Origin of the sequence: Pseudomonas fluorescens, assembly GCF_018614775.1 — a bacterium.
In the GTDB taxonomy this organism is placed as follows: Bacteria; Pseudomonadota; Gammaproteobacteria; order Pseudomonadales; family Pseudomonadaceae; genus Aquipseudomonas; species Aquipseudomonas fluorescens_BY.
The window spans coordinates 1-54700 of the sequence record NZ_JAGGOF010000035.1 but is presented as its reverse complement, the minus strand read 5'-3'; the positions used below and the strand labels follow the sequence as shown (position 1 = coordinate 54700).

Here is a 54700-nt window from a genome sequence, read left to right as displayed (position 1 = left end):
CCTGCGAAAGTCGGACGGCGTTGTCGCCATCGAGCGCGGCGGCGGCCGGCTCCTTGCCCGCCGCCAGTCCTTCGCGGTAGCTGGCGAGCCAGATCGCTCCGGAAATGCCACGGTCCAGGTAGCCCAGAAGATTGAACGAGAAGCGCACCAGGTCGTCGCGTTTTCGGAAGAAGGCATTCTTGCCGATCAGGTCGGCCATGCTGGAGGCCAGTCGGCCATCCTCCGTATCCCAGCGCAGGCTCATGGCCGGGGATGCGTCGGCGATCATCCGGTATGTCTCCACGGGCGAGCGAATACCGTCGAGCAGGCTTTGCGCCAACAGCCTTGGCTTGACGTACCGAAGCCCGGGGATCAGACCGCCAATCTGCGCCAGCATGGTGGTGCTGGAAAGACCCAGGCCAACAATCGACGTGTTTGTCCGTGCCGCATCCAGAAACCCGTTGAAGTTGCCGGTCTCCGGCGGGTTGCGGTCATTGGCGATCGCCTTCAGCCACGGCAGGAACGAATCCGCGCCGCGCGGTCCCAGCTTGTTGATTAGCATGGCCCTGATTTGTGGATCCTTGGTCAGCCGGTGGGCATCCTGCAGCGCTTCCCTGTGCGTGAGGTCGTGGACATGCTGCGCCAGGCGCTGGGGGATAGCGCTCAGGTTCAGCAGCAATGGCCCACTGGCGTTGTCGTTCCGCTGGTTGGTGAAGCCATTGGAGGGCAGCGCCCCCTCAAATCCCTCATTGAACAGTTCACCGCCCACGGCCGCCGGGGGCGCGCCGGCTCGCTTGCGGTCGTACATGATCGGGAAGTACCCACCACGGTATTCACCAAACGCGGTATTCACCGGTTTTGGCTCAATGCGCGGCGGCGCCACGCCAGACAGGCGCTTGTACATGGCAGCGATGTCCGGCCACAGCGCGTCGAAGGAGTCCCATACCGACTGCACCAGGTCCCAGTCCTGCTTTTCCAGGCGGCCCAGCATGTCAGCCAGGGCCGCATCGTTCAGCTTGTTGCCCTTGAGCAGCTTGGTACGGTTCGACTCGTTGCCGGTGTTCAGTGCATGCATCAGGATCTCACGACGGTTGAATGACTTCCCGGCGCTGGGTATGTAGAAGCGATCGGCCAGGCGCTTTGAGTCCATGCCGGCGAAACGCTCGACGATGGAGCGAATGCCGTTCTTGAACAGCGTGCGTTCGTTGGCCTGGGCCTCAGCCAGCGGGTTCCACACCAGTTCGTGCCACGGGCCGCTGGTGTTCTTGCCATCCAGGCGGTTGATCACGTTTTCCATGCGGGTCAACGAGGCATCGATCCCTGCCAACGCGTTGTAGGCTTTGTCAGAGGAGGTCTCGCTGCTTTCCGAAGTCGCCACCTTGCGCGCGTCAACAGGCACGTTTTCATTGAGGGAGCGGATCAGGTCGCTGCGGGCCTGCTCGTAGTCGCGTTTATCCTTGCGGTTCAGCAGCTTGTTTTTCAGCCTGGCGAGATGTTCGATGTTCACCACCGCGTCGCGCACACCGTTCAGTTCTTCGAAGGTCAGGTCCCGATAATTGACCCTGGCGCTCTGCTCAATCAGGTGCTGTGGCACGGTGACTACATTGCCAGCGGCTTCCTGCTCGCTGACGAACTGGGCCAAGCTTCGGCGACGCTCTACCTGTGGACCACTGACCTTGCGGAACTCGTATTGATCAAGCAGCCCTTCGATCTGCTCCAGGTAGCTGGCACCTGCCTTGCCGATACGCTCGCGCGTCGAGGGCTTTTCGAAACGGCGCATGAAGGTGTAGATCTTTTCCTCTTCCTTACGGGCAGCAGTAGCCTCCCGGTACAGGTAGTGGTTCAGCAACTCGCGCTGTTTGGCCTCGGCGGCTTCCTGCCAGCGGTTCTTGCTGGCGAAGTTGAAGGCGTCACGGTTGGCCTTGCGCTCGGCGTTCAGGTACAGGTGGGGCTGGATATCACGCACCGTCTTCTCGGCGATCACCTGGGTGGCGACAGCTCGAATGTCCTTCAGCGACGGGATAGCGCTGTAGGCGTCATTGCGCAGGGCGCGAGAGTTCGAATCCTGCGCCCTCTGGACTTTTTCGACCTGGCGCCGCAATCGATCGATAGCGCGCAGCTCTTCGCGAACCACCTGTGCGCGATCATCGTTATGCACTGCCTCGACAGCACGATCGGCCAGTGAACCGTCGTTGAGCAAGTCGCCGTACTCGGCCCGCATCCTTGCATCGGTTTCGGCCTGTATCAGCTCCTTGCGGCCACGGGCGCCCACCAGGGCCTGAACCATTTCATCGCCAGAGGTGTAACCGAACTGCTCGGCCACCAGATCCGGATGAATCCCGTCATCGCTGGTCATGCCGCGCAGGCGTGATACCACTGGCTTTCCATAACGCTCCACCAGCGGGCCGCGGGCAAGCCTCACTGGCTCACCAACGGTTCCGTCGGTTTGCAATCCTTTGAGCAGCAGATCCTGCACCCGGTACACCGGCTGGGCGTGAACTTCCTTGGTCACCGCCTCTTGCATGATGGCACGCGCTTCCTTCCACCACTTCTGTTGCTCGCGGGTCAACTCGTGCAGGGCTTCGGCGGTCAGGCGCTCCTCGGCGGCCTGACCTGCCTTATCAGCAGCAGCGCGGTACGCGTCGAATTCGGCCGGTGACATGCCGGCGACCTTGGCATCGGAGAACAGATTGCGGTATGGGGCCTGGGCCACGGCAATCTCATCGTCGGTGGCCAGCAGACGGTCGAATACCCGGCGAACCTCGTCGTTGAGCTGGACGTTGAGGCGACTCGCATCACGGTAGATTTGCGTCAGCCAGGCCTTGAACCGGGAGAACGCTGATTGCAACGCAGCACTGGGCGCCTTGCCCTCGCGCAAATACGCCTCGAAGCCACGGGCAAACTGCTCGTGTTGCTCAACCTTGATGCCGGAACGATCGCTCACACCAAACCAGTCGAGAATCGTCTGATAGTCCTGCTTTACCTGGTCGGGAACATCAGTGCGAGCCGCCAAGTCGCCCATGACTTCAAGGTAAAAATGCCCGGTTTCGTGCAGGAAGGTAGACAGATTGGCCTTGTCGGTCAGCTTGATGTTGAACTTGCGCCCGGCGTCGAACTGGATGAAGCCACGCGCACCGCCCTCCTCCTGATCAAACCGAAAAGTTTCACTGCCCAGTAGCGCCTTGCGCACCGCCGCGTTGTCCAGCGCATTCAGGTCAAGGCCTGATTGATCGATGGCACGCTGCAGCTCGTCCAGGGCTCCGCGGGTGTTGGCTTGCTCCTGATTGATATTGCCAGGGGCCGACTGGCGCTGACCACGCAGTTCCTTGTCGAGCGCTGTCAACAACATGTCAGGGGTGGCGGTCGGGACATTGCCAAGGTAACCCGCCTCGGCTGCCTGGGCGGCCATGTCGTCAAGGCTGCGCCCGCCCTTCCTGGCGATACGGTTGTTGCCTCGACGCCCGACGTCAGCGTCCCGGGCGGCCAGCTCGCCGCCTTCATCGTTGATGCCGCCCCGCTCGCGGATGAAGTCAATCAGCGATGGACCGTTGATTGCTGCGTCGTCCGGGATGTCGCCAGTGCGCAGGCGGTCCAGCAGGAGGTCCAGCTGATCGGCGCCGCCCGGGCTGCGCAGGACCTCCGGGATGTCGCGCCCAACGCGAAGTTGGTATTGGCTGAACAGTTCGTAGGGATCGATGCCGGAGCGCTCGCCCAGAGAGCGGAATGCCGACTGGTACAGAGACGCTTCCCGGTCGGCGGTCTGCGTCTCTCGGCCAATGCCCAGCAACTGGCCGCGCACGTCTTCGAATACCCGGCGATCAGACGCCGCAGTCGCATCCTGCTCGACTCGGTCACGCAGCCGGTCCAGCTCTTCCGGGGCGCGCTGCTGAAACTCTGCCAGTTCGCGCAGGGTCATGGCGTCAGGGGTTGCGCGCATGTCCTGCTCCAGACCCCGGTGGTGACCATCCTTCGCGATAACCGAAGCCCACTTCTCCAGCGGGATCGAGATATCGCTGCCCAGGGTCAGCGCTTCAGCCAGTGCGTCAGCATTGCCTGTGGCCGCGGTGGCGAACTGCTCGGGGTCCAGGTTGTTCTCCTGGAAATAGCGCTGGAACTGCTCGGCCGGCACCAGAATATTTTCCACGTTGCCGCCGGCCTGCTCTTTCAATCGAGCAATCAGCGCCTCAGCGCGCGGCGGGGAGCGCTTGAACAGCTTGGAGTTCTCGGCCATGTCGCCCAGGCGCTGGACGGCGGCCAGGTCCTGCTCGATCTGCCAGTAGCGACGGCCCGAACTCGCCCCAGCAATGGCTACGTCAACCGGCGCAGTCGCCAGCCCCAGAGCGGCGTTCAGGAACAGCTCGCCACCGGTGGCCTCTTCGCCCACGGCTGCCGCGCCCGCTGCTGCGCCACCTGCCCCGCCAGCAGCCTGGGCTGTGCCCTCGACGGCGATGTTGCCGAGCTTGCCGCCAATGCCACGCCCGGCAAATGGAATGGGCAACATGCCGCCCAGCGCGTTTACCGAAGCCTCGGCCAGCGTACGCTTGAGGCTGTAGGCATAGGACTGGTCAATGTCGCCGGTTTTCTTGAAGCCTTCGGCCAGGTTCTCGCCTGCACCGCCCGCAACACCAGCCCCGAAGTTCACGCCGCCCACGGCAATAGCCTTCTCGGCGGCGCGCTGCGCGAAGGTGCTGGCAAGACGGCTGACGGCAAGGCTCTTCGCTGGCTGCGCCGCGATACCGCCGAAGCCGCCGCCAACCACAAGGCTTGGCAGTGCCTCAGCCAACGCATTGCCAATCAGGCCCGGGTTACGCAATGCGTACTGGCCACTGTCCGCCGCTGCACTGCCAAACCCAGCACCGCCCGCCCGGGCCTGGTCGAACACCTGGCCGGCGAATGCAATGCGCTGGTCACGCGGCATGGCCATGTAGCCCTCGACAGCGCTCACAACACCGCCCTCGCTCTGGCTGGTGTAGTTCGGTTCATCAGTCCCGTTACGGTCCAGGGCGCTTTGCGGGGCCAGCATGTTGACGAAGAACCCACCGACCGAGGACAGCGAGCGGTCCAGCAGGGTTGCCCCTGCCTCGCCGATCAAGCCAAGCTGCCCGATGCCGCGAGAGAGCGCGTCAACCGTATCGGTGGAGTGCTGCTGACCCGACTCCTTGACGAAGCTGTCGAAGGCTCCCTCAACATTCGAAAGCGCGTCGATGTCGTCGTGGGCCACGCCAGCATTGTTTGGGTCGGTCAGGAACTGGTTTGTAACCGGCGCACGGCTCAGCAGCGCGTCATAGTCCACGGCATCAAGCTTTGCCTTGCGCTCAACCTCTGGCCGGTTGCGCGATACCATTTCCGGCGCCAGGCCGGTCAGCTCAGCCAGGCGCTGAATATTGGCCTGCTCGTCCGGGTTGGTGTCGGCGACATAGCTCAAGGCAGTACGCGGGTTTGGCAGATCACGCTGCCGCTGGATCACGGCATCGTATTTGTTGGGCTCATCCTGGCCGTCGGCACTGGAAAGAATGTCGTCGTAACGGCTCATTGATTGGCCTCGTTGAAGAGTTTCAGGATTTCAGCGTCATTTGCCACACGACCATGGCGCTTAAGCGCTTCGACGATCTGCTGGTGCTCGTCGGCTGGAATTTGCTTGATGTCCCGGACGATCACCTGGTCGCCGGGCTCCCGCTCGAAGGTGCGTCTCTTGGTGGAGAACAGTCCCATCAAGCCGGAACCCGGCACGTCGCCCTGAATGAATGCCCGGTCCACGACCTTTTGCACCTGGTCGGATGTCGCCTTCTTGCCCTGGTCCTGCTCCAAGGCGCGGATCTGGGTATCGACGTACCGGCGAGCCGCCGCAACAGACTTGGCATCGGCCTTGCCAGCCTTGGCGTCCGGGTCAATGCCGGCGATGCGCAGGGCCTCCTTGAAGATGTCGTCATTGCTACCGATGGATGCCGTGGCTTCGGCGCCCTTCTCACGGCGGTCCTGCTGAAGCTTCGTCAGCTCCTGAAAGTCGGTGTCGGAAAGCTTTCCGCGCATCGCCAGCAGGTTCAGCTCGTTGCCATTGACGATCTCGTCGCGGGCCCGGTAATAAACCTCTTGGTCTGTTGGCCGACCAGGCTTGTACTCCATGATCTGTTTGCGACCCGCGGCTGGCAGCGCGGCCCAGGTGCTGGCCGGAATCGAGTCCCAGCTATTTCCTTGCAAAACCACATCCCATGCTGATTCGAGGTTCTGCGCGTCCTGTTGCTTGCGCTGCTCGGCCTGCCAATCAATTCGATCTTTCGCGGCTTTCAGGGCAATCGCTTTCTGATCTGCTGTGAGGTCGTCTCTCGAGTCGATGGCCTGGGCCACCTCGCCAAAGCTTGGCTCTTGCGCCTGCAATGCCTTGCCCAGCACCTTTTGGGTGTACTCGCGGGTTTCCTTGAAGGGAATCCTGTCGAGGAATTCAGCCTGGCTTATCTCGCCGGTACGTGGGTCGCCCAACTTGAGCTTGCTTTCGTTCTTTCCGGTGGCATTGGTGCCGTTGATCCAGTCGTTCACCATGCCTGGGCCAGCGTTGTAGGCTGCCACCGCCAACGCTGGCGACCGGAAGTCATTGGTCAGCTTCTGGAAATAGGCCTGGCCCAGTTGCCGGTTGTAGTCGGCATCGTTGCGAAAGCGGTTTTCATCCCATTCGACGCCAGCAAGCTTCGCTGCTTCGGGGCCAGTGCCGGGCATGATCTGGGCGGCGCCGATAGCGCCACGACTGGAGGTCATCGGCTCCCCATTGCGGTCGAACTGCTTGCCACCACTTTCAGCCTGCAGGATTGAGGCGAACACGCGATTGTCCTGACTGCTCACGGCCTCGACTGCCTTGGAACCAACACTGACGCCGACCTGGCGGTCGATCAGCGGCTTGAGCATTTCCGCTGCCTTGACCTGTGCGTCAGCGGTCATGTTGATGGCGTTGCTGGTGAAGTATTCCCGCGCCTTCATCGGGTCGCGCGCGGCGAGTTGTTCGATGACGGCAGCGTTCAACCTGGTGTTGGCCTCCAGACGTTTCTGTTCCGCCAGTTCGGCAGGAAGCCCTTTGCGCTGCGCCTCAGCCCCTTCGACGATGTTCATTTTGGTCTGGTAGTAGGCCAACTGCTGCGGGTCGTCGGCGTACAGCGCTGCTCCCTGAATGGCGCTCTTGCGCTGCCCTTCGGCGGTATCGTCGTAATACTGCTCCCGCTGGGAGAACTCGTATTTATTCAGCTCGCTGGACAGCGAGTTGCGGCGCCCAGCAACGATCTGGGCGTACCTGGCCTTTTGCTGATCATTGGTCAGCGTCTCGGCGATCTTCGCCTGGGCCTCCTCGAACTGGCTCAACGTCTGATTGGTGATGTCCAGAGCGGCAGCGCCCTTGCGGGTGTAAACGCCGCCCTCAGGATTGAACATCGTGCTCTGCTGCCATTCGGTCAGCTTGCGGTCGGCGTCCATGATTGACGCGGTGTCGGCCTGTTCTCGCGACTTGCTGGCCAGGATCTCCGCGCCACGCTGAAAACTGCGCAGCCCTTGCTCAATACCAGAGTTATCCGGTGCCACGCCGCGCAATTCCACCGCCCGCCCGGGCTGCTGTTGAACCTGGGCCGTGTCGAACGTCGGCACCCTCATGACATGCCTCCAGCGAACGAGCCAAACGCACCGCCGATGCCGCCCAGGATTGAACCGGTGGCCTTGTTACCGGCATTGGTCACGGTCTGTACGGCATTCATGCGATCCTGATCAGCCTGGATACGGTAGCCATACGCCTCCCGGGCGGCGTTGTTCTGGATGGTCAGGGCGTCCAGCTCGCCGATCATGGCCGTGTCATCCTGCAGTTGGGCAGCACTTCCGCTGTTCACATCAATGCCGTTGGCTGCCTGGACGGAACGCTGCGTGCCCACCGCCTGCCCAGTGCGCACGCGCTGCCAGTCTGCCGAGGTGTCGCCGGCGAACAGGGTTTCCTGCGCCGTCTGCTCTTTCAGCGCGGCATTTCGGTTGAGCATGCCCGCATTGAACGCGCCCTCCTGCTTGGCGTTCTGCGCGCCCATCATTCCGCCGACCAGGGATATGGCGACCGGGATCAATGCCATCCAGCACATAATCAATTCTCTCTGTTCAAGGTGAATGGGTGAAACAGGAAGCCCTTGGGGCCATAGGGGACGGCCGGGGCAAAGGTGAAGCCCAGCCACTTCAGCCAGCGGATTGCGGCTGTGTTGCGGGCGTCGACGTAGTTCAGCAAATGATGGTGCCGGGTGAGCATGCCCTGCACTTCTGGCTTGCAGACCTTCAGAAATGCCCGCGCATGCCGCTCAACATGCACTGTGCTAATCAGCCATGGCACGCCGACGGAGCCGAGAATGCTGTAGGTCGCATCGCCGAACACCGCGACCACCAGGCCCTCCACCACGATCTTCCTGGCGTTGAGGCTGTCGGTCACGGCGTCCATCAGCGCTTCATCCATGGGGATGCCCAGGGCTTCGGTGATCTCATCGATGTCGGCCTGACGCACCAGTGGCAGGATGGCCGGCACGTCTTCTGCCGACACCGGGAGGACTTCAGCGGCCACCGATGGTTACCTCTGGGATTACGGCCAGCACGGAAAGCGGCAGCGGGTCGGCTTGACGGATGAATACCCGGCCCTTGCCGTTCCAACTGTTAGAGATATTGATATCGACCTGACCAGTGATCGCGTCGAGCGCTTGCTCGTAGGTTTCCCGCTCAGTCTTGGCCTCGTAGAGCGAATCCTTGTCTTTGCCGGCGAAGATCCCGCGCGACTCTTCCACCATAACCGTCAGCGAGGTGACCGCGATTTTCTTGTCGAGCACCGTCTCGTTGCCGTTCTTCAGCTCAAGATCAAGGGTTTCCATGTCCGACTGATAAGGCAGCCCGATATGTGCCACGCCGGCCGCCTCTTGCAGGACGATAGCGCCGCCGCTGACCACGCGTTGTGGGTGAACGCTGCCGTCAGCCAGGATGGAAACGGTCTTCCCCTCCAGATGTCCCAGGCCTGTGATGGTCTTTGCCATACGCGCCCAGTCCGCGATGGCATGCCCGCGCAGTACTTCAGGGCAAACGACCTGAAGCTTGACTGATACCACGGTCGGACTGATGTAGTTGGTGACCACCACGCGGACGCTCGCGGTGCTGACTTCTCCATATACGTCAACAGGACGGAATCGGATCATGTACTCAACCCCGACGCTCGCCACGGAGAATGGCGCGTGCCCGGCCGCCGTCATGGTGACAACTTCTGGGTATTGCCAGCTGACGCCGCCGGTCAATTGCAGGGTTTTGGTAATGTCGGTATTGCGTCCGTCATAGGTCAGGCCGCAATCCACAAAGAATGCATCCTCGACCGACAGGACTTGGCGGGTAGCCATGCGCTCGACATAGCGTTTTTGCACGCCATTGATCGTGCGCCGGACCACCATGTAGAGCGCGTCCTCCTGGCCTTCGGGGATGCAGGCAATCGACTCGACGAAACCGTCCGTGTCGTGCCAGTGCCAGCCAACAAGCTGCTGTTCGGGCAGATAGGTCATGCCCAGCAGCTTCCCGTCATCGCGCACATACCAGACGATCGAGTCGGGAATCTTCTGGTAGGCAACGCTGGTCAACTCGTAGCCGCGGAACAGGTGGGCGCTGAACAGCGTCAGGTCGCCGGCGGCGAAACCATCGGCTTCGAGCGAGTACCCGAACGACGAAACGCGGCTGCCCCGCGCTTGGACATAGACCGCGCTACTGCCCACTACCACCGGCGGCACAATGGCTGAGCCGTCGTAACCTTCCTGGCTGGCCTGAATGGACTTTGCAGTCAGCCCGGTGTCGCCGCCGGTAAACGTCCACTCACCGCCCGAGGTCAGCCCCAGCAGCTTGCGCAGGCCGATCAGGTGGCGGACCTTGTTCACTTCAGTGCTGGCGATCGTGAACGTGATCGCGTCGTCGTCCTTGTTCGGGATCGAGTAGCCGAAGTTCTTGAACAGGCCGGTTTTGCTCATCCAGAAGGTTTGCGGACTGAGGTTGCTACCGGCGAACACCAGACGTTGCTGGAAGTAACCCACGGCGCCAGGGTAGTTGTTCGCACCTACGAAAGGATCAGAGCCATTGGGCGGGGTGTCGGTCTTCACTGCAGTGATGTTGCGGTCGGTGAATGTCAGCGCCGTGGCCCGGCCAATGAACCCGTAGATCCCGGCGCCGGCGTTGTCCTTGTAGACGATGTAGTAGGTGGCGCCAGTAACAGCAGGCCACACGATGGTTGCTGATGCCGTGTCAGCAAAGATCGTTACGGCATTGGACGTGACCGGCAGCGACTCATCAATGCTGTTCCCGTCATCAAGCACGGCGGTTATCTGGTAGCGCCAAGACTGTGTTGCCCCGGTGCCGGCGGTTGCGGTTGCCGTGGCTGATGCAGGCGCGGCTATGCGCGGGGCCAGGTTCAACTCGGCCGTGGTCCAGTTGTCGTGCGCCAGGCGGCTCAGTTCGCGCGGCCTGTAGGAGGTATGCGCGAAGGTCATCACGTCAGCGGACTGGGTGAAGTTCAGCTGTTTCAGGTCGAATTGGGTGTAGGGCATCGCGATCTGGTACGGCAGGCCAACGAAAGGCCCAGGGCCGAACAAGACTTGACCACCATCCTTGATGACGTGCATTTGCAGGTCGCTGAATTGAAGGATGTAGGTCTGCTCATCGTTGAACTGGAACGGGATCAGTCGGTTCAATTTGGTGGAATCCGCCACCTCGCACACGAACTTTGTGCCCGGCCGATTGCGCACGCCGCCGTAGGGCATGACCATGAAGTTGCGGCACAGCTTCAGGCCGGTGTAGTAGCGGGCGATGTCGGTCCGGGCGCTGGCCGATGGGGACAGCTCGCCGGCAGCAAATGTCGGTTGCAGGGCACTGGTCATGAGCGCACCGACACGAACTCGGATTCCGGCTCAGGATCGTCCTGGGATTCCTCGAAGGCAGAGGCCTGGGCCCTGGTCTTCGCCATTTCGTATTGCTGCTGGCAGTACTGCTGTAGGTCGGGCTTCGAACTCAGCGGCAAGGCCAGCTCTTGCCCCAAGCGCCAGGCCAGGGCCTCGGTGAACAGCGGATCGAAGAACGTGGGATCTTCCACGCGGAAGGTGAACCTGGCGCCGGCCTCGGCCTGGTCCGTGTGGATCACGCGGCCGCCGGCGTCGTAGCCGATCTTGTAGGGGATTTGCTGGTCGCTTGTCAGCGGCCGGCGCTGATCAGGGATGATGATCTCTCGCAGCTTCAGGCAGTCGGCCGGGTATCGGTAGCGATAAGCCCAGCCAGGCGCAGGGGTGCCGATGTCGGCAAGACTCACGATCGACTCGGCAAACGGCCACGGGAAGTCAGCCAGCACCAGTTCACGCAGCGGCTTGAAGTACACGCTGCATAATTCGGCCGCCTTGCTCTTCTCGGTAAACGAGTTGATCGACTGAGTTTGTGCAACCCGCGAGAGCGCCATGTTGCAGATCTCGATATCGCTTGGCATTCGGGAACCCCAGAAATGAGAAAGGGCCCCGAAGGGCCCTAGGTTTGTTGCGGTGGACCGTCAAGCGTCTGGCAGGTCGTCCTGCGCTTCCTTGGCCGGGGCGATGTCACCGCCACTGATCAAGCGTTCAGCCTCAGCTTCGGCTTCGGCCTTGGTGCCAGCGAAAGCACCAACACGATTGCCTTCAGCATCCTTGATGACAAACTTGCCTGCGGCGCCTCGCACTGCAATGAAGGCAGCATCATTGCTGCTCGACACAGGGGCCGCGACGGCCTTCCCGGTCGCTGGCTTCAGGTTTCCGCCAGGACTGTCGATTTCCAACACAACAGTCTCGCCGGGCTCATAGAGACGGCCATTGATAAACGACCTCTCCAGTACTTCGTAGCGCTTAGACATTGGTCTGTACTCCAGCGACCACGCCGGCGGTTACCTTGCCCAGGGTGGGCGCGGCGCCGGTCACGGTGTAGTTGATGCGCAGATAACGCTCGGTTTTCTGCGGCAAGGTGATGACAGGGGTCTGGTAGCCCAGCTTCAGGTCAGCCAGTGGAACCACGACCTGGTACAGGGATCGAGGAGTGCTGAAGGCCGAGTTGTCATCAGTTTGCAGGTCGATGGTAAGGCTGGTCAGAGTGTTGAATGCCTCAACGACCTGAATCAGCAAGGGGATGTCACCGGCGCGGCCCACGTCCTTGGTGTCGCCGCGGTCGATGATGTCGGTCGAAGCGGCCGTAGCAGTGATTGCCTGGGCGCTCGACATGAGCAGCTTTGCGTCAAAAAGCATGATGGTTTCTCCAGAATTGGGGAAAACCGCGCGGTCCTTAGACTACGCGGGCTTCAGTGTTGAGAAGCGCGTCAACACGCTTGATTGGGATGCCCAGGAACTCGGGGATCTTCTTGCCGCCGTATTCACCGATGGTGAGGTTGACGTTCTTCGAGTTCATGGCCTGCTTGTGCAGCCAGGACTGAATGGTGCGGTTGGCGTAGATGACAGTCCGACCCTCGCCCTGGTCCGGGTTGTCCAGTCGGTACATCGCGTCGATCATCAGGTCGATGATGTTCGCGCCGGTCGCGCCATCGCGGGTCAGCGTGGTGACATCGATGTTGGCGATGCGGGCGTTTGCGCGCCAGTCGCGTACCGACATGCCGATATCCCACTTGAAGTGGTCGCGGTACGCCTGGAACTCGCCGCCGTTGCCGTCGGTGACGGTGTCCTCGCCCAAGTTCTTGTGCTGGAAGCCGGCCACGCTGCCCTTCGGATACAGCAGGTGGGTGGTCATTTCGCCCCAGGTTACGAACCAGATCGAGGTGTTGGTGGAGCCGGTACCGCCCGCGTCGATGATATTGGCGCCCGACTCGGCCGACTTGTCGTTGTAGCGCGGCGACAGGCCCAGGAATGCTTCAGGCTCTGAAGCGGTGTTGCCGTAGAACATGTAGCGCGACGCCTTGTTGTTGAAGCCCTGCAGCTTCGCGATGTTCTCGGAAACGCGGAAAGCGTCGGCGTTACCGCTCAGGTCGGCCAGCGCTTTGTCGACCTTGCCGTAGTCTTCCATCATGCCAGTGGTGTCCAGCACGGGCACGGTTGTCGACTTGCTTGGCTGCACGCCCTTGTTGAACAGGCGCCATGCTGGCTCAGGGATGCCCGAACGCATGGTGGTCTTGTGCTTGGAGCCGTCGTTGCACTCCTGGTACTCGGCGTCCATGAGGATGTCGTTGCGCTTCGCCATCAGCTCGACGATCTTCATGATCTTTTTCTGGCTGTCTTCCCGGCTGAACTTGTCCAGCAAGGTAGGCATGGTGGAAGTGAGAATGCCCATCGGTGTATCTCCTACGTGGTTTCAGGGCCTTACTTGAAGGCGTCGATGATGCTCATTTCTTTGGGTGCAGCGGTTTGGCTGCCGGGCATGACAAATTTGTCTTCCGACATGGCTTGGCTTACGCGGTGGCAAAACTTGAACAGCGCCGGGTGGTTGCCCAGGCCGGTGTTGTTCAACAGGTCCCGCAGGCCGTCATCGCCGAACGACTGAATGACCTTCACGGCGCTGGCTACGCTTTTCTCGTAGTTGTCGCCGCCGAGCTCTGGATCGTTCTTGACCTGACTGGCCCACTCCTGGCCCTGCTTGAGTGCTGCTGCCTGGTATTCATCAGCCTGCTTGGCCGACAATTTCGCTTGGAAATCAACGATCTTTTGGGCCTTGTCCTGGGGCAGGTTGAGTTCCTTGGCGAAGGCTGTGAACTCGCCCAGCACCTCGGAATCCAGCTCCATGCCTTCAGGCAGCTTGAAATTGGCGTAAGCCTCGGGCGCGCCTTGCGGCTGATCCTTTGGTTTGCCGTCGTCGGTTTTCGCGGGATCCTCTTGCTTTGCCGGGCCACCTTCGGGTTTAGGGTCGGTGGCCGCCGGTACTGCTGGAGGGGTTAACATCGTGGAATCGGTTGCAGGCGCTGCGGCCGTGGCCGGCGCGGCTGCTGGAGCTGGCGCAGAGCCGCCCGACGCAGCGCCGTCGGCTGGAGCCTCGTTCATCAAGATGTGGCCCATCAGTTTCATCATCAGGCGATTCAATTGATTTCATCCTCTACAGGCTTGGGGGCGTTCTCAGCAGCCATGACCGGGAATAGCGCCGGACACAGCTGATTCACTTCGCCCAAAAGAAAAAGGCCAACATTTCGTTGGCCTTCGTTGAAGTTCATGATCCCGCCGTGGGGGTTGAATGAGGGTTCGAACACCTTGCAGTGCCCCATAAGGCGCCACATGAACCGGCGCCCACGCTCATCATTCATCAGCCAGCGGAAGTCGGCGGCCTGCTTCAGGCGCTCAGAACGCTCTGCCTGCTCTACCGCCTGGCGCAGTTCGTCCAGCGCTTCAATTCCGTCGCTCATCGCACAGCCCCGGCCAGTTGAGTCAGGGCGTTATTGCCTGACGTGTCCGTCTCGCTGAGCATCTGTGCCCCCTGGATAACGCTGCCAAGCTCCTGCTGCATCTGCTCGGCCTGCTGGGCCTGGGAACGCTGATCCCTGATTTGCGCGACCATGTCGTCAGCGCGGACCAGTGTTGGCGGCACGCCGATCAGTTCGAAGTACTGCCGCATAGCCTCGTCGGCGTCGAGCAGGTCGAGCGGCGACAGGCTTTGCGTGGTGGTGGCAACCTGACCGGCGAACCCGATGGCGCGCTCGATGCTGGACACGCCGATCGCCTTCTGTGCCTGGGCCAGGATGCTGGTGAACTCGACGCGCAAGTCCAGGCCGGCCAGCTCCTTGGGTGGCGGTGGCAGCAGCGGCGCGCCAGGTAGCAGGCCCATCCAGCGCGGGACTGACTGCTCCAGCATCTGGTTGAAGTACATGTCCACCAGCGGGTCGAGCAGGTCATCTGTCTGGCGCTCGAGCACCGGCCCCAGCATCAGCAGCTTCTCTTCCTTGCGGGTAGCGATCTCGTAGGCCGTGCGCACGCTGTCCATCTGACTGATCATCAGGAACAGATCGACGAAAAACGCCGTGTCGATGATTTCGCTGTCGGCCTGGATCTCGCCGCGCAGTTGGCCCAACCATGCCGGCTGCACGTCATAGAGCGGCGCGAACTTGGCACCGTTCTGCATGTCGTTGAGGTAGGTAATGCTGCCCGGCAGGATCGAAGCGCGCTGCCCCTTGAGGCTGGCCGGGGCGCCCATTGGCGGCCTGACACCTTTCTCAAGCAGTTCAGCCTTGCGCATTTCCATCAACTGCACCGCCTTGGTGGAGCCGATGCACATCGAGCCAGGGCCTGTGCCATAGACATCCTCGCCCAGCACATCCCAGCGCGGCGCCATGACCGGGAACGCCTTGAAGCCGGATTTGCGCAGGATCGTGTCCTTGTCGCTGCCCTTCTCCCAATACACAGAGCGGAAGGGCATGTTTTCGTTATCCATCATCTTGGCGTCGCGGCCCTCGTTGGGCTCGATCGCATGACAGATGTCTACCCAGGTTTCTGGGCTTTTATCGAGGAACCCCTTGGCGGTGGGGCTCATCTTGTCCCTGCCGAACTGCTGCTCCATCTGGCGAGCAGTCATGCGGAAGTCGCGATAGAGCGTGTCCACCTGGTTCCGGCTGTTATTGGCGAGCATGTAGCTACCAACGGCCAGCGGGTAGGCGCGCAGCAGGTCCTGATCGTCCGGCTGCATCACCATTGGCGCCGTGCCAAATACGCCCTCTTCCGCGTACCGGTTGGGAAGGACGCTGTAGATGTTCGACCGAGCCATCACTTCGCGCATGGCCGTCTCAGCTGCGAACAGCCACTCCTTTACTGGCGCGAAGTCCATCAGCGACGGATCTGGTGTGCCGAACTTGACCCAGGGTGACGCAGGGTTGGTCATGCCGGTGTGCATGCCAGCACCCAAGGTGCGGGATGCAAAGGTTGCTCGCGGGTTGATGATCTTGCGGTCCCTGCGCTTGCCGCTGTTGGTGTCCTCGTTATTCCACCGGCCAGACCGCGGACTGATGAAGTCACCGAGCTCTTTCCACTCAGTCAGCCAGTTTGTATCGCGCTCTTCCTTCAGCCGTTTGTACCGCTGTTCGAGGCGTTCGCGCAGGGAGTCAGCCAACTTACACCCCCAGCAACGTTTTCTGGTTGGTGTTGGCACCGCCAAGCAGGCCGGATGCACCGGTCAGGATGGTGCCGTTCTGCCCGGACTGAGCCAGACGGCGGCGGCGCTCGGCATCAACGGCGGCCTGGACGGAGTCGCTACTGGTGGTCGGCGCGGTGGTGCTGGCCATGCTGGACCCCGTCATCGCCTCAGCTGCTGCCTTCTCGCGCTCAGCCTTGTTGAACATGCCGGTGTTTTCGCCCATCAGGTTGGGCAAGCCCAGGCCTTCCAGGATGACGTCGCCGCCGCGCAGCGGGTCCAGGTCAACGGCTTTGTTCACCAGTTTTTTAATGCTCTTGCCGCACATGTTTATGCCTCCGCATAGGGGTCGTATTCGGATTCCAGTTCACTGTTGGGGCCGCCACCGCTGCCGGTGTACTGGCTCTTCATCACGGGCATTGCGTAGGTCAGGGCCAGGGCGTCGGCGTAGTCCGGCGACAGGCCCAGGCGCTTCTTGATGGCGTCCTTCTTTTCCAGGGCGATCTGATCGCTGCCGTTGTGCCCGTACATGGGCGAGGTCAGTTCCGACTCAAGCTCCGTCGTTTCCTCGATCGCCAGACCAGCGCGCAGGGCCTCGCGCAACTTCCACCACATGTAAGTGCGCATGTTGGCGTAGTGCCGGTCTGGTGCCGCACTGGCGAAGTTCACATCAAGGATGACGATCCCGGGCATCAGGCGGCGCAGCTGGTCGGCGACCGGCCCGCCAACACCGGTCGAGTCAACGAACACGGCGTCGGGCCTGTGCTCCTGTACGACAGTGCAGACCTTGGCGATGAACAGCGTGGTGTCGCGTGTCTCACTGCCTGGGATGCTCATGGCCTTGATCGACCGAGCGTCAAGCCCACGGCGGAACACAATCACGTTGCTGTCGGCGCCGCCCCGGGCGATGTCGATGCCGCAGACCATGGCGTCGTCCATGCCATAGACAGGCTCGCGCTTCATCGCCGCTGCCACCCAGTCGGTCGGGATCAGTTGCAATTCAGAAGCCCTCGGGAACATGCCGCGCACACGGATACGGAAGAAGTCACTGTCTTCCCCGTAGTCCGCCTGCCATTTGGCGATTTGCGTTTTGTTGGTGCCGTCCACCGTGCGGCTATCGACTTGCCGGTGGCTCCAGCGGTGCTTGTAGCGGGTGAAGCATTCGCGGAACCGGCCGGTGTTCTTGGTCGGGTTGCCGAACGCTGCCCAGATAATTTCGGTGTTCTCGTCCGTCAGTGCGCCTTCTGCCACCTCCCACACCAGGTCAGCGATGGCTGAGGCCTCGTCAAAGATCAGCAGCAGGCGCTTGCCTTCGTTGTGCAGGCCGGCGAATGCCTCGGTGTTGCTCTCCGACCACGGCACGGCGTCGATGCGCCAGTTCTTTTCGTGCTCTGGGTCGGTGCTGATCAGCGCTGTAGCTGTCAGGCGGAACCAGTGGGCAGTGATGGAAAGCCGGTTCCACTTCGCCACCTCGGGCCAGGTCTTGGTCCTGAGCTGCGTTTCGGTGTTCGCCGTGACCACGCCTCGGGTGTCCATGGCCGTGTCCAGCGCCCACTTGATGATCCATGACACCAGCGCCGACTTACCGATACCGTGGCCGCTGGCAACCGCCTCATGGATGACATCGCCCAAATCCCTGGCACCGGCGCGGATCTTCTGACCAATCGAGTCAAGGACATCGATCTGCCACTGCCTGGGACCGGTCTTGTTTGCCAGTTCAGTGCCCGGCTCGCCCCAGGGGAACGCATACCAGACATAACCCAGCGGATCGTCAGCAAACGAAAGGACGTCCTCGACCAGTTGCTGCTCGAGGTCAATCTTTGCTGGCGCGTTCACGGGCTTTTGCCATCCGTTCAGAGAGCGAGACGTTGACATCAACGCTCACCTGGTCGCGGAAGGCGTTCACATTCACGTGCTTGCCGAGCAGTTCAAGGTTCTTGATCTTGTCCGGCCACTTGATCTTTTTCATCAGGCCGACCATTGAGCGGTCATCGCCCGAGCCTTCGAACATTTCAGCGATGTCAAAGCCGACGAGGTATTGGCGCCAGGCCTTGGGCCATTCAGTCAGCGGCTTGAAGGACATGTCATCGCGAAGGATATCGGCCACATCCAACTGATCGATCTCAACCAGGCGCTTCAGCACGTAATCGGCGTTGATCTCGGTACGCTGCTGACGGTCCTGCATGCGCTTCTGTAGCTGCGCCTGGACGCTAACATTGGTTAACAGTCTGCTTGCTTGCTCGTTGGCTGTCTTTTCGCTGTATCCAGCCCGTATGGCGGCCTGAGTGCCATTCAGGTCGATAAGGTACTCATCCACGAAGCGAGCACGCTTACCGGTCAGCTCAGCCATGGTTACTCTGCCTGCTCGGGCACGGCTGGCTCTTCAGCAACGGGCGCCTCTGGCTCAGCGGTCGACTCGGCCTTCACCTCTCGCACCCACAGATAACGGGAGAACCCTGCGGTGATCCTGTCGCCAGTGGTGAACATCAGGCGAATGCCGTCAGTGCAGTACTCGATCGAATCAGCTTCGACGGTAACGTTCTCTTCGTAGGTGCGGACTTTGAAGATAGGCATGTAATTCCCCTATTTGCTCTTGCTGCGCTGAATGGATGCGTCCACTTGATCGGCGCAGGTGTCCAGCAGGTTGATGGCTCTATTCTTGAGATTCCAGACATCGCCATTGCTGCGTAGGTCTTCATCCTCTTCGCTCACTCGTTCACACGGAACCAGTTCGGGCGAGTCAATTCGCACCGCGTTTGTCTTTGTCACTACCTGGGGCTTTGCCGCGCAGGCCGTCAGGCAAAGGCTGATCAGCCCAATCACGAACAGGTTTGCTGTTGCGCTTGAGGTCTTCAAAGTCTTTCCTCGCCTTTTTGGCTTTTTGCTCGCTTGCCTTGATGCGTGCGGCAAGGTCTGCGGTGTACGCAGCGTTGCGCTTTGCTTCGGCTTGCAGGGTGGTGATGGTGGCTTGGCTCTCAGCATTGGCCTGGACGGCTTTTTGCTTCTCCCCTTGCTCGAAGGTGACAGAGGCCTGGAGGGCCATGACTCGGTATTGCTGGATGCCTATGAGAAGCGCGCCGACCAGCGCAATGACTGCGGCCAGGGCCAGGGCGCGGAGGACGTTCACGTCAGCCCCCGGCGAACACCCTCGTCAAGGACGGCTTGCGGGTATTCAAATCCCGCGTTTTCGTGGTGGATGATGGCCTTGACGAAGCCTTTCATGACCCCTTCATTGCAAAGATCCACCTCAACCCCTGACCTGATTCCAATGCTGAGTTCAACGGCACGGACATAGGCGGCAGTGTCGTTCTCTGCGCTGGGAGCCCAACGACTGATGATGTCCTTTACCGTCTTCAGCCCATACTTGTTCTGGTAGGTCAGCAGCAGCTTGCACAACGCCCGAATCCCATTCTCTGGCGTGTCGAAGCGAGCGAATCGTTTCTCGATCGCCGGGTTTGGGGGGAGCTGGCCGCGCCATTTGTTGGCGGACACGTAGTCAATGTTGCCCGGGTTGTTGTTCCGGACTCCGCGGGTGATGGTCATAGGGTTTCAACCTTCTTGCCGATGAACTTCATGGCAAACTCACGGATTGCCGTAACCCCGAGAAACCCAATCATCCCGCCGGCGGCAACAGACAGCCCCTCAGGCCAGTCCATCCACTTGATGATGCTGCTGGCCGAAAGACTCAGGCCGCCGCAAATCAGTGATTCAAGGATTACGCGCCAAACCCTCGTCTCCTTTGCGTCGTACAGAACACGAAGAAGCGAAATTGTGGCTGCCATGATTGCTCCCTGCCAAAGCGGGTTGCTCAGGACTCGCGAGACGTCAGCCCAGAAGGTAGGGTCTTTATCTGGAGTCATCTTTGGCGTCTCAGGTGGTCCCTTTCGGGGATGGAATAAGAAGGCCTGCGAGGCCAGGCGTAATTCCGTGGGGAGCGGATTCGCCGAAATTTGGACACAAAAAAGCCCGACTCAATGGCCGGGCTTCCTCTGTGGTGTCGCGCTTGAAAAGCTGAACACCGTGCTATGAAAACAGGTGTTTATCCGGCATGAAAGAGCTTTCTACGCCGCGTCACTCATCCCATGCAAAATACCGTCAATCCAACCTACGCCGGATTTTATTAGCTCCCTTGCTGAACGTTCAGACATTCCGGCTGACTCCCCTACTCTCACCATCGTCCACTTGGCTCCGAAGTAAAGCCAAAGGAAAAGACCTATCTGGCCGTTGCGCTGTGTCAGCTTGGCCACTGCCGAATCCACTGCGAGAGCCTGATCATCGGTGATCACGTAGCTCGTGGAATTGCTCGACATCTGAACGTTGTCCCGCATCAGAGCCAGAAGCGGCGAGATGTAGCGTGGTACACCCATCCCACTCATGCGCCACCAGCCCCACTGTTCCAGCAAGTACTCGGTGTCTCCCAGGGGCTTATCCAGATATGTGCGCTTTTTCATGCGGCTTTCCTCGGGTCCGGATCGCTTAAACCGAACAAGTCACGCAGCAACCGATCAGCTGGTTTGTTCTTCGCGTTGCCCTCGATCAGCCAGCGCTGGCCGAAATCGTGGAAGCCGATCTGGGCGCGGTTGCCGTGCCAACTGCCAACCATGTCCAAGAGATAGGCCAGAGCGAGCGGGCCGCCGACTTTCACCTCTGCCAGCTCCTCACCAGCGATCTTGAGGAAACGCCGCTCCAACTCACTCATGCTCTTGCGCGGCAATGCCGCCGTGATGTTACTCATGATTTGCTCTCCCCTTGAAGCGACTGGCGAAGGGTCGATTTGCTTCGACCTCGTCCTGCGTTGGCTCGCGGCCGGCGAAATTGACGAAGCGGGCAAACTTGCCCTGTTGCTGGACCAGGCATGACCCTACCGGCGCGTGCCTGCACTTGGGCATCAACAGTTCCGTGACACCGTTCTGCCCCTCCTCCGAGTCCATGTCGCGATGGACCAGGATGATGCAGTGGGCGTCGGCCTCGATTTGCCCGGAATCGCGCAGATCCGAAGCTATTGGCTTCTTGCCCGGGCGCTTTGTAGAGTCGCGGTTGAGTTGGGCCAGCAGGATCACCGGCACCTCCAGCTCTTTGGCGATGTTGACGATGCCGGTGGAGATCTTCCCGAGCTCGGCGGTACGGTTGAACGCCTTGCCGTCGGCGCCGATCAGACCGATGTAATCAATCACCACCACGTCCAGACCATGCTTGCGCTTGACCTGGCGGCAGATGCTGCGGATGCGCGGGACTGTCAGACCGGACTTGTCGCTGACGTACAGCGGCTTGTTCATGATCCTGTTGACCGCCGACGTCAGGCGCGGCCAGTCCTCATCCTGTAATTGCCCGTTATCCAGCACCTGCAGATCGACGCTGCCCAGGGATGCCAGCGCGCGGTTGCCAAGCTCTTCCTCGGGCATCTCCAACGAGAACACCATGCCAACGCCAAGGCCTGTACAGGCGATGTGTTGGGCGATTTGCAGGCCGAGCGTTGTCTTGCCGCTGCCAGGCAGGCCGGCGACGATGGTCACAGTTTTTTTACGCAGACCGCGAATCAGCTTGTCCAGGTCTGCCAGGCCTGTAGAAAGCCCTGTGTTCAGGGTTTTGTTGAACTTGGAGTCGATGATGTCGATGTTTCTGGACACCACCTCATCCATGCGCTTGTAGTCGGGTTCGCCGGTATCCAGGTCTCGCAGATCCGCCATGGCCTGCTGGGCGCTAGCGATGATCTCCGCCACAGGCCGGTTCTCGTTGGCTGAGTCACGCACAGCATCGGCAGCGTCCACCAGGCGGCGGAGTACCGCCCGATCGGTCACTGTTCGAGCATAAGCCCGCCAGTTGGCAGTGCTGGGCGTATTCTTCGCCAGCTCACCGGCGTAGGCAATGGTCGCACCGCCACTGGGCAAATAGGGCTTGAAGTCGTGAAGTGTCACGGGGTCAACCGGTGCGCCGGTGGCGTGCAGCTCCAGTATCACCTGGAACAGCGCCGCGTTTTCCGGATCGTGGAAGTCAGCCGTGGTGACGCTGGCGGTGATCGAATCGAACAACTCGCCATCCAGCATCAGAGCGCCGAGCAGCGCGTGTTCGGCCTCGTCACTGTACAGCTCGCGATAGTCGTTCATACGGCAGCCCTCGCCGAAGCCCAACTGAACCCTACGGCCAAGCCTCCACCTTCTCGAAGTCGATCCAGGGCGCGATCTCCGATGTAGCGTCCCAGGTCGGCCGCGGCCAGGTTAGATACCACCACGGTAGGCAGGACGAGCTGGTAGCGCCGATCAATTACCTCGTGAAGCACTCCCAGCTCGTATGCGGTACCGGCCTGGGCTCCCACCTCATCGATAACCAGAAGGTCAAAACTCGCGAGCTCATCTAGAACATCCCGGTCGGTGTATCCAACGCCGCGATCCATTGCCCCTTTGAATACTCGAATGATCTCAGCAGCAGAGGCAATAACGGCCTTGGCGCGGTGTTCCCGAATCACGGCCTGGACTATCGCGCAGGCCAGATGTGTTTTCCCGTTGCCCACGTTTCCGGAGAGGATCAATGAGCGACCGGCCTCATAGTTATCGTGGAACTGATCAACATAGCCCTCGCAAAGCTTCAGGGCTTTCGCCATGGCATCCACACCTCCGGCGGTTCTGTAACTGCCGAAGGTGCAGCTGCTGAACCGCGGCGTGATCCCCGAACCCACGAGCAGCTTGTTCAGCTCCTCGGCCTTCTTCCGGTTGCGTGCCTGGATATGTTCCTCGCTCTCTGCTGAAGCGATGTTCAACGCCTCCCAGTGGCAGTTCTTGCATCCGCGCGCAAGCATGGAGCCATCGAATTGCTCGGTCTCTGAACTACTCACTTGGCCATGTTTCGAGCACTCGATATCGAAGAAGCGGACACGCGGCTGGGGGCAGAAATTAGAAATTCGAGCCATGTGCTACCTCCGGGTATTCGTGCGTGTGGTTAGGCAGGCCGGTATAGGCCGATTGCTTGGGGGACGCAGCGGGTTTCAGTCGGTTAACCAACCATTCGGTTTTGAATCCTTGCCAGCCCGCGGTCATCGCCTCCGCCAATGCCTTGTCGGCATCAATACCAGCCTTCCGGCATTCTTCGAGCTCAGTCAGAACCGTGTTCCATATCGTCGTGTTGAGCGGGCCTCTCTTCTTGCGGAACTGGAAGTAATCACGGGCCGTTTGCTCAGTCAGATCTAGTGGTGCCAGTTCAAGCATTTGGTCGACGGTGAACGATTCGTTCGCCCCTTTACGTTTCCTTGATGGTTCACTTTTAGGTTCTATTACGGTTATGGGTGCAGCATCTGCGGGGGGGTGGTGCAGATGCTGCTTGGGTGGCGGTGCATCTGCTGCGGGGGCGGGTGCAGCATCTGCGGTGCGCACTTCCTGCGGGGGTGCATATGCTGCGGGGGTTATTGTGTAGACGGTCGACCGTCCATTCCGAGAGTTCATTGCGAGCAAATTCACCTCGCAAAGCCACCGAACTGCACCCTGGACCGCGCGAACGGAAAGGCAGGTCCTGGAGGCGATCTTGGTTATAGATGGCCAGCACACGCCATCGTCATTCGCGTTATCAGAAAGGGAGATCAGCACAGCCTTCTGCGCAGGACTCATGCCCTGAAGCGGCCAGCAGGCGCTCATGATGATGGTGCTCATTCCCGCCCCCTTCTCAACCGCTCCAGGTAGCCAGGGCTGTGCAGTGGTTGCTCAAACCAAAGCGGCTGAGAGCCGCCAACCTTGCCGGGGTTGCGCGCCTCAATGGCCATGTCGCTATCCCACGTTGAGTGTGGCTCACCGTCGCCATCGAGCGCCTTCAGCAACTCAATCATCTTTACAGAGAAAAAAGCTCGACCTGGCGAAAAGCGCTGGTCTTCGAATAGATCCATTACGCCTTCGAGATAGGCCTCGGGCTCCTCAACTTCAGCGTAATAGGCGACGATAAAGTCATCAGGGGCACCTGGCGACAGGGACATTTCCTCAGCAACCCGAGTGGGTGAGCCGCGAGTGCACCCAAGCATGTAAACGCCAGGCATGACCGGGCAAAAAAGGATGAAAACAAAACCGTAATTTTTCATGTCAGATATCCAGTTCGCGGCATACACGGTTGATGAAGTCAGAGTAGTTCTCAGCCATGACGAACCCCTGATTTTCCAGCGCTTCGCGGTACGCCTTGGCGCTGCCATACAGCACCCAGCGCTCTCGCTCTGGGAGGGTTCTGAAGGACGCGTAGCTGGGCCATGGGCCGGCGATCACCGACACCGGACCTTTCTCTGCGGTTTGCGTTTGGAGACGAATGTTCATTGCACGGTCTCCCCTACCGGAAATTGATCAACCTCAGGGCACAGAACCAGCGCCTCCAACTGCCGTTGCAGCACAGCCTGTCGGAGGATGTCAGCGTCCATGCCGGTAAGACGGCGCACCAACACGCGGAGGGCTATGCAGGCTTGGGATGCTTCGAACTTGGCGTCTTGCATGCAGTCCTGGGCACCCTCCTCACTCCACAGGACCTCTTGCACCAAGTCCATGCCGATCCAGGCTTTGTAGGCCAGTTGGTCATTGGTGAACCTCTCCATGTAGGACTCATCGATGACGGTGGCCAACGGCACCTCATGAGATGGATGATCCTTATTCATTGCGTCCACCTTTCCCCGGCTCGCCCAGCTTGCCCACTACACCGTGCGACGCGCCTAAGTGGCGATGTTTCCAACAAAAGTTACCGCTGAAGGTGCGGATCTGCTCGATGTGGCGCGCTATGTCACAGGCCAGCTCATTGTCGTAGCCGCCCATGGCCGGAATCACGAAGGTCAGCAGGATTTTCTCCAGCTTCTGGTGCTCCTCCCGGGCAAAGTTCATCGAGCACATGTCCCGCGCATCAATCACGGCGTCGTTCAAGAGCTCAGGTTCAACTGCGAGAAATTCAGATATCTGATGTGAGGCGGCGATAACGGTGACATCTGCGGAAAGACTCATTGGTCGTCCTCCTGTTCCGACGGCTCAAACTGCTCTGTGCCGTTTCGCATGGCTCGTAGCCCCAGCACAGCTGCTTTGGCTATCTGCTGAACGAATCCAATTTCCAAGCAGGTGGTGCGCCCTCCCATTCCTACGATCGCGAACTGGATCGCCTCGTACGCTTCGGTCTCGTTGAACGCGGCCAGCGAACTCACTTCCTGGTCAACGAAAGCCATTCCCTTCTCCCAATCCGAAGCGACACCTGGATTGTTCCTAGGCCAGTTGATGAGGCGTCCCTCCGAGTCACGCGCAGTAAAGCTAAGATCGTCGCGAGTACGCACAAGCGGAAAATTAATCGTTGCCAATACGCGAGCTTGTTCATTGCGAATTGCATGTGCCATGATTAGTACCTCTACGAGATGTGTTGTCCTGGTTGCACAGGACGATTAGATGAGCCCGGTTCCCGCCGGGTTTGTTGCTTTCTGCACCAGGCAAAATTTATTGGCCTGCCGTTCAAGCTGCCTTCACCGACTCCTCCAACACCAGCAAGCTCTGCCGCACATGGCCGATCTCTTTCTGAATATTTGCCTTCTCAAAAGGTGAAACCCGGCCATCGGAAAGCGCGTCGTGAACCAGGCGGGAAACGTCCCCGTATTCGGCTGCGAGGTGTATCAGCGCTTCGATGAGGTTCTTGCTCGCCGGCCGTGCCTGCGGCACCAGGGCGTAACCCAACGCGCTTGCCAGGAGCTCAAGGGGTTCAGGGTTTTTGCTGTGCACCAGGATTTGCAGGAACTGTTCGAAGTTCAGCCGATGGGAGTCATCGTTCGGGTTGACTCGATTGAGTAGCGCGGTGTGACTCATCCCCATCAGGTGAGCCAACTGTTTCGGTCCCGCCTCTAGAACCGCCTCGTGAATTGCGCGATGTACCTGTTCCATTTCGGGAAACCTCTTCGTGGTTGTCGTGGCGGAACGTCCTGCCCAAGGCGAAAATGTGCGCCCTCGGTAAGGCTCGCTTATGCGGTCTTGAGTTGGGAGTTGCGCAGGTACGCCCAATCGATATCGGGTCGGAGGTCTTCGCAGACCACCGCCCTCTTCGTTTCGCGCTCGAGCTTGATAGCAAGGGCGGGGTTGGCACGACGAAAGCCGAGAGCAACCTGCCTGAGTTGGCCCACGCTGGTGTCGCAACGCTTAGCCAGGGAGTCCAGCGAAACGGCGTCCAGGGAGCGCATGAGTTCTATTAGCGTCATGGTGTTCCTCCTAAGAGGCTTCACATTACATATTGCTAAATTAAATAGCAATAGCATTTTATAATTTACTGTTTGCTAACGCAGGGACACTATTCGCGGATGGATATGAAAACTCTCCGGGTCGAAGCGCTGCGGCGCGTAATCGGCCCACTCAGTCAGAAAGACTTCGCCGACCAGCACGATCTGGACGCTTCCTATTTGTCCCAGATTCTCAATGGGCATCGAGGCCTGGGCGAGAAAGCAGCGCTCAACCTCGAGAAGAAGATCGGGCTGGCACCAGGCGTTCTGGTCAACCCCGGCGGGTATGGTTCGAATGTCATTGAGGGTGAGTTCACTCGCCAGGAAAGCGTGCGTGACCAGTCGCCGGCCTATCAGGCTATGCAGCAGAACGCTTCACCAAAGGCGATCGCAGTCATTGAGAAGCTGGCCAGAGCCGCGGCGAAGGGAAGGCTGAAGGAATCGGACCTGATACTGCTTGAGGGCATCGCCGGGCTGCTTGAGAAGGCGAACGCCGAAAAGCCTTGAGCCAGATGCAGAAAGCCCGGCGCTAGGCCGGGCTATCTTCACTGCTACGTCAGCAAATCCTCCTCCCTGCTCTGCCACATGGCCTGAAGCTTGGTCAGCCCCTTGCCAGTGATCAGAGTCGAGCATGTGGGTACCGTGCCGTCTATTGGATGCTCAAAGGTTCCCAGCTTCACATCGAGCAACCCGGCCTCGATCTTCGCTTGGTACGGCTCGTTGGTCCTGGTCACTCACCCCTTCTGCCGCATGAACTGCAACAACCTGGTGCGGCCGGTGCCGATGATCTTCGCGGCCTGGGCGGCGTTATACCTCTTGTGGGATACCGTGACCATGTCGTGGAACGCCACCTTTGGTGCGTCCTGCCCGACCTTCGCTTCCAGAAGATGGTTCTCTTTGGTCAGCTCGGTGTTGTCGGCCTCCAAAGATACGACCTTGCGGACGTTGTCGGTCAGTAGGGCCAGGAGGACCTTGGGATCGTTTAGGCTCGCAATGTCGAAGGCAGGCCTGGCTTGCGCCTCCTCAAGCTCATGAAGCCGACGGATCACCTTGTGGCGAAGTGGGATGCTATAGCCCGTCACCAGAGTTTCGGTCAGCTCTCGATCAAGATTGAAACAGGGCATCGAGCGCCCTGCCCCGTCCAGATAGGTGCCCCCAAAATTGGGGTCAATGATTTTCAGCTCGGAAAGCATGTTCCGGATGTCGCGTATGACATGGTCATGGCGCTTTCCAGTCAAGTCCGCTATCTCGCGGGAAGACATAGTGGTCCGCGACACGTTTTTCGAATCAACAAATTGTGTCGCGGTGCCTGCTGGCTGGCGCGGATCGCTTAATGAGATGTTCATACGAATTTGTCCAGGCCTTCGTGCACGGAGTCAACGACAGCTTTAGCTGACTCCACTGCTTTGTAGAGCAACCAGGCCTGATTCGGAGAGATAACAATTGTTTCCATCCCGGCCTCAACCAGCACCTCCTTCACGCTATGTAGGATGCACGATGCCTCGCTCAAAGCATCCCAGGCCGGAACGTCAGGGCGCACAGAGAACAAATCCTGGCGCTCGATGTTGCAGCTGGCAAATGAGCTCTCTGCAGTTACCGGCGCCCTGCTAGCGCCAGCATTGAGTTTTTCGTTTACTTCGGTATGCTTATTCATGACGATTTCTTCCTCGAAGCTGATCTCGTTTCCCGAAGCCCTGACGAATCTCACCTCGTCGGGGCTTCTTCGTTTCAGGCTATGGCCTGCTTGTTTTGAATTTCCCGCCACTTGAACCCCTCTTCAATCAACTGTTCAAGCTCTGCATTCAGGCTGCGGCGATGTACTACAGCAGCCTCCCTTGCCCGCGCCTTAAGCTGCTCGTCAATTCGCAAGCTGTAGGGGGCCACCTTGTGCGCGTCTTTCATACCTTCCTCCGCATCATTTGTGGACTCATATTAACTCAACCAAAAAAAGAGTCAAGTTGACTCATTGAGTCTTTTTGATTCATTTCGCATACTGCTCTTAATACAAAATTCAGGTCAGTCATGAACGATCGCCACGCCATATCCCCCTATCCCATACGCATGCCGAGCGAGCTTCGTCAGCGGCTGGATGAAAGCGCCAGGCAAGGCTCTCGCTCGTTGCACGCGGAGATTATCTCCCGCCTTGAAGAAAGCTTTGCATCACATCGCGCCGAGTCAATGGGTATGGGTGAACTCGTTGATATCCTCATAGAAACGGGTCGGAAAAAGGGGCTTTCTGTTGAGGTGAGCATCGCCCCAGATGCTGAAAATAGTGACGACGCCCCCCCTCCTCCGATGCGGATGACGACCAGCATCAACAAGGACGCACTGCTTTTAAGTCTTGATGAGACACATCGAACGAAAGATGGGAGCCTGTCCAATGAGAAGATCAGCGAAGCACTGAAACGAGTGTTCTTCGCACTTGGAGAGCTTGATCAAATGGTTGGCTTTACTGCGACTCCAAAGGGCCCCAAGCCTCGGAAGCGCTATCCAAAGGAATGACTCCGCACCCTTCTAGTCATTTTCCGAATACCTTTGCGCCATAGATGCGCATCTCATCGTCATACGCAGCCTCACCCATTCTTGGACCTCAGCCAAAACAAATCCAACAGGTGAGCCGCGAGTATTGGCGTTACTTAGAGGAACAGGCCGTGGGAATGTTGGATCGGCTTTCAAGCGTTTGTAGATCGTCGAGCGTGCTAGGCCGGTGATCTTCTCGACCTCGGGCATACGAATGATGGTATTGGCTATCTGTAAAGCATTTCGATCTATTAATTCGGACATATCTGTTTCCTGCCATTGATTGGGACTGGAAACAGATTAAGGCTCAAGTTACTTGTCAGGAACACCTGACATACTGACATGACACTATGTCAGGTTGTTATGTCAGCCTTTTGGAAGATCGTCAGGCTTGATGGCTGCCGCTAGCTCTGCAAGCTTTCGAGCGTTCTCTCCAGTACGAGCAGCCAAGAATGTCCCGACTGTCTTTTGGATGCCATAAGGTGCAGGTTTCGATCTGTCGTGATCCATCCAATAAGCCAGTGCGGCGTCGCGCATGGCTTCTAGCTGTTTAGTGGCATAAGGAAAAGTCAGGCCCTTTTTACCGCCCTCAGCAGCTAATTTTGCATTGGTCATTCCAAGTCCAGAGCGCGCCAACGCTAATTCCTGTCGGCACTCTTCTAACGCCAACTCGGCCTGTTCTGCTCGTTTTTCCGCCTCAAGCCGAGCCATCACCTCCTCCCTAAGGTCACTATTAAGAAACCCTTGAAGCTCTACTACTCGTTCTAACTCTTTAGTAGCACTCAACAAATCGTCTTGCTCAATGTTTTTGGCTTGACGAAAAGGCCAGTCCAGTGAGTTGACCTTACACCAAGATCTGACATCGTCATGTGAAACCTCCCAAAGGTAGGCTTGTTCACGAGTATCGTCGACCTTACCCACAAGCTCTCCATGCCTTACAGAGTCAATAAACAATGCCATATATCGGTCATATTCAAGGTCATCGGCCCCATCTAGAGGACCGTTATATGCCGGGTCTATCCCACATAAAATCTTGACAACCTCTGCAGCAGAAAACATTCGTCTGCCAACATAAAGCTTATGCCAGCGCGGCGCAGAACCTCCTATTCCGCACCAACTATCAGGCAGGGCAAAACCCAGCTGTTTCAGCTTTGGAATAATATCCTTTTCCTTAATAAAGAGACTACTGTAATCAGAATGGAATATCATCTGGAAACTGTTCCTCCAGCCTATAGTTAATAGTTACATTAAAGTCATTATTTTCACTAGCTTCAACAAGCGCAGCATCAGCCATTTTAAATAAATCCTTAGCAGAGAAGCCTTCCATTTTATATGTGGTAATTCGATGCTCTGCTATAACAGAGGCAATAGCTAGGGCCGCCTCGCCATGGCTGCACTCATTGGACTCCGAAACACCAACTATCAAATCTTTTAACGATATATATCCTGCCTTTTTGCCGGCCAAATAACTTTTTACTATACTCATACCCCCTCCATGTCGGCTAGGGAGTCAGATTTACGAGCTATGGTTAAGCTCGCAACTCCCCCTATGCCAGAGTTAGCTGCCTATCCAACCAGCAATAGCAGCCAGTCTATCTAGCCCGTTAGCAAAATGTAATAGCCTTTCTGCTCATCGTAGGAACACAACCAGAACGGCCAGATCAGCAAGCATTGAGGCCGAAGCCCGGGGTTGGTAGAGTCGGTGCCCTACCACTTGAATCATGGAAAGATGATGACCGCACTGCGCTGGGTAGTACCGCTGATCGTTACTGGAATAAGCCAAATGGCGTGGGGGTATGGAGAGATTGATCAGTTGGCGGGGTCGACCGTCTTGGCTTCTGGCGGGCTCGAGCGAGTCACCTGCCCTCCTCTCGGCGACTATGACTGCATGACCTGGCCTCAGGATTTGTACAAACTCAAGCTACAGAATGTTTGCTTCACCGCCAGGATCATGATGTGTGGTTACTCCTGCGAGGGCTTCATCGCAGAGAAGGCCAGCATTCAAACGCTTTATGTGATTGCCTGTACCGGCCTGGACAGCTCGGCAATCAAGTTCTACAAATGCCCGAGCATGTACTGATATCCCTCAGCCGGAACGGGCGTATCGTTGATGAAAACAGTCACTAGACCTGTCAAGGATGAAAAATGGGCCTGTTCACGAAATGGAAGCTCGCTCGATACCTTCGAATTCAGGAAGTAGAAATCTCCTCTTTTACTGCTCAGCTCAGGCAGATGGATGCCGATGAAATTGGTATGGTCGTGGCGCTGGCGACGGATGCTCGAAACCGTCTGGAAGAGGCAGGGTTCATTTTGAGCGATCCAATTGGTGCCTGCATCCTCAAACCAGAAACACCTGCTGCGCTACACGGCATTATCCGAAGCCTGCAAGCAGAAGGTAAGCCGCAGGACGCCGCAGCGGTAATGGTTTGGCTCCATACGGCGAGAGTGGGTGCCCGGCTCGAATTGAGACCCATGGCGAGAGAGATGTGGAGACAGCTCGAAAGAGGTTTTCCGCATGCCCAGGAGGCGTCCAGATCGTTAATGAGAACGCTCTTCCGATCAATTCGACTTGATGGTTACGACCAGTTCCCGAAAGGCCTTTCCCCAGATCCTCTTTGAATTCAAAGACGTTGCTATTAATCCAATACTCCACCGGCTTCGCGGTTGGCGTGATTCGTAGTCCTGAGCTATGACTTGTTCGAACTCACCATCCGGAGGTCGACGTGAGACTGCAAAGCGACATCGATACGCTCGCGGCAATAGAGGAAGACGCGAGAGCGATGCTGAAATGGTTAGGTTTACCAGACGACGCTCAGAAACTGGCGATGGTCGCTTTCCTTCGCCAGATCATTGATCTGGCGACTTACACCGAGTCGGCGGGGTTGCTTTCTGAGGCGCTAGACTTCAACTGATTCAGCCACAACATTCGCTGCGAGGTTGGCGTGATTCAAGTTTGTGGGCTATTGGTTGATGGCACGCATGGGGCCGGATCAGGGAGCAACGCTATGGCTTGGATTGTTAAAATGACCGTCAGTGACGGTGAGGGGTTTTATGGCTCGCCCCCGGATCACGAGGGGCTTCGGTACGCTTCATGCAAGCCTGGTGGGGCTAAACGGTTCGAAACCAAAGAAAAAGCCAAGCGGTTTTTATTGGTTTCGTCAGATACGAGACCTTCAGAAATACCGCCTTGATGCAGTCGAGGCTTAGCAGCCCATCGTCCTAAGCGCGGAAGCCGATTTGTATTGAAATCTTGGTATCTAAGGATCGTTTCTTCTGCTGAGCAGACATAGGTGATCCCCGCCGGTATAGTTATCCAAGAATAGGCACGATCTCATGAATATTTATCTGTACTTGAACGAGCAGTGGCATGCAGACGCATGGACTTCTGGAGGGCGTATTCCTATCAAGCCTGCTAGCACTTACAAGAGAGCGGAGAGATGTGGAGTATTCACGCCAGACGAAAACCTGATACACCGCTCACCCATTGATCTTATGCCCCTTATTCCTTATGTTTGTTTTGGCGGGGGACATCTTTCGGTGAATATGTCTAATAACGTGTTCGGGGGGGGTTAGAATTCCTGATGTGGTAGATGGCGCTTACTACGAAGACGACGGGCTAATTCTTTCTTTCAGTTATCGACTAACTCGAATAGTGGCAAAAAAGCTGAACAAAAAAGCGTGTGTAAGAATCTTAAGCATAAAAGTTTTAAAGGAATGTATTGATAATCAACTTGGAGAATCTTCAATAGCCGGGTTCTGCGACTATACAGCCGACCACCAGCGTGGCCACTTCCTAAAATCAGTTGAAGATGAATGGCAAGCGGAATACAGATTGTTTTGGTCAATAAAAAAAGAGGTACTGGTAGAGTTACCGCCTGGTATCGCTGAGCTAATGTGTACATGGGATTAACTCTCAGCGCTGGCACATCTGTGTGCGCTTTCGACATAATCAGCATGCGTGTCTCGGCCTCGACACGATCGAGCAGCGCCACCTCCTTAGCTCGCTTGCCCTTCTGCAATTTTTCGGGTTGCTCTTGGCCATGACCGTCTTCGATTCCACTGGCAACAGTGCCAGCTAGTGACTGGGCGCTCCTACCTAGATCGATGTTGACCGCTGCATCTTACTCGTTACGCTGCGCCGTCCTGTACCGGTTGCTAATGGTGATCTGAATACTACGAGTGATACGTTCGCTCTCCCGCCCGCCTGCTGAGACCAGAGCATGTCCGCATCTGAAAAACGATACCCCCGCGACTCATTTACCAAGAAGCTGATCCGGATCTGCCAGAGGCTTGATGAGTGCTTTGCTCGCACCATCACGCACAAAGACATTTATGGCGAGTTCACTGGGGAGATCGAAATCTCATCGATCTGGGTCGTGGGATCTTATGCCCGCGGCGCGATGACTTGCGGCGACCTGGACCTGGTAATCGGCGTGCAAACCAAAGGGGCCTTACCCACAACCAGGGTTTGGGCCAGGGCCTTCTTCGGCGCCCCGTCGCTCGTGCGCTACTACCCAGGCAATCCAATCGAGAACGCATCAGGTGTACCGTTCCCCGAGGCGGTCTTGATCTGGTCCGGCCCGGGTTGCGATTGGAAAGCAGCGATCACCTCAATCAGATCGGATCCCAGCGCCGGTAGAGCGGCGCGCGAAACAGATGTACTCCCCCTCCGGGACGAACAGCTGCGCACCTACAATAATGAGTATCACGAAGCCGTAGATATGCAGCGCGATGGCCTTTGGGAGTGGGAATTCATAGAAATTGGGAAGGAGATGCTCGCCCCGTTGCCGGCCGAGGACGATGCCGAAGATGTAGCGTACTTCAAGCGATGCAAGCCGATGATGGGGCGTAAATCGCAGGAGCTGGTCCCAGCGATTATTAAACTGATGCGAGAGCATGAGCCCGCCGGCTCTTGGTCCTCTCCAAACAGTCACTGGTCGAGCTTCAGATGCGGAGGATCCGAGATTTACCTCGGCCGCCCCGCCCTACCCATCAATTTCTTCGACTATGCGCCTTGGGTACGCCAACTGATCCTGATCCCCCATATCAGCGCCAGAGGGCCAAACGGCGCCTGGGTTATCCGCCGCGGACCAGAGCACCCGCAGCGCAAAGCACTCGAGGGGAAGCAAGCGTATTACCTGACGACATCGGCGCGGCCAAGCAAAATTATCTACAGCGATCGCTCTAAATATTGGTCCCCAGAGGGCATCGAATTGTTTGAAACACGCGAGGAGGCACAAGACCTCGCAGATCAACTTGCCGACGAAGATTTTGAAGAGCAGGAAGCGACAAGGGCCGAGGGATTCGATCTGTTGGCCCTTTTCGGCCTGGTCGACATTGTGGAGATTGGCAGTGAGCAGCTCGCAATGACCCACAAAGGAGCCCTTTATCTGGAGAAGGATGAAGCAGACTTCGAGGAACTGGTTGCCGCCCTGCCGTCATCCTAAAACGAAACAGGCCGACACCAGGCTCACGCTTTCAGTGTACTGACCGGACTGGAGCGTGAAATCCAATCCAGCGCGCTTGCCACCCCAAAATAAAAAGACCAAAATAAAGGACTATATAGGAGTCTTATCTATGCAAAATATTCTGGCCGACGTGGCCGTAAGCGTATCCGAGCTCAAGAAGAATCCCTCCTCCGTCTTGAGCGGCGCCAACGGCATGCCTGTGGCTGTGCTGAACCACAACCGCGTTATGGGTTATATGATCCCAGCAAACGTCTACGAGGCCATGGTTGAGCGCCTGGACGAACTGGAACTGGTCCAACTGGTCAAGGCACGACTCGACGCCAACGAAACACCTGTTCGAGTATCTCTCGACGATCTCATTGGCGAGGCCGAGGCAGATATCGCCAATGGCCGTTGAGTACGACGTCGAGTGGGATCCGAAGGCGCTGAAAGAACTGCGAAAGCTCGATGGCGCCATCCGCCTTCAGTTCTTGCGAAAGCTCCAGGAACGGCAGGCCGGGCCGCGAGTGCCAGGTGATGCACTTCACGGCATGAAGGATTGCTACAAGATCAAATTGCGCAGCGCGGGCTACCGACTTGTGTACCGCGTTGAGGATGGACGGATTGTCATCCTGGTGCTGGCCGTCGGCAAGCGGGAACGAAGCAGCGTCTACGATTCGGCCAAGAATCGGTAAGCAGAAACAAGAAGCCCGGCGCTTGGCCGGGCTTTTGATGGTTGATGTTATTCAACCGAGACGAGGTGGCGTTTGAAAATATCTTTCTTTTCGACCGAGTCCCAGTATTTCGATGTCTCAACGTAAACTACGGCTCGTGAGGCAATTTTTAGCTTTTGAACCTGTTCAGTAAGCTTTAGAGGGAAGCGCACAAGGACCTTACCTTCGACAGTGCGTATAGCTAGCCTGCCGGTGTCAGTGATTCCTGCTACGTTGCCCTGAATGGTTTCCTGATACTTTTCTGGCTCGTTGATAGTGTCCAGAAGTGCCCGGACTCTTGTTATTTCGTCTGGTCGGCCATCCCAAGTCTGCAGCCCAGTGGAGGACCGCCAAGAAAACTGCACGGCAAGACCAGCACTACCTAGACCTTTCATGAATTCACTGAGCTGGTGAGCCGATTTCCCACCAACAGCATCAACTGCGTCGTAAAAGTCTTCCTGATTGGAGTTGAGCAGCCTGAATGTCTGCGTAAGCGTTGCCTGTAACAGGCTATCACCGGTCAAATCAGGGGCGGCATTGCCAGTGATGAAAACATGAGTAGAACCGTGGGCGAGCCCTGCGAGTTTGAAGTTGAGCGCATTTAGCACGTCACTTGCCACTCCACGGACAGCGTCATTGCCGTAGCGAAGGCGGTGAGCGGCAAGCTTCCAGGCTTTGGAAAGCGGCCCGATTGTATTTAGAAAGCTATCGAGCGGGATACTGCCATTGGCTTGAGGACCTATCAGGCGAACGTCAACGAGCTCGCCGAGTTCATCGGACTCGCTAAGCGCAACCTTGCTCACAATGGAGCGCGCAGTGTCTTCTTGGTTCTTTGCTGCCAATTGCAGAAAAAAATCATCCGGGTTGTTTTTTGCTCGAGCTTTAGTCTCTTCCGCAAATTCTTTCAAAGAAGCGGCGTGCTCGCGAAGGAAGCTGCTGCTCATATTGTGACCTCCGCGAATCCCTTCGCCGTTACTCGATCATGACAAGACCCTAGGATACCTCGCCAGTAAGCTTCCCGATGGAAAACCTGATCAGCAGCAGGTGTTTCGAGATACAAGTCTAGGTCATAAATCGCCTCGGCCGTAGCGTGGTCGAGCAACCTCGCTACTTGCTGCTGTGCATCGGTCGATGCTGCTGCCGGGTTACGCCAATTCGGGCTCCATATCACGCAATCGATGTCGCCAGGGTTTGGCTTGGCGGTAAGAAATGACCCGTCGATCCAAATAGTCCCCGTCACGCCTGCAGCTACAAGAGCCTCGCTCCAAACTGAGAGCTTCCGAAATAGATCCGATCTGCGCGCATCATCCGGAAATGGGGCAACGGCAAGGTCGTAAATTTCCTGCAGGGATTTGGCATGCATGCCAGGTGGTAGTAGCGCAGGGAAATCAGGCTTTTGCATTGGCGGTGGATTTCATTCCGTGAACTTTGTGGCGCTACGTAGCAGCTTGAAACGGTTCGCAGGTAGCGAAGCCTGCTTATCTTGCGCACACGCCCCACCAGAAGACGTGGCCTAGGATGCCTATGCTCATCCTCTGCTGGAAGTTGTAGTCCTTGGCCGGGCTCGACGTGGTTGAAGCGAGCTCGGCACTCAACGCACGCTGGCAAATCTACCACCATTATTTCGCCACTACGAGTCAAGCCCTAGAAAATTAGCGAACCGGAAATAATCAAAACAGTTTGCTAATTTATTTAGCTATTGCTAATTTACAGCCACTCCTTCGCCACCTCATTGCGAATCAAGAGCACTCACTATTTTTTGCGAAAGCCATCAACGCGGCGGGCCTTTGTTCGCCCTGGAGAAAGCCATGATTCAAAAACGCTTGTCGGCAACGTGGTTGCTTGAGGTCCTGCTGTTCATGTTCGTCTACGTCGCGCTTACGGTCGCCTGGTTTGGCTTTGCTGCGCCGGAAATGGTCAGCAGCCCATCCACCGGTGCGGTCCTCGTCGGGTTCGCAGGTTCGGCCCTGTGGCTTATCTGCACCACCTGCATCGTCGTCCACATCATCAACAAATGGCACTCAGCCAAGACCACGGAGAAGCAACCATGAAGCAATACCTCGACAGCAATCGACGACAGGAACTGATGCTGGATGCCCTAGCCGATGCACTTGAGCGGGCCTCTCCAGTCCGGGAAAGGAACAACCCCAACACGGATTCTCGCGATCTACCTAACAAGGCCATCCCTGTCGAATCCTTCGTAGAAAAAATGGCGGTGCAACCATGACAGCCACAAAGCCCGGTGGCAGCCGGACTGCTCTTCAGAACGAATTCAACCAGCTCGGCTCCCGCCTAGTTCGATTCGGCCAGGCCATGCAAGAGCCCAGCACCACGGTCAGTGAACTGACGCAGTTGGCCCAGGCCTGCGGCATCAACCTCATGTTGCGCATGGTCGCTGAATCTGAGGGGCGCAGCGATGGCTAAAACCGCTTTGCGCGTCCGCCTAGGTGCCACATCGTTTTACCTGAACACTGAGTCCTCTTCACCAGGTACCGGACATAGGAACCGGTACCGGCTATTCAAGACCGATAACTACGGGCGGGACAAATTAGGGTGGATACAGGTCGGCTCGATGGCGGGCCAGCAACTGATCGCACTTGATGTCGATCGGGCCCGATTTGAGGCATGCGAGAAACTGTTCTCGAGCAAGAAGCCTCATCGCTACGGACAGTACGGCGATATACGCGGTCAGCCAGGCAAATGGGAAGGCGAGGCGTTCCCGCTTCGCGTGATGAATAGGCCGTGACGCGACACAAATCGCGAATACCGAAACGTGTCGCAAGACAAATACGAAGATAGAGCCGAGCACGGCCCGGAGCATCATCATGGCGAAAGTCATTGCCCAAATTACGGTAAAGCTCCCGCGCCTCATGGAGGTGAGCGAGTACAGGAAGTTGAGGTACGCCGGCGGCAAGCCCAGCGTGCAGCAACTGAAAAAATGGATTGAGGAAGGCGAAGTGGTTGGAGAGGTAAAGGGCGGGATGTATTTCGTGGACATCCAGGCGGCGGTGATGGGTTCAAATGACCCTCTCCTGGCTCAGATGATGGAGATTGGCTGATGGCTGCTCGGCCGCGCACGCTCAAAAATAGGAAGCTGCCGCCAAATCTCTACCCCAACGGGAAATATTGGCGGTACCGCAACCCGATCACAGGATTGATGACCAGCATCAACCGCCCTCTTGAGGAGGCAATCAAACTGGCCCGGGCCGCCAATCTCAAACTCGCCGCGCTGGTCGTCGACGACGGTGCCCTGCTCACTCTGCTAACCGGAGATCGCCTGCCGACAGTGAGCAATCTACTTCAGCGCTTCCATGATGAATGGGTCGCGGACAAAGGCTACGCGGTGCGAACCCTGGAAGAGATCAAGTTCAAGCTTGAGCGATATCGGCAGGATCTTGGTGACCGGCTGATTGGGCAGATGGATGTGCTCGCCATGGCTGAATACCTGGACCAGTTCAGCAACAACGCCTACACCAAGCACCGGGGGCTATGGGTGCAGATATTCTCCTTCGCCGTGGCCAAGGGCCTGGCCGAACGTAATAACGCCGAGCTGACCCTTGTGAAAAAGGAAGCGGAGAAGAAGCGCCAGCGGCACACAGTCGAGGGGCTGAAGCTCATCATCGATGCCGTCACCACGCCACCGTGGCTGAAGCGAGCCATCCGCCTGGCCCTGACCAGCCTCCAGCGCCGAGAGGATATCGTGACCTGGCTGAAGTCCGCTGCAGATATGGACAAGAACACGCTGACCGTATCGCCAGGGAAAACCCAGGGCTACGACAACCCGGTGCACCTGAAAATAACCATGGGAGCTGCGCTGCGGGAGGTAGTAGGTGAGTGCCTTCGCTCCCCGATCGCGACGCCGTATCTGATCCACTACAAGCCGAAGGCCAGGCGCAGGGAGCAAATCGACGCCAAAGACCACTGGACGTCGGTGACACCGGATTATCTAACCAAGGAGTTCAGCAAGGCTCGGGATGCAGCCCAAGCCTACGATCATGTCCCGGCCGGTGAGCGCCCCACTTTTCACGAGATCCGCGCTTTGGGTGCCTGGCTTTATGAGCAGCAGAATTTCCCAATGGAATACATCCAGGCCTTGATGGGACACGCGGACGAGAAGATGACCAAGCACTATCAGGAGGGGCATGGAGACAAGACGATTAAATACGTCGAGGTGGGCGCCGAATTGGCGTTCTGAGTTGGGGGTTTTGCAAAAGTTTTGCAAAAGTTTTGCAAATGGCAGGAAGCAAAAAGGGGTTACCGTTTCCGGTAACCCCTCTAGACCGCCCAGCAGAGCGGATTTTGTTTGGTAGGCGCGATTGGACTCGAACCAACGACCCCCACCATGTCAAGGTGGTGCTCTAACCAACTGAGCTACGTGCCTGCTGTGAGGCGGCATTCTACGGAATTCCGAAGGGGTGTCAACACCTTTTTTTCACCTAACCCTATGAATATGCAAAATATTTAATTTCGCCAATGGGACGAAGCATTCGCGGTGGCTGGCGGCCGATTTTTATCTCGGGTAGGATCCGCGCATTCGTAAAAAATATAAAACAGAGGTTGCAGAATGACGAACACATCCTACCCAGCGTCCTATTACGCCGCGTCGGCCAACCCGGCTCCATCGCGCCCTGCCCTGCAGGCGGAGGTCGAGACCGATGTGTGTGTGATCGGTGCGGGCTATACCGGCCTGTCTTCTGCCCTGTTTTTGCTGGAGAACGGGTTCAAGGTTACGGTCCTGGAAGCGGCGAAGGTGGGCTTTGGTGCTTCGGGTCGCAACGGGGGGCAGATCGTCAACAGCTACAGTCGTGACATTGATGTGATCGAGCGCAGTGTTGGCCCTCAGCAGGCGCAGCTGCTGGGCCATATGGCGTTCGAGGGTGGGCGGATCATTCGGGAGCGCGTGGCGAAGTATCAGATTCAATGCGATCTGAAGGACGGTGGCGTGTTCGCCGCGCTGACCGCCAAGCAGATGGGCCATCTGGAGTCGCAGAAGCGCTTATGGGAGCGTTTTGGGCACACTCAGCTGGAGCTGCTGGATCAGCGTCGAATTCGCGAGGTGGTGGCTTGCGAGGAGTATGTGGGCGGCATGCTGGACATGAGCGGCGGGCATATTCATCCGCTCAACCTGGCCTTGGGCGAAGCGGCGGCCGTCGACTCGCTTGGCGGGCTGATCTACGAACAATCGCCGGCGGTGCGCATCGAGCGCGGTGCCAGCCCGGTTGTGCATACGCCACAGGGCAAGGTCAGGGCCAAGTTCATCATCGTGGCCGGCAACGCCTATCTGGGCAACCTGGTGCCGGAGCTGGCGGCCAAATCCATGCCTTGCGGCACGCAGGTTATTGCCACCGAGCCGCTGGGAGACGAGTTGGCTCGCCGCTTGTTGCCGCAGGATTACTGCGTCGAAGACTGTAACTATCTGCTCGATTACTACCGCCTGACCGGCGACAAGCGCCTGATCTTTGGCGGTGGCGTGGTGTACGGAGCGCGGGATCCGGCGAACATCGAAGCGATCATTCGTCCGAAGATGCTCAAGGCGTTCCCGCAGCTCAAGGATGTGAAGATTGATTACGCCTGGACCGGAAACTTCCTGCTGACGCTGTCGCGTCTTCCGCAGGTCGGACGCCTGGGGGATAACATCTATTATTCCCAGGGCTGCAGCGGCCATGGTGTGACGTACACGCACCTCGCGGGCAAGGTCCTGGCCGAGGCGCTGCGCGGCCAGGCGGAGCGCTTCGATGCGTTTGCCGATCTGCCCCACTACCCTTTCCCGGGCGGGCAGTTGTTGCGCACGCCGTTCGCGGCGTTGGGTGCCTGGTATTACGGGTTGCGGGACAGGCTTGGGTTCTGAGGCTCGCGCCTAAGCACTTCGTCGGATACAGGACTGGGCTGCTCGGCAGCCCAGCGGGAGCCAAGCGCCCTCGCCATGGACTCACTTCAGATATCAGAACAGGCCTGAGCCGATCAGGCACGCAGGCAAAAAACCCAAACCGCATAAACAAAAAACCCCGGTCTTTCGACCAGGGTCTTTGCTATCGATGGGAAGAAGCTTTGCGGCTTTCTTCTTGGCTTCAAGGCGTTCAGTGGGCCTCGAAGCAGATATGGCGCAGCGGACGGGACTCGAACCCGCGACCCCCGGCGTGACAGGCCGGTATTCTAACCGACTGAACTACCGCTGCGTATCGCTGTGGACTTGCGTCCATTTAACTCGTCTGACCAGGACCTTCGGTCTTGATCTCGAACCAGGCAAGCCTACTTCGGAAAATATGGCGCAGCGGACGGGACTCGAACCCGCGACCCCCGGCGTGACAGGCCGGTATTCTAACCGACTGAACTACCGCTGCGCGTCGGTGGAAGCTTTGGCAGCTTCCGTCTTGCTTTCGCAAAACTCTCGTAAAACATGGTGGGTGATGACGGGATCGAACCGCCGACATTCTGCTTGTAAGGCAGACGCTCTCCCAGCTGAGCTAATCACCCTTTGCTTCGTTGAGGCCGCGAAATTTACGCAGGTACCGAAGCTAAGTCAATAGCGGGGTTGAGTTTTTTTCAAAAACAGCTTCGAGCGGCAAGCTTCAAGCTGCAAGCAGAAACGCCAACACCGCGAAATCGCTCGCCACTTGCAGTTGCTCCTCATGCATAAATCATTTTCTTGGTCATGCCGCCGTCCACGACGAACTCCTGGCCCGTGACGAAACCGGCATTGCGCGACAACAGCCACGCCACCATCGCCGCCACGTCCTCTACCGTGCCCACCCTGCCCGCCGGATGCTGGGCGTGGTCGGCATCGGCCAGCGGCTGTGCGCGGCGCTGGGACGGGTCACGCGCGTCGATCCAACCGGGGCTGACGGCGTTCACGCGGATCTCCGGCCCCAGGCTGATCGCCAAGGCATGGGTCAGGGCCAGCAAGCCGCCCTTGCTCGCCGCGTAGGCTTCAGTGTCTGGCTCCGACTGCGCGGCGCGGGTCGAGGCCAGATTGACGATGGCCCCGTTGTGAGCGCGCAGGTACGGCGCACAATGCTTGGCCAGCAGCATCGGCCCGCCCAGGTTCACTGCCAGGACCCGATTCCAGTAGGCCAGGTCGAGGCTTTCCAGGGTGATGTTGTGCGGGTCGGCGATGGCCGCGTTGCACACCAGCGCGTCTAGCCGCCCGAACTGACCGAGCACCTCGGCGATACCGGTAGCGACCTGTGCTTCATCCGCCACGTCCATGGCGATGAACCAGGCGTTGTCGCCCAGCGTCTTCGCGACCTTGGAACCGCGCTCGCGATCCAGATCGGTCAGCACCACCTGCCAGCCTTCACAAATCAGCCAGGCAGCAATGCCAAGGCCAATGCCCCGCGCAGCGCCCGTGACCAATGCAACCCGGCCATGGATGCCGCTCGGCGGCGTTGCCAATTCGATCACAAGGCCGCCAACCCACGGGCCAGGTCAACTTGCAGATCAGCCACGTCTTCCAGGCCGACCGCAACGCGGATCAGGCTGTCACGAATACCCGCCGCTTCACGCGCCTGGGGCGACAGACGGCCGTGGGAGGTGGTGCTCGGGTGGGTGATGGTGGTTTTGCTGTCGCCCAGGTTGGCGGTGATGGAGATCAGCCGGGTCGCGTCGATGAAGCGCCAGGCGCCCTCCTTGCCCCCTTTGACCTCGAAGCTCACCACCGCACCGAAACCGCGCTGCTGACGCTGGGCCAGATCGTGTTGCGGATGACTCTTGAGGCCGGCGTAATGGACTTTCTCGATACCGTCCTGCTGCTCCAGCCACTCGGCCAGGGCCTGGGCGTTGGCGCAATGCGCCTTCATGCGCAGGCCCAGGGTTTCCAGGCCCTTGAGGAAGATCCAGGCGTTGAACGGACTGAGGGTCGGCCCAGCGGTACGCAGGAAGCCCACCACTTCTTTCATCTGCTCGCCTCGACCGGCCACCACGCCGCCCATGCAACGGCCCTGGCCGTCGATGAACTTGGTCGCCGAATGCACGACCACGTCGGCCCCCAGCTTCAGCGGCTGCTGCAGCGCCGGGGTGCAGAAGCAGTTGTCGACCACCAGCATGGCGCCCTTGGTGTGGGCGACTTCCGCCAGCGCGGCAATGTCCACCAGCTCGGCCAATGGGTTGGAGGGCGATTCGACGAACAACAGCTTGGTGTTGGGCTTGATCGCGGCATCCCAACCGGACAGATCCGCCAGGGGCACGTAATCGACTTCCACCCCGAAGCGCTTGAAGTATTTTTCGAACAGGCTGATGGTCGAGCCGAAGACGCTGCGCGACACCAAGACATGATCACCCGCGCTGCACAGGCTCATCACCACCGCCATGATCGCCGCCATGCCGGTGGCGGTGGCGACCGCCTGTTCGGCGCCTTCCAGGGCGGCAATGCGCTCCTCGAAGGCCCGCACGGTCGGGTTGGTGTAGCGCGAGTAGACATTGCCGGGCACTTCACCGGCAAACCGCGCCGCGGCATCGGCCGCCGTGCGGAACACGTAGCTGGAGGTAAAGAACATCGGATCGCCATGTTCGGCTTCCGGTGTGCGGTGTTGACCCGCGCGCACCGCCAGGGTGTCGAACGCTACGCCTTCAAGGTCGCTGTCCAGCCGACCGGCATCCCAATCCTGACTCATGCTGCCACTCCTGTAATCGGTTAAACGCAAACCGGCCCCTCGGGGCCGGTTCGTGACTCAGTTGTTGTACAGATCGATGATCGCACTGACCGCCTGGGTCTTGGCCTTGGACGCATCGTTACGCGCGTGCTCGATCCGGTTCAGGTAGGCCTCGTCGATGTCGCCGGTAACGTACTTGCCGTCGAACACCGCGCAATCGAACTGCTCGATCTTGATCTTGCCGCCGCCCACCGCTTCGATCAGGTCCGGCAGGTCCTGGTAGATCAGCCAGTCGGCGCCGATCAGGTCGGCCACGTCCTGGGTGCTGCGGTTATGGGCAATCAGTTCGTGGGCACTCGGCATGTCGATGCCGTAGACGTTCGGGTAGCGCACAGCCGGGGCTGCCGAGCAGAAATACACGTTCTTGGCGCCGGCTTCGCGGGCCATCTGGATGATCTGCTTGCAGGTGGTGCCGCGCACGATGGAGTCGTCCACCAGCATCACGTTCTTGCCGCGGAATTCCAGTTCGATGGCGTTGAGTTTCTGGCGTACGGATTTTTTCCGCGCGGCCTGGCCCGGCATGATGAAGGTACGGCCGATGTAGCGGTTCTTCACGAAGCCTTCGCGGAACTTGACGCCCAGATGGTTCGCCAGTTCCAGTGCCGCGGTGCGGCTGGTGTCCGGGATCGGGATGACCACGTCGATGTCGTGGTCCGGGCGCTCGCGCAGGATCTTCTCGGCCAGTTTCTCACCCATGCGCAGGCGGGCCTTGTAGACCGAGATGCCATCGATGATCGAGTCCGGGCGCGCCAGGTAGACGTGCTCGAAGATGCACGGGGTCAGGCTCGGGTTGGTCGCGCACTGGCGGGTATGCAGCTTGCCGTCTTCAGTGATATAGACCGCTTCGCCCGGAGCCAGGTCGCGGATCAGGGTGAAGCCGAGCACGTCCAGGGACACGCTTTCGGAGGCGATCATGTACTCGACGCCTTCGTCGGTGTGACGCTGGCCGAACACGATCGGACGGATGCCGTGGGGGTCGCGGAAACCGACGATGCCGTAGCCGGTGATCATCGCCACGACCGAGTAGCCGCCAACGCAACGGTTATGCACGTCGCTCACGGCGGCAAACACGTCTTCTTCGGTAGGCTGCAGCTTGCCGCGCTGGGCCAGCTCATGGGCGAACACGTTGAGCATCACTTCCGAGTCGGAACTGGTGTTGACGTGGCGCAGGTCCGATTCGTAGATCTCCTTGGCCAGCTGCTCGACGTTGGTCAGGTTGCCGTTGTGCGCCAGGGTGATGCCGTACGGCGAGTTGACGTAGAACGGCTGGGCTTCAGCCGACGTCGAGCTGCCCGCGGTCGGGTAGCGCACGTGGCCGATACCCATGTGGCCGACCAGACGCTGCATGTGACGCTGGTGGAACACGTCACGCACCAGGCCATTGTCCTTGCGCAGGAACAACCGGCCGTCATGGCTGGTCACGATACCGGCAGCGTCCTGGCCGCGGTGCTGGAGCACGGTTAGCGCGTCATACAGCGCCTGATTGACGTTCGACTTACCGACGATACCGACGATGCCACACATGCGACGCAACCCCTACTTAATGGATCTGAACTGAACAACACTCACTGCGGCGTTTTGGCCGTCGGCAAGAGCTGTTCCTTGAACGGTATTTCAGCGGGTACGCTGATACCGCTGGCAAGCCACTGACTGCTCCAACCCAGGATCAGGTTTTTTGACCAGTCTGCGACCAATAGAAATTGTGGCACGAGCCGGGACTCCTGCCACCACTTATCCTGCTGTACCGGCCCCAGGCTCAAGAGCCCGACAGCCACGACCACCAGCAGCGCGCCACGCGCGGCGCCGAAGGCCATGCCCAGGAACCGGTCCGTCCCGGAAAGCCCGGTGACGCGAATCAGTTCGCCGATCAGGTAGTTGATCATTGCGCCGACCAGCAAGGTGGCGATAAACAAGATGGCACAGCCCGCGATCACGCGAGCCGACGGGGTTTCGATGTATCCGGCGAGGTACTGGGACAGCGAGCCACCAAACAACCAGGCCACGACTCCCGCGATGATCCAGGTCAGCAGCGAGAGGGCTTCCTTGACGAAGCCCCGGCTCAGACTGATCAATGCGGAGATGGCGACGATCGCAACGATCGCCCAGTCAACCCAGGTAAATGGCACGGTGCAGCCTACAGACGGATAAGGCGGCGCATTTTAGCAGAGCCCAGGCCTGTCGGTAAGCTGCGTGATTCAAATCAGCTAAATCGCAGTTAACCGCGCTCTGGCTGGAAACGTACCACGAACCCCTTGAGGTTCTGCTGGCGACCGAGCAGATCACGCAGGCGGTCGGCCTCGGCCCGCTCGATCAGCGGACCGACAAACACCCGGTTCTTGCCATCGGCGGAGCGGATATAGGCGTTGTAGCCTTGGCTGCGCAGGTTCTTCTGCAAGCTTTCGGCACTTTCGCGGCTGGTCAGGCTGGCCAGTTGCACCGACCAACTGACCGACAGGCCGTTGGCATCCACACGACTTTGCGTGGTATCCGGCTTGGCGGGCGCAGCGGTAATCGGCTGGGTCGGCGCCGGCTTGACGGCCGGTGCTGCGGGAACGGGCGTTGGCGCGACAGCCGGCTTGCTCGGTGCAGGCGCAATAGGCGTCGACGGTGCAGCCGGTTGCTGAGCCAGCTCTTCGTCGCTCGGAATCGGCTCCTGGGGCAGCGCCTGTGGCTCGGGCACCGCCACCGGTTCAACGTGCATCGGCGGCACCGACGGCGCTTGAGGCGCAGCCGGCGCATCGACCGTGACCTGGCGTTGCTCGTCCTGGCGGGAAAACAGCATCGGCAGGAAAATCACCGCCAGGGCCACCAAAACCAAGGCCCCGACCATGCGCTGCTTGTACGCCTTATCCAGCAATGCCATCTGCCGCTTCCTCCGTGGAGCGCCGGGCCAGCCATTGCAGGGCCTCGGCAACACAAAAAAATGATCCGAACAACAGGATCTCGTCATCGGTCGTCGCCACGGCGCACTGCCCTTCCAGCGCGGCGGCCACACTGCCGTAGCTGCGTACGGCGGCACCGCGGCGATGCAATGCGTCCTGCAACTCTGCCGCCGGACGCGAACGCGGCGAATCCAGTGGCGTTACCGCCCAATGCTGGACACTAGCACCCAACGCATCGACAACGCCATCCAGATCCTTGTCGGACAGCAGCCCGAAAACCGCCAGACGCTGCCCTGCCACGGGCCGCCGAGCCAGGCGCTCGGCCAAGTACTGCGCCGCATGGGGGTTGTGGCCGACATCCAGCAACAGGTTCAGACGCTTGCCTTTCCAATCGAACTGGCGGTGGTCAAGCCGCCCGACGATGCGGGTCGCTTGCAACGCTTCGACAATTTGTCCGGCGTCCCATGGCAAACCCAGCAACAGATAGGCCTGAAGCGCCAGCGCGGCGTTTTCCATCGGCAGGTCCAGCAGCGGCAGATCGCGCAGCTCCACCGGATGGCCCTGGGCGTCGCTGCCGCGCCATTGCCAATGTTGCTCGGTCATTGCCAGATCGAAATCCCGCCCGCGCAGGAAGAATGGGCAGCTCAGCTCACGGACCTTGTCCAGCAACGGCTGGGGAGGATTGAGGTCGCCACAGAGCGCAGGCGCGCCCTGGCGGAAGATACCGGCCTTCTCGTAAGCGACGGACTCACGGGTATCGCCCAGGTAATCGGCATGGTCCACGCCGATGCTGGTGACCAGGGCGATGTCCGCGTCCACCAGGTTGACCGTGTCCAGGCGACCGCCCAGCCCGACTTCCAGCACAACGGCATCGAGGCCCTCACGGGCGAACAGCCAGAACGCCGCCAGGGTGCCCATTTCGAAATACGTCAGGGAAATTTCGCCGCGCCCGGCTTCCACCGCAGCAAAGGCTTCGCACAGCGCGACGTCAGTGGCTTCGACACCGTTGACCTGCACCCGCTCGTTGTAGCGCAGCAGGTGCGGCGAACTGTAGACACCGACACTCAACCCTTGCGCCCGCAGCAGCGAAGCCACGAAAGCGCAGGTCGAACCCTTGCCGTTGGTGCCAGTGACGGTGATGACCCTGGGTGCCGGCTTGGCGAGCCCCATGCGGGACGCTACCGCTTGCGAGCGCTCCAGCCCCATGTCGATGGCCGACGGATGCAACTGCTCGAGGTAGGCAAGCCAGTCGCCCAGGGTACGCTGGGTCATAGGCCTGCAGGCACCGGCGGAACCACGATCGGCTCGATCGGCGCGGCGACGAACTTCGGCGTCGGCAGACCCATCAGTTGCGCCAGCAGATTGCCCAGGCGCGGACGCAGTTCCTGGCGATGGATGATCATGTCGATGGCACCATGCTCCAGCAGGAACTCACTGCGCTGAAAGCCTTCCGGCAGCTTTTCACGCACGGTCTGCTCGATCACGCGCGGGCCGGCGAAGCCGATCAGGGCCTTGGGCTCGCCGACGATCACGTCGCCCAGCATCGCCAGGCTGGCGGAGACACCGCCGTAGACCGGATCGGTCAGCACGGAGATGAATGGGATGCCTTCTTCGCGCAGACGCGCCAGTACCGCCGAGGTCTTGGCCATTTGCATCAGGGAGATCAGCGCTTCCTGCATCCGCGCACCGCCGGAAGCGGCGAAGCAGATCATCGGGCAACGGTTCTCCAGGGCATGGTTGGCGGCACGAACGAAGCGCTCGCCGACGATGGCGCCCATGGAACCGCCCATGAAGGAGAATTCGAAGGCCGAGACCACCACCGGCATGCCCAGCAAGGTCCCGCTCATGGACACCAGTGCATCTTTTTCACCAGTCTGCTTCTGGGCAGCGGTCAGGCGATCCTTGTACTTCTTGCCGTCGCGGAATTTCAGGCGGTCTACCGGTTCCAGGTCGGCGCCCAGCTCCTCGCGACCTTCGGCGTCCAGGAAGATATCGATACGGGCACGCGCGCCAATGCGCATGTGGTGGTTGCACTTGGGGCAAACGTCCAGGGTCTTTTCCAACTCCGGGCGGTACAACACCGCTTCGCAGGACGGACATTTGTGCCACAGACCTTCAGGCACCGAGCTTTTCTTCACCTCGGAACGCATGATCGAAGGGATCAGTTTGTCTACCAACCAGTTGCTCATGCTTTCTTTCTCCAGTACCGGCGGCCCGAACGCTCTGGTTCGCGGCCCCGCGTATGCCCTTGAGCTAAATTCATTTGTGCGGCGAGGGCCGTAAGGCGACCACGGTCAGCGCGGAGCATGACCTGCGTGCAACCCAACCTTCCTCAGCCATCCCGGCAACCGCTTCAGCGTGGCTGCCACTACGCTATCGGCCCGCCCGGAGGCGGCGCCTGCCTGCTTTGTACAGTGCAGGTATGGACGGCGGCAGTCTGCCAGCCGTCACATTGACGACTGGCTGCTGCGTACAGCCGCCATGAACGCGCGAATCTTCGCCGGATCCTTGATGCCCTTGCCCTGCTCAACGCCGCCACTCACATCCACCGCGTAAGGGCGAACCTGGCGAATCGCCTCGGCCACGTTCTGCGCCGTAAGGCCGCCGGCCAGGATAATCGGCTTGCTCAATCCCTTGGGCACCAGCGACCAGTCGAACGCTTCGCCGGTACCGCCAGGAACGCCCTCCACGTAGGTGTCCAGCAACATGCCGCTGGCACCGGCGAAGGCCTCGCAACTGGCGGCGATGTCATCGCCCGCCTTGACCCGCAATGCCTTGATGTACGGACGATGCCAGCCTTCACAATCGGCGGGCGTCTCGTCGCCATGAAATTGCAACAACGCCAGCGGCACCGCATCGAGTATCTCGCCCAGCTCGCAACGACTGGCGTTGACGAACAAGCCGACGGGGGTCACGAACGGCGGCAGGGCCTGGATGATCGCCCTCGCCTGCTGCACCGTCACCGCCCGCGGGCTCTTGGCATAGAACACCAGCCCGATGGCGTCGGCCCCGGCCTCGACCGCCGCCAACGCGTCCTCGACGCGGGTGATCCCGCAAATCTTGCTGCGAACGGCCGACATGTCGTGAAAACTCCAAGGCAAATCCGTGAAAGTCCCGGATGGTAGCAAATGCTGCGAAGGGCGTCAGCCGTCGAGTTCGGAGAAGCCCGTGAGGAAATGTGGCCCGATGTAACGCTCCGGCAGCTCGAACTCATCGCGATACTCCACTTGCACCAGGTACAGGCCGAACGGATGCGCCGTCACCCCACCGGAGCGGCGGACACGACTGTCGAGCACTTCCTTGATCCATTCCACCGGGCGTTCGCCAGCACCGATGGTCATGAGCACGCCGGCAATGTTCCGGACCATGTGATGCAGGAACGCGCTGGCGCGGATGTCGAGCACGATCATCTTGCCGTGACGGGTCACGCGCAGGTGATGCAACTCCTTGATCGGCGACTTGGCCTGGCACTGGCCGGCGCGGAAAGCGCTGAAATCATGGACTCCGACCAGGTACTGCGCGGCCTCGGCCATGCGCTCGACGTCCAATGGGCGGTGATTCCAGGTGATTTCTTCGTTGAGGTGCGCCGGGCGAATCTGATCGTTGTAGATCACGTAGCGATAACGCCGGGCGATCGCCTTGAAGCGCGCATGAAAATGCGCCGGCATCACCTTGGCCCAACTGACACTGACATCGTGGGGCAAGTTGATGTTGGCCCCCATTACCCAAGCCTTCATCGAACGCTCGACCTGGGTATCGAAATGCACCACTTGGCCGCAGGCATGCACGCCAGCGTCGGTACGGCCGGCGCAATGCAGCGAAACCGGCGAGTCGGCGACTTTGGACAGCGCGTTCTCAAGGGTTTCCTGCACCGTCAGTACGCCGGAAGCCTGGCGCTGCCAGCCACGATAGCGCGAGCCTTTGTATTCCACGCCCAAGGCGATGCGGAAAAAGCCGTCGGCCGCCATTTCGGCAGCCGGGTTGTCTATGTTTGCCAAGGAATTACAGCCTGCTGAGGGACGCAAAGGCGGGCATTATAAGGCCGGTGGGGCGGGATGCCAGTGCAACAGGTGATCCTGGGTTGGATCGACTGGCGCCATCGCGAGCAGGCTCGCTCCCACAGGCTTTTGTGAACGCTGCGAATCCCTTGTGGGAGCGAGCCTGCTCGCGATGGCAATCTTCCAGGTAACCTCATATTCCGCCCCAAACAAAACGGCAGCCTCACCGGCTGCCGTTTTGTTGATCCCATACCCTCACACCAAGCGCGACAACATCTCCTGCGCTTCGCTCTTCTGGGTGGCATCGCCTTCGTTGAGGACTTCGCCGAGGATATCCCGGGCACCGTCGCTGTCGCCCATGTCCATGTAGGCTTGTGCCAGGTCGAGCTTGGTCGCCACTTCATCGGTGCCGCCGAGGAAGTCGAAATCCGGTTCGTCCTCGGCACCGACCAGTGCGTCTTCGGCGGTAAACGTCGGCGTCGGCTGGCTCAGGGTGTCGGACAGGCGATCCAGTTCGGCGTTGACATCGTCCAGCTCGGACTCGAAGGCATCCTTCGGCGCGACGTGGGCGTCCATTTCGTCGGAAAGGGACAGGTCGAAATCCGCCGGCAGCTCGAGATCGTCAGCCGGGGTATCGAGCAAGGCTGGCGTATCGGCCGCAGGCAGGTCGAACCCCTTGAGGTCGTCGCCCAGGTCCAGCAGGAAGTCTTCGTCGTCCAGCGCCGCGACCGGGGTCGGTGCATCGGCACCCAGGTCCAGGTCGAACTCCGACAGGTCGTCGAGGCTTTCGTTGGCCTGGGTCTGCTGCTTGAGCACCGACTCGAAACTCAGGTCGTCATCTTCCGGGAACGCGTCCAGCTCGGCGATCGGTTCGGCTGCCGGCGCCACCGGCGACGCTTCCAGATCATCCAGGCTCAGGTCAAAAGCACTGTCCAATTCTTCGTCGGTCAGCGGCTTGTCTTCCAGCAGGTCCTTGACGTACTGCGCGTCCAGTTCGGCAGCCACTGCCGCTGCAGCCAGGCCAGCACCGGCAGCGACGACCATGGCAGGGAAACGGCTCTTGAGCTGTTCGACCTTGGCGTGGTTATCGCCGTTGGCGACCAGCTGGCGCTCCTGGGCGACAAAAGCGTCGCGGTCGCCCTGCTGGCCGTAGACTTCCATCAGCTTGAGACGCAGATCACTGCGCTGCGGCTCGGCCTTGATGCCCTGCTCAAGCAGGTCAGCGGCCTGGTTCAAACGACCACGGTCGATGTGTGACTGGGCCAGGGGCAGCACATCGTCGGAGTCGGAACGCTCGGCGGCCGGTGCCACCAAGGGCGCGGCGATAGGTGGCGTGACGATCACCGGCGCCACCAGTGGAGCTGGCTTGGGCATCGGCGCGGGCGCTGGCTTTGGCTCGAGTTTTACGCTGGGGGGTGGAACCTCAATGCCCTCGAAGCTGCTCGGGGGCAGATCGAGCTCCGGGGAGAAGTCAGCCTCCTCCTCAAGGGCTCGGGCCATGCGCAAATGCTTTTCGGCTTCCTGCTGGGCCTTGCGGCGACGGGCGAGCAACAACAGCAGCAACAGCAGGATCAGCGCACCGCCACCCACCAGGCCCAGCAGGACCGGGTTGGTCAGCAGGTCATTGTATTTTTGCTCGTTGGACGCTGCGGGGACTGGCTCAACCGGAGCAGCAGGTGGTGACGCTTGCGGGGTCACTTCAGGAGCCGGGGCAGACTCGGGGGCGGCCGCCGGTGCCGGGGTCAACTGCGCGGACATCGCCGGGGCCGCTTCGCCAGCAGGCGGAACCGCGGCGCCATCGGCCTGCATCTTGGCCAACTGATTGTTCTTCAGCTCGATCAGGCGTTGCAGCTTGTCCAGCTGGCTTTGCAGGTCCGCCATGCGGCTTTTCAGCTCTTCGTTGTCCCGACGAGCCGAATCGAGGCTTTCCTGGGTCACCGCCAGCTTGTTGTTCAATGCCTGGGCATCACCGGCAGCGCCCTTGCCCTTGCCACCCGCCTTCGCCGACTCGGCAGAGACCAGGCTCAGGTTGTCGCGGCCGGCCGCCTGCGCAGGGGCTCCTTCACCACGACCGCGCCTGGTCGCATCCAATTGCTGCTTGCCCGCGCCCGCCACGCCCCGACGACCGGAACGCCAGGCGGCGTTCTGTGCAGCGACTTCGACGATGGCCTGGGGTTGCGGCAATGCGGTGCTTTGTACCGGGTCCGGCAGACGCAGCACCTGGCCGGTCTTGAGCAGATTGATGTTGCCATTGATGAAGGCGTTCGGGTTCAACGCCTGGATCGCCAGCATGGTTTGCTGGACCGACCCGCCGTTGCGCACCTTGGCGGCGATTTCCCACAGGGTATCGCGCGGCGTGGTGGTGTACTGGGAAGGCTTGGTGGCTCCCGTGACCGGCGTGGACACCACCTGTGGCGGCTTCGCCCGAGCAGCATCCGCCGCCTGCGGTGAGAACTTGGACGGATCAAGCAGCACGCTGTAGTCGCGCAGCAAACGACCGTTGGGCCACATCACTTGCACCAGGAACTTGACCATCGGCTCGGACAGCGGCCGGCTGGACGTGACGCGCAGGACGCTTTTGCCGCTGGCGTTGATTACCGGGGTAAAGGTCAGGTCATTGAGAAAGGCCTGGCGGTCGACGCCGGCCTTGGCGAAGTCATCGGGCGAGGCCAGGCTCGGCACGACTTCGGCGGCGGTCAACTGCTGGACGTCGAGCAGCTCGATCTCGGCGACCAGGGGCTGGTTCGGCGTCGACTTCAGGGTCAATTCCCCCAGCCCGAGCGCTTGCGCCATACCGGAGGACAGCGCCGAGGCGGCCGCTATTGCTAACACCAGTTTGCGAACTTGAACCATAGCCTCTTCCTTTGTTTGAACATTCCTCGGCCAGCGAGAAGGTCTTGATGCCGCTGCCGTAAGGCGTTGCGCGCAGCCCCGAAGCGCCGGTGCGCGCGATCATTTCACTCATGTCCCGGGAAGCCCCCGCAGGGAGGTTCGCCTTCAACACCCTGGCCAAGCATAGCGCCCGGCTAGAACCATTCGACAAATTGACGCCAAGTATCTTTTACAGCAAGTCTTTTATCAACAACTCAGCTACCTGCACCGCATTGAGCGCCGCGTCTTTGCGCACGTTATCTGACGTCAGCCACATGTTCAGTTCCGCCGGGTCGTCAATACCGCCGCGCACACGCCCGACGTAAACCACGTCCTGCCCCACCGCATCGCCCACCGGCGTCGGGTAATCGCCCGCGTCTACCAACTCGATACCGGGCGCCGCTTCCAGGGCTGCGTTGACCTTCGTCAGGTCGACGGCACCGGCAGACTGCACAGTCACGCTAAAGCTATCGCCAAAAAATACCGGGGCTTGAATGCAAGTCACGGAAATCTTTAACAAAGGTTGATCCAGCAGCTGGCGCAATTCACGCACCAGGCGCTTCTCCAGCAATGTATGCCCCTGCTCGTCCGGCGTGCCGACCTGGGCCAACAGGTTGAACGCCATCTGTCGGTCAAAGAATTTTGGTTCCAGTGGACGGGCGTTGAGCAACTCGGCGGTCTGGCGCGCCAGTTCGCTCACCGCGACCCGGCCCTGGGCGGACACCGCAAGACTGGCGGCCACATTGATGCGCTGCACGTCCAGGCATTCGCGCAGCGGTGCCAGCGCAACAGCCAACACCGTGGCCGACGGGCTGGGGCTGCTGACTTGAAACGGCTTCTTCAGGCCGGCCAGTACCTGGGCATTGGCTTCCGGGACGACTTGTGGTGCCTGCTCCGGCGGTAACGCACCGGACAGGTCGATCAGCCCACAACCGGCCGCCGTGGCTCGCGGGGCGAAGCTCAGGGTCACTGCCGGGCCAGCGGCGAAAAATGCCAGCTGGACTTTGCTGAAATCAAATTCATCGACCTCACGCACCCGCACGTTCTTGCCACGAAACATCACCGAGCTGCCGGCCGATTCGCTGCTGGCCAGCAGGTACAGGTTGCCCACCGGAAAGTCCCGCTCTTCCAGAATCTGGACAAGGGTTTCGCCGACAGTACCGGTGGCGCCGATCACGGCAATATCAAAGGACTGGCTCATGGGTCTACCTCAGGTAAAACGTGGGGAGCGGCACTTTACCGGGTGGCAGGTATGCGGGCAATTGGCTGGGAGACTTGTAGTGCCTGGACTGGCCCCATCGCGAGCAGGCTCGCTCCCACAGGTTTTGTGTTCGCCGAATATCCAATGATTGGGTGGAGGCAAC

At 59.4% G+C, this 54700-nt stretch carries 63 protein-coding genes, 4 tRNA genes and 1 pseudogene (1 of these 68 cut by a window edge); 14 read left to right on the top strand and 54 right to left on the bottom strand.

Translation table 11 applies throughout. The annotated features are described in order from the left end of the window. From J7E36_RS10260 to J7E36_RS10110, 31 genes are all read right to left on the bottom strand, one after another. Positions 1 to 5512: the 5' portion of a hypothetical protein gene (locus J7E36_RS10260; RefSeq protein WP_215002455.1), read on the bottom strand. It extends 602 nt beyond the left edge of the window; only the first 5512 of its 6114 coding nucleotides appear in the window; its start codon is at positions 5510 to 5512; the stop codon falls past the left edge of the window. Then, a complete protein-coding gene (locus J7E36_RS10255; protein ID WP_215002452.1) occupies positions 5509 to 7554 on the bottom strand; it encodes a transglycosylase SLT domain-containing protein in 2046 nt (681 codons plus the stop codon). The genes J7E36_RS10260 and J7E36_RS10255 overlap by 4 nt, the downstream gene beginning before the upstream one ends. A 50-nt stretch (positions 7555 to 7604) precedes the next feature. Continuing rightward, positions 7605 to 8069: a hypothetical protein gene (locus tag J7E36_RS10250; RefSeq protein WP_215002450.1), complete on the bottom strand. Its 465-nt coding sequence runs from the start codon at positions 8067 to 8069 to the stop codon at positions 7605 to 7607. 11 nt (positions 8070 to 8080) lie between these two features. Next, complete coding sequence (locus tag J7E36_RS10245; RefSeq protein ID WP_215002448.1) at positions 8081 to 8545, bottom strand: hypothetical protein; 465 nt, start codon at positions 8543 to 8545, stop codon at positions 8081 to 8083. Then, positions 8535 to 10877, bottom strand: a complete 2343-nt coding sequence (locus tag J7E36_RS10240; protein ID WP_215002446.1) for a hypothetical protein — start codon at positions 10875 to 10877, stop codon at positions 8535 to 8537. Before J7E36_RS10240 ends, J7E36_RS10245 begins: the two co-directional genes overlap by 11 nt. Beyond that, positions 10874 to 11473: a hypothetical protein gene (locus J7E36_RS10235; protein WP_215002443.1), complete on the bottom strand. Its 600-nt coding sequence runs from the start codon at positions 11471 to 11473 to the stop codon at positions 10874 to 10876. The genes J7E36_RS10240 and J7E36_RS10235 overlap by 4 nt, the downstream gene beginning before the upstream one ends. A 60-nt stretch (positions 11474 to 11533) precedes the next feature. Next, on the bottom strand, positions 11534 to 11869 hold the full coding sequence (locus J7E36_RS10230) for a hypothetical protein (protein WP_215002440.1): 336 nt from the start codon (positions 11867 to 11869) through the stop codon (positions 11534 to 11536). Further along, positions 11862 to 12254: a Bbp16 family capsid cement protein gene (locus J7E36_RS10225; RefSeq protein WP_215002438.1), complete on the bottom strand. Its 393-nt coding sequence runs from the start codon at positions 12252 to 12254 to the stop codon at positions 11862 to 11864. The genes J7E36_RS10230 and J7E36_RS10225 overlap by 8 nt, the downstream gene beginning before the upstream one ends. Before the next feature lie 37 nt (positions 12255 to 12291). Continuing rightward, complete coding sequence (locus J7E36_RS10220) at positions 12292 to 13287, bottom strand: major capsid protein (protein WP_215002436.1); 996 nt, start codon at positions 13285 to 13287, stop codon at positions 12292 to 12294. 29 nt (positions 13288 to 13316) lie between these two features. Further along, entirely contained in the window at positions 13317 to 14030 is a 714-nt protein-coding gene (locus J7E36_RS10215) for a hypothetical protein (protein WP_215002434.1), read from the bottom strand. Then, entirely contained in the window at positions 14027 to 14347 is a 321-nt protein-coding gene (locus J7E36_RS10210) for a hypothetical protein (protein ID WP_215002432.1), read from the bottom strand. The genes J7E36_RS10215 and J7E36_RS10210 overlap by 4 nt, the downstream gene beginning before the upstream one ends. After that, a complete protein-coding gene (locus tag J7E36_RS10205) occupies positions 14344 to 16041 on the bottom strand; it encodes a portal protein (protein WP_215002430.1) in 1698 nt (565 codons plus the stop codon). Before J7E36_RS10205 ends, J7E36_RS10210 begins: the two co-directional genes overlap by 4 nt. Position 16042: 1 nt before the next feature. Next, entirely contained in the window at positions 16043 to 16390 is a 348-nt protein-coding gene (locus J7E36_RS10200) for a hypothetical protein (protein ID WP_215002428.1), read from the bottom strand. 2 nt (positions 16391 to 16392) lie between these two features. After that, a complete protein-coding gene (locus J7E36_RS10195) occupies positions 16393 to 17898 on the bottom strand; it encodes a terminase (RefSeq protein WP_215002426.1) in 1506 nt (501 codons plus the stop codon). Then, positions 17876 to 18412 carry a terminase small subunit gene (locus tag J7E36_RS10190; protein WP_215002424.1) on the bottom strand — a complete coding sequence of 179 codons (537 nt, stop codon included), beginning with the start codon at positions 18410 to 18412 and terminating at the stop codon, positions 17876 to 17878. Before J7E36_RS10190 ends, J7E36_RS10195 begins: the two co-directional genes overlap by 23 nt. A gap of 2 nt (positions 18413 to 18414) precedes the next feature. Continuing rightward, positions 18415 to 18636 carry a hypothetical protein gene (locus J7E36_RS10185; RefSeq protein WP_215002422.1) on the bottom strand — a complete coding sequence of 74 codons (222 nt, stop codon included), beginning with the start codon at positions 18634 to 18636 and terminating at the stop codon, positions 18415 to 18417. Positions 18637 to 18802: 166 nt separating this feature from the next. Continuing rightward, complete coding sequence (locus tag J7E36_RS10180) at positions 18803 to 19189, bottom strand: hypothetical protein (protein ID WP_215002420.1); 387 nt, start codon at positions 19187 to 19189, stop codon at positions 18803 to 18805. After that, entirely contained in the window at positions 19186 to 19605 is a 420-nt protein-coding gene (locus J7E36_RS10175; RefSeq protein WP_215002418.1) for a structural protein, read from the bottom strand. Before J7E36_RS10175 ends, J7E36_RS10180 begins: the two co-directional genes overlap by 4 nt. Beyond that, positions 19602 to 19922: a phage holin, lambda family gene (locus tag J7E36_RS10170; RefSeq protein WP_215002417.1), complete on the bottom strand. Its 321-nt coding sequence runs from the start codon at positions 19920 to 19922 to the stop codon at positions 19602 to 19604. Before J7E36_RS10170 ends, J7E36_RS10175 begins: the two co-directional genes overlap by 4 nt. A 201-nt stretch (positions 19923 to 20123) precedes the next feature. Further along, a complete protein-coding gene (locus tag J7E36_RS10165; protein WP_215002415.1) occupies positions 20124 to 20513 on the bottom strand; it encodes an antiterminator Q family protein in 390 nt (129 codons plus the stop codon). Beyond that, entirely contained in the window at positions 20510 to 20797 is a 288-nt protein-coding gene (locus tag J7E36_RS10160) for a hypothetical protein (RefSeq protein WP_215002413.1), read from the bottom strand. Before J7E36_RS10160 ends, J7E36_RS10165 begins: the two co-directional genes overlap by 4 nt. Next, the gene (locus tag J7E36_RS10155) at positions 20790 to 22166 is read right to left on the bottom strand and encodes a replicative DNA helicase (protein ID WP_215002411.1); all 1377 of its coding nucleotides are present in this window, start codon (positions 22164 to 22166) and stop codon (positions 20790 to 20792) included. Before J7E36_RS10155 ends, J7E36_RS10160 begins: the two co-directional genes overlap by 8 nt. Further along, complete coding sequence (locus J7E36_RS10150) at positions 22163 to 22966, bottom strand: ATP-binding protein (RefSeq protein WP_215002409.1); 804 nt, start codon at positions 22964 to 22966, stop codon at positions 22163 to 22165. The genes J7E36_RS10155 and J7E36_RS10150 overlap by 4 nt, the downstream gene beginning before the upstream one ends. Beyond that, positions 22950 to 23699, bottom strand: coding sequence for a helix-turn-helix domain-containing protein (locus J7E36_RS10145; RefSeq protein WP_215002407.1), 750 nt, complete (start codon positions 23697 to 23699; stop codon positions 22950 to 22952). The genes J7E36_RS10150 and J7E36_RS10145 overlap by 17 nt, the downstream gene beginning before the upstream one ends. Then, positions 23696 to 24118, bottom strand: coding sequence for a GIY-YIG nuclease family protein (locus J7E36_RS10140; protein ID WP_215002405.1), 423 nt, complete (start codon positions 24116 to 24118; stop codon positions 23696 to 23698). Before J7E36_RS10140 ends, J7E36_RS10145 begins: the two co-directional genes overlap by 4 nt. Before the next feature lies 1 nt (position 24119). Further along, complete coding sequence (locus tag J7E36_RS10135; protein ID WP_215002403.1) at positions 24120 to 24344, bottom strand: hypothetical protein; 225 nt, start codon at positions 24342 to 24344, stop codon at positions 24120 to 24122. After that, the gene (locus J7E36_RS10130; RefSeq protein ID WP_215002401.1) at positions 24341 to 24676 is read right to left on the bottom strand and encodes a hypothetical protein; all 336 of its coding nucleotides are present in this window, start codon (positions 24674 to 24676) and stop codon (positions 24341 to 24343) included. The genes J7E36_RS10135 and J7E36_RS10130 overlap by 4 nt, the downstream gene beginning before the upstream one ends. Beyond that, on the bottom strand, positions 24669 to 25013 hold the full coding sequence (locus J7E36_RS10125; RefSeq protein WP_215002399.1) for a hypothetical protein: 345 nt from the start codon (positions 25011 to 25013) through the stop codon (positions 24669 to 24671). The genes J7E36_RS10130 and J7E36_RS10125 overlap by 8 nt, the downstream gene beginning before the upstream one ends. Next, positions 25010 to 25393 carry a hypothetical protein gene (locus tag J7E36_RS10120; protein WP_215002397.1) on the bottom strand — a complete coding sequence of 128 codons (384 nt, stop codon included), beginning with the start codon at positions 25391 to 25393 and terminating at the stop codon, positions 25010 to 25012. Before J7E36_RS10120 ends, J7E36_RS10125 begins: the two co-directional genes overlap by 4 nt. A 112-nt stretch (positions 25394 to 25505) precedes the next feature. Further along, on the bottom strand, positions 25506 to 25928 hold the full coding sequence (locus J7E36_RS10115) for a phage regulatory CII family protein (RefSeq protein ID WP_215002395.1): 423 nt from the start codon (positions 25926 to 25928) through the stop codon (positions 25506 to 25508). Between the two features lie 77 nt (positions 25929 to 26005). Then, entirely contained in the window at positions 26006 to 26239 is a 234-nt protein-coding gene (locus tag J7E36_RS10110; RefSeq protein ID WP_215002394.1) for a transcriptional regulator, read from the bottom strand. 99 nt (positions 26240 to 26338) lie between these two features. Between J7E36_RS10110 and J7E36_RS10105 the strand changes: the two genes are divergently transcribed. Further along, a complete protein-coding gene (locus tag J7E36_RS10105; RefSeq protein WP_215002392.1) occupies positions 26339 to 26764 on the top strand; it encodes a hypothetical protein in 426 nt (141 codons plus the stop codon). A 44-nt stretch (positions 26765 to 26808) separates the two neighbouring features. Here J7E36_RS10105 and J7E36_RS10100 read toward each other — a convergent pair. The 3 genes and pseudogenes from J7E36_RS10100 to J7E36_RS10090 all read right to left on the bottom strand — a co-directional run bounded on the left by J7E36_RS10100 (position 26809) and on the right by J7E36_RS10090 (position 28159). Then, positions 26809 to 27519, bottom strand: a pseudogene (locus J7E36_RS10100) (phage antirepressor KilAC domain-containing protein). An 80-nt stretch (positions 27520 to 27599) separates the two neighbouring features. Next, entirely contained in the window at positions 27600 to 27911 is a 312-nt protein-coding gene (locus J7E36_RS10095) for a DUF3077 domain-containing protein (RefSeq protein WP_215002390.1), read from the bottom strand. Positions 27912 to 27985: 74 nt separating this feature from the next. After that, positions 27986 to 28159 (bottom strand): hypothetical protein, encoded by a 174-nt coding sequence (locus J7E36_RS10090; protein WP_215002387.1) that lies wholly within the window; start codon positions 28157 to 28159, stop codon positions 27986 to 27988. A 120-nt stretch (positions 28160 to 28279) separates the two neighbouring features. On the opposite strand from J7E36_RS10090, the gene J7E36_RS10085 reads away from it, so the two are divergent. After that, complete coding sequence (locus J7E36_RS10085) at positions 28280 to 28759, top strand: Arc family DNA-binding protein (RefSeq protein WP_215002385.1); 480 nt, start codon at positions 28280 to 28282, stop codon at positions 28757 to 28759. 12 nt (positions 28760 to 28771) lie between these two features. Here J7E36_RS10085 and J7E36_RS10080 read toward each other — a convergent pair whose 3' ends face one another. The 3 genes from J7E36_RS10080 to J7E36_RS10070 form a co-directional block, all read right to left on the bottom strand. Next, complete coding sequence (locus J7E36_RS10080) at positions 28772 to 29041, bottom strand: AlpA family phage regulatory protein (RefSeq protein WP_231286373.1); 270 nt, start codon at positions 29039 to 29041, stop codon at positions 28772 to 28774. Between the two features lie 102 nt (positions 29042 to 29143). After that, positions 29144 to 29986 carry a hypothetical protein gene (locus J7E36_RS10075; protein WP_215002383.1) on the bottom strand — a complete coding sequence of 281 codons (843 nt, stop codon included), beginning with the start codon at positions 29984 to 29986 and terminating at the stop codon, positions 29144 to 29146. Beyond that, positions 29970 to 30263 (bottom strand): hypothetical protein, encoded by a 294-nt coding sequence (locus tag J7E36_RS10070; RefSeq protein WP_215002381.1) that lies wholly within the window; start codon positions 30261 to 30263, stop codon positions 29970 to 29972. The genes J7E36_RS10075 and J7E36_RS10070 overlap by 17 nt, the downstream gene beginning before the upstream one ends. A gap of 246 nt (positions 30264 to 30509) precedes the next feature. Between J7E36_RS10070 and J7E36_RS10065 the strand changes: the two genes are divergently transcribed. The 6 genes from J7E36_RS10065 to J7E36_RS10040 all read left to right on the top strand — a co-directional run bounded on the left by J7E36_RS10065 (position 30510) and on the right by J7E36_RS10040 (position 34919). Continuing rightward, entirely contained in the window at positions 30510 to 30857 is a 348-nt protein-coding gene (locus tag J7E36_RS10065; protein WP_215002379.1) for a hypothetical protein, read from the top strand. A gap of 65 nt (positions 30858 to 30922) precedes the next feature. Further along, on the top strand, positions 30923 to 31396 hold the full coding sequence (locus J7E36_RS10060; RefSeq protein ID WP_215002377.1) for a hypothetical protein: 474 nt from the start codon (positions 30923 to 30925) through the stop codon (positions 31394 to 31396). Positions 31397 to 31500: 104 nt separating this feature from the next. Beyond that, on the top strand, positions 31501 to 31689 hold the full coding sequence (locus tag J7E36_RS10055) for a hypothetical protein (protein ID WP_215002375.1): 189 nt from the start codon (positions 31501 to 31503) through the stop codon (positions 31687 to 31689). Positions 31690 to 32997: 1308 nt separating this feature from the next. Next, the gene (locus tag J7E36_RS10050) at positions 32998 to 34224 is read left to right on the top strand and encodes a hypothetical protein (protein ID WP_215002368.1); all 1227 of its coding nucleotides are present in this window, start codon (positions 32998 to 33000) and stop codon (positions 34222 to 34224) included. A 130-nt stretch (positions 34225 to 34354) separates the two neighbouring features. Next, positions 34355 to 34642 carry a type II toxin-antitoxin system Phd/YefM family antitoxin gene (locus J7E36_RS10045; protein WP_215002366.1) on the top strand — a complete coding sequence of 96 codons (288 nt, stop codon included), beginning with the start codon at positions 34355 to 34357 and terminating at the stop codon, positions 34640 to 34642. Then, entirely contained in the window at positions 34632 to 34919 is a 288-nt protein-coding gene (locus J7E36_RS10040) for a type II toxin-antitoxin system RelE family toxin (protein ID WP_215002364.1), read from the top strand. The genes J7E36_RS10045 and J7E36_RS10040 overlap by 11 nt, the downstream gene beginning before the upstream one ends. A 47-nt stretch (positions 34920 to 34966) precedes the next feature. Here J7E36_RS10040 and J7E36_RS10035 read toward each other — a convergent pair whose 3' ends face one another. Both J7E36_RS10035 and J7E36_RS25525 read right to left on the bottom strand, forming a co-directional pair. Next, positions 34967 to 35881, bottom strand: coding sequence for a hypothetical protein (locus tag J7E36_RS10035; protein WP_215002362.1), 915 nt, complete (start codon positions 35879 to 35881; stop codon positions 34967 to 34969). After that, positions 35878 to 36339, bottom strand: coding sequence for a DUF6932 family protein (locus J7E36_RS25525; RefSeq protein ID WP_435304167.1), 462 nt, complete (start codon positions 36337 to 36339; stop codon positions 35878 to 35880). Before J7E36_RS25525 ends, J7E36_RS10035 begins: the two co-directional genes overlap by 4 nt. A gap of 406 nt (positions 36340 to 36745) precedes the next feature. Between J7E36_RS25525 and J7E36_RS10030 the strand changes: the two genes are divergently transcribed. From J7E36_RS10030 to J7E36_RS10010, 5 genes are all read left to right on the top strand, one after another. Next, entirely contained in the window at positions 36746 to 36988 is a 243-nt protein-coding gene (locus J7E36_RS10030) for a hypothetical protein (RefSeq protein WP_215002360.1), read from the top strand. Next, entirely contained in the window at positions 36985 to 37164 is a 180-nt protein-coding gene (locus J7E36_RS10025) for a hypothetical protein (protein ID WP_215002358.1), read from the top strand. The genes J7E36_RS10030 and J7E36_RS10025 overlap by 4 nt, the downstream gene beginning before the upstream one ends. Continuing rightward, complete coding sequence (locus J7E36_RS10020) at positions 37161 to 37361, top strand: hypothetical protein (RefSeq protein ID WP_215002356.1); 201 nt, start codon at positions 37161 to 37163, stop codon at positions 37359 to 37361. Before J7E36_RS10025 ends, J7E36_RS10020 begins: the two co-directional genes overlap by 4 nt. Before the next feature lie 401 nt (positions 37362 to 37762). Beyond that, complete coding sequence (locus tag J7E36_RS10015) at positions 37763 to 37996, top strand: hypothetical protein (RefSeq protein ID WP_215002355.1); 234 nt, start codon at positions 37763 to 37765, stop codon at positions 37994 to 37996. Beyond that, positions 37996 to 39132 (top strand): phage integrase Arm DNA-binding domain-containing protein, encoded by a 1137-nt coding sequence (locus J7E36_RS10010; protein ID WP_215002353.1) that lies wholly within the window; start codon positions 37996 to 37998, stop codon positions 39130 to 39132. The genes J7E36_RS10015 and J7E36_RS10010 overlap by 1 nt, the downstream gene beginning before the upstream one ends. Positions 39133 to 39241: 109 nt before the next feature. Here J7E36_RS10010 and J7E36_RS10005 read toward each other — a convergent pair. Continuing rightward, a tRNA-Val gene (locus J7E36_RS10005) sits at positions 39242 to 39318 on the bottom strand. A 183-nt stretch (positions 39319 to 39501) separates the two neighbouring features. On the opposite strand from J7E36_RS10005, the gene J7E36_RS10000 reads away from it, so the two are divergent. Then, the gene (locus J7E36_RS10000; RefSeq protein WP_215002351.1) at positions 39502 to 40785 is read left to right on the top strand and encodes an NAD(P)/FAD-dependent oxidoreductase; all 1284 of its coding nucleotides are present in this window, start codon (positions 39502 to 39504) and stop codon (positions 40783 to 40785) included. 251 nt (positions 40786 to 41036) lie between these two features. Here the strand turns inward: J7E36_RS10000 and J7E36_RS09995 are convergent. The 14 genes from J7E36_RS09995 to J7E36_RS09930 form a co-directional block, all read right to left on the bottom strand. Further along, positions 41037 to 41113, bottom strand: a tRNA-Asp gene (locus J7E36_RS09995). 88 nt (positions 41114 to 41201) lie between these two features. Beyond that, a tRNA-Asp gene (locus J7E36_RS09990) sits at positions 41202 to 41278 on the bottom strand. A 57-nt stretch (positions 41279 to 41335) separates the two neighbouring features. After that, positions 41336 to 41411 (bottom strand) — tRNA-Val (locus tag J7E36_RS09985). Between the two features lie 153 nt (positions 41412 to 41564). Further along, positions 41565 to 42338, bottom strand: coding sequence for an SDR family oxidoreductase (locus tag J7E36_RS09980; protein WP_215002349.1), 774 nt, complete (start codon positions 42336 to 42338; stop codon positions 41565 to 41567). Next, positions 42335 to 43546, bottom strand: a complete 1212-nt coding sequence (locus J7E36_RS09975; protein WP_215002347.1) for an O-succinylhomoserine sulfhydrylase — start codon at positions 43544 to 43546, stop codon at positions 42335 to 42337. Before J7E36_RS09975 ends, J7E36_RS09980 begins: the two co-directional genes overlap by 4 nt. A 57-nt stretch (positions 43547 to 43603) precedes the next feature. Continuing rightward, positions 43604 to 45109: an amidophosphoribosyltransferase gene (purF, locus tag J7E36_RS09970; RefSeq protein WP_215002345.1), complete on the bottom strand. Its 1506-nt coding sequence runs from the start codon at positions 45107 to 45109 to the stop codon at positions 43604 to 43606. A 41-nt stretch (positions 45110 to 45150) separates the two neighbouring features. Further along, the gene (locus tag J7E36_RS09965) at positions 45151 to 45711 is read right to left on the bottom strand and encodes a CvpA family protein (protein WP_215002343.1); all 561 of its coding nucleotides are present in this window, start codon (positions 45709 to 45711) and stop codon (positions 45151 to 45153) included. A gap of 89 nt (positions 45712 to 45800) precedes the next feature. Next, complete coding sequence (locus tag J7E36_RS09960) at positions 45801 to 46448, bottom strand: SPOR domain-containing protein (RefSeq protein ID WP_215002341.1); 648 nt, start codon at positions 46446 to 46448, stop codon at positions 45801 to 45803. Next, on the bottom strand, positions 46432 to 47739 hold the full coding sequence (folC, locus tag J7E36_RS09955) for a bifunctional tetrahydrofolate synthase/dihydrofolate synthase (RefSeq protein WP_215002339.1): 1308 nt from the start codon (positions 47737 to 47739) through the stop codon (positions 46432 to 46434). The genes J7E36_RS09960 and folC overlap by 17 nt, the downstream gene beginning before the upstream one ends. Further along, entirely contained in the window at positions 47736 to 48656 is a 921-nt protein-coding gene (gene accD, locus J7E36_RS09950; protein WP_215002337.1) for an acetyl-CoA carboxylase, carboxyltransferase subunit beta, read from the bottom strand. The genes folC and accD overlap by 4 nt, the downstream gene beginning before the upstream one ends. A 258-nt stretch (positions 48657 to 48914) precedes the next feature. Next, positions 48915 to 49547, bottom strand: a complete 633-nt coding sequence (locus J7E36_RS09945; protein ID WP_215002335.1) for a phosphoribosylanthranilate isomerase — start codon at positions 49545 to 49547, stop codon at positions 48915 to 48917. Positions 49548 to 49610: 63 nt separating this feature from the next. Beyond that, the gene (gene truA, locus J7E36_RS09940; protein WP_018610821.1) at positions 49611 to 50435 is read right to left on the bottom strand and encodes a tRNA pseudouridine(38-40) synthase TruA; all 825 of its coding nucleotides are present in this window, start codon (positions 50433 to 50435) and stop codon (positions 49611 to 49613) included. A gap of 285 nt (positions 50436 to 50720) precedes the next feature. Beyond that, positions 50721 to 53318, bottom strand: a complete 2598-nt coding sequence (locus J7E36_RS09935; RefSeq protein ID WP_215002333.1) for a FimV/HubP family polar landmark protein — start codon at positions 53316 to 53318, stop codon at positions 50721 to 50723. A 208-nt stretch (positions 53319 to 53526) separates the two neighbouring features. Next, positions 53527 to 54537, bottom strand: a complete 1011-nt coding sequence (locus tag J7E36_RS09930; RefSeq protein ID WP_215002332.1) for an aspartate-semialdehyde dehydrogenase — start codon at positions 54535 to 54537, stop codon at positions 53527 to 53529. Positions 54538 to 54700 lie beyond the last annotated feature (163 nt).

Bases quoted from the DNA above. Each gene is read 5' to 3' on its own strand.
- J7E36_RS10025 (WP_215002358.1), top strand. From the start codon at position 36,985: ATGAAGCAATACCTCGACAGCAATCGACGACAGGAACTGATGCTGGAT.
- J7E36_RS10060 (WP_215002377.1), top strand. From the start codon at position 30,923: ATGGGCCTGTTCACGAAATGGAAGCTCGCTCGATACCTTCGAATTCAG.
- J7E36_RS10050 (WP_215002368.1), top strand. From the start codon at position 32,998: ATGTCCGCATCTGAAAAACGATACCCCCGCGACTCATTTACCAAGAAG.
- J7E36_RS09960 (WP_215002341.1), bottom strand. From the start codon at position 46,448: ATGGCATTGCTGGATAAGGCGTACAAGCAGCGCATGGTCGGGGCCTTG.
- J7E36_RS10120 (WP_215002397.1), bottom strand. From the start codon at position 25,393: ATGGCACATGCAATTCGCAATGAACAAGCTCGCGTATTGGCAACGATT.
- folC (WP_215002339.1), bottom strand. From the start codon at position 47,739: ATGACCCAGCGTACCCTGGGCGACTGGCTTGCCTACCTCGAGCAGTTG.
- J7E36_RS10125 (WP_215002399.1), bottom strand. From the start codon at position 25,013: ATGAGTCTTTCCGCAGATGTCACCGTTATCGCCGCCTCACATCAGATA.
- J7E36_RS10225 (WP_215002438.1), bottom strand. From the start codon at position 12,254: ATGCTTTTTGACGCAAAGCTGCTCATGTCGAGCGCCCAGGCAATCACT.
- J7E36_RS10175 (WP_215002418.1), bottom strand. From the start codon at position 19,605: ATGACCATCACCCGCGGAGTCCGGAACAACAACCCGGGCAACATTGAC.
- J7E36_RS10070 (WP_215002381.1), bottom strand. From the start codon at position 30,263: ATGAGTATAGTAAAAAGTTATTTGGCCGGCAAAAAGGCAGGATATATA.
- accD (WP_215002337.1), bottom strand. From the start codon at position 48,656: ATGAGCAACTGGTTGGTAGACAAACTGATCCCTTCGATCATGCGTTCC.
- J7E36_RS10065 (WP_215002379.1), top strand. From the start codon at position 30,510: ATGACCGCACTGCGCTGGGTAGTACCGCTGATCGTTACTGGAATAAGC.
- J7E36_RS10105 (WP_215002392.1), top strand. From the start codon at position 26,339: ATGGATATGAAAACTCTCCGGGTCGAAGCGCTGCGGCGCGTAATCGGC.
- purF (WP_215002345.1), bottom strand. From the start codon at position 45,109: ATGTGTGGCATCGTCGGTATCGTCGGTAAGTCGAACGTCAATCAGGCG.
- J7E36_RS10140 (WP_215002405.1), bottom strand. From the start codon at position 24,118: ATGAAAAATTACGGTTTTGTTTTCATCCTTTTTTGCCCGGTCATGCCT.
- J7E36_RS10135 (WP_215002403.1), bottom strand. From the start codon at position 24,344: ATGAACATTCGTCTCCAAACGCAAACCGCAGAGAAAGGTCCGGTGTCG.
- J7E36_RS10240 (WP_215002446.1), bottom strand. From the start codon at position 10,877: ATGACCAGTGCCCTGCAACCGACATTTGCTGCCGGCGAGCTGTCCCCA.
- J7E36_RS10230 (WP_215002440.1), bottom strand. From the start codon at position 11,869: ATGTCTAAGCGCTACGAAGTACTGGAGAGGTCGTTTATCAATGGCCGT.
- J7E36_RS10015 (WP_215002355.1), top strand. From the start codon at position 37,763: ATGGCGAAAGTCATTGCCCAAATTACGGTAAAGCTCCCGCGCCTCATG.
- J7E36_RS10165 (WP_215002415.1), bottom strand. From the start codon at position 20,513: ATGAAAAAGCGCACATATCTGGATAAGCCCCTGGGAGACACCGAGTAC.
- J7E36_RS09945 (WP_215002335.1), bottom strand. From the start codon at position 49,547: ATGTCGGCCGTTCGCAGCAAGATTTGCGGGATCACCCGCGTCGAGGAC.
- J7E36_RS10160 (WP_215002413.1), bottom strand. From the start codon at position 20,797: ATGAGTAACATCACGGCGGCATTGCCGCGCAAGAGCATGAGTGAGTTG.
- J7E36_RS10115 (WP_215002395.1), bottom strand. From the start codon at position 25,928: ATGGAACAGGTACATCGCGCAATTCACGAGGCGGTTCTAGAGGCGGGA.
- J7E36_RS10090 (WP_215002387.1), bottom strand. From the start codon at position 28,159: ATGAAAGACGCGCACAAGGTGGCCCCCTACAGCTTGCGAATTGACGAG.
- J7E36_RS10030 (WP_215002360.1), top strand. From the start codon at position 36,746: ATGATTCAAAAACGCTTGTCGGCAACGTGGTTGCTTGAGGTCCTGCTG.
- J7E36_RS10080 (WP_231286373.1), bottom strand. From the start codon at position 29,041: ATGTCCGAATTAATAGATCGAAATGCTTTACAGATAGCCAATACCATC.
- J7E36_RS10020 (WP_215002356.1), top strand. From the start codon at position 37,161: ATGACAGCCACAAAGCCCGGTGGCAGCCGGACTGCTCTTCAGAACGAA.
- J7E36_RS10130 (WP_215002401.1), bottom strand. From the start codon at position 24,676: ATGAATAAGGATCATCCATCTCATGAGGTGCCGTTGGCCACCGTCATC.
- J7E36_RS09930 (WP_215002332.1), bottom strand. From the start codon at position 54,537: ATGAGCCAGTCCTTTGATATTGCCGTGATCGGCGCCACCGGTACTGTC.
- J7E36_RS09935 (WP_215002333.1), bottom strand. From the start codon at position 53,318: ATGGTTCAAGTTCGCAAACTGGTGTTAGCAATAGCGGCCGCCTCGGCG.
- J7E36_RS10190 (WP_215002424.1), bottom strand. From the start codon at position 18,412: ATGGCTGAGCTGACCGGTAAGCGTGCTCGCTTCGTGGATGAGTACCTT.
- J7E36_RS10035 (WP_215002362.1), bottom strand. From the start codon at position 35,881: ATGAGCAGCAGCTTCCTTCGCGAGCACGCCGCTTCTTTGAAAGAATTT.
- J7E36_RS10145 (WP_215002407.1), bottom strand. From the start codon at position 23,699: ATGAGCACCATCATCATGAGCGCCTGCTGGCCGCTTCAGGGCATGAGT.
- J7E36_RS10235 (WP_215002443.1), bottom strand. From the start codon at position 11,473: ATGCCAAGCGATATCGAGATCTGCAACATGGCGCTCTCGCGGGTTGCA.
- J7E36_RS10155 (WP_215002411.1), bottom strand. From the start codon at position 22,166: ATGAACGACTATCGCGAGCTGTACAGTGACGAGGCCGAACACGCGCTG.
- J7E36_RS10040 (WP_215002364.1), top strand. From the start codon at position 34,632: ATGGCCGTTGAGTACGACGTCGAGTGGGATCCGAAGGCGCTGAAAGAA.
- J7E36_RS10185 (WP_215002422.1), bottom strand. From the start codon at position 18,636: ATGCCTATCTTCAAAGTCCGCACCTACGAAGAGAACGTTACCGTCGAA.
- J7E36_RS10110 (WP_215002394.1), bottom strand. From the start codon at position 26,239: ATGACGCTAATAGAACTCATGCGCTCCCTGGACGCCGTTTCGCTGGAC.
- J7E36_RS10075 (WP_215002383.1), bottom strand. From the start codon at position 29,986: ATGATATTCCATTCTGATTACAGTAGTCTCTTTATTAAGGAAAAGGAT.
- J7E36_RS10210 (WP_215002432.1), bottom strand. From the start codon at position 14,347: ATGAGCGACGGAATTGAAGCGCTGGACGAACTGCGCCAGGCGGTAGAG.
- J7E36_RS10095 (WP_215002390.1), bottom strand. From the start codon at position 27,911: ATGAATAAGCATACCGAAGTAAACGAAAAACTCAATGCTGGCGCTAGC.
- J7E36_RS10250 (WP_215002450.1), bottom strand. From the start codon at position 8,069: ATGGCATTGATCCCGGTCGCCATATCCCTGGTCGGCGGAATGATGGGC.
- J7E36_RS10170 (WP_215002417.1), bottom strand. From the start codon at position 19,922: ATGACTCCAGATAAAGACCCTACCTTCTGGGCTGACGTCTCGCGAGTC.
- J7E36_RS10010 (WP_215002353.1), top strand. From the start codon at position 37,996: ATGGCTGCTCGGCCGCGCACGCTCAAAAATAGGAAGCTGCCGCCAAAT.
- truA (WP_018610821.1), bottom strand. From the start codon at position 50,435: ATGGCGGCCGACGGCTTTTTCCGCATCGCCTTGGGCGTGGAATACAAA.
- J7E36_RS10045 (WP_215002366.1), top strand. From the start codon at position 34,355: ATGCAAAATATTCTGGCCGACGTGGCCGTAAGCGTATCCGAGCTCAAG.
- J7E36_RS09975 (WP_215002347.1), bottom strand. From the start codon at position 43,546: ATGAGTCAGGATTGGGATGCCGGTCGGCTGGACAGCGACCTTGAAGGC.
- J7E36_RS10000 (WP_215002351.1), top strand. From the start codon at position 39,502: ATGACGAACACATCCTACCCAGCGTCCTATTACGCCGCGTCGGCCAAC.
- J7E36_RS10150 (WP_215002409.1), bottom strand. From the start codon at position 22,966: ATGGCTCGAATTTCTAATTTCTGCCCCCAGCCGCGTGTCCGCTTCTTC.
- J7E36_RS10220 (WP_215002436.1), bottom strand. From the start codon at position 13,287: ATGGGCATTCTCACTTCCACCATGCCTACCTTGCTGGACAAGTTCAGC.
- J7E36_RS25525 (WP_435304167.1), bottom strand. From the start codon at position 36,339: ATGCAAAAGCCTGATTTCCCTGCGCTACTACCACCTGGCATGCATGCC.
- J7E36_RS10200 (WP_215002428.1), bottom strand. From the start codon at position 16,390: ATGTGCGGCAAGAGCATTAAAAAACTGGTGAACAAAGCCGTTGACCTG.
- J7E36_RS10085 (WP_215002385.1), top strand. From the start codon at position 28,280: ATGAACGATCGCCACGCCATATCCCCCTATCCCATACGCATGCCGAGC.